Genomic DNA, 57,127 nt, shown 5'->3' with positions numbered 1-57,127 from the left:
GTGATCGTCCTGGCCGGTGCGTGCGGAGCGGCACTCATCCGCTGCTCATCCGCCGCTGATCGCGGCCGGTCAGGCTCGACGGGTCCGAGCACCGGCGGCCCGCCGGTGACACCAGAGCTGACATCCAGGAAGGCCCGTCGTGAACCAGATCCCCGGATTCGACTACCGCCGCGTCACCGTCGCCGACGGCGTGGCGCTCAACGTGGCCGTCGGCGGCTCCGGCAGCCCGATCGTGCTGCTGCACGGCTTCCCGCAGACCCACCTCATGTGGCGGCACGTGGCCGCCGACCTCGCCGCGGACCACACGGTGATCTGCCCCGACCTGCGCGGCTACGGCAACAGCGACAAGCCGGCCGACGCCGACGGAACCGCGTACTCGAAGCGGACGATGGCCGCCGACGTCGTCGCGCTGGCCCGGGCCCTGGGGCACGAGCGCTTCGCCCTGGCCGGGCACGACCGCGGCGCCCTGGTCGCCATCCGCGCCGGCCTCGACCACCCGGCCACGGTCACCCACCTCGCCTCGCTCGACGTGCTGCCCACCCTGGACATGTGGGAGGTGATGCGGGGCACCAGCGCCGCCGTCGGCTTCCACCTCTACCTGATGGCCCAGCCGCCCGGCCTGCCCGAGCAGCTCATCGGCGCCAGCCCGGACGCCTTCTTCGGCCACTTCCTCGACATCTGGACGCAGGACCCGGAGGCCGTCCCGCCGGACGTGCGGGCCGCGTACCTGGCCGCGTCCCGGGCGGCGGTGCCCTCGATCGTCGCCGACTACCGGGCGTCGGCCGGCATCGACGTGGCCCACGACGAGGCCGACCGGGCGGCCGGCAACCGGCTGCGGATGCCGGTGACAGTGCTCCAGCAGGACTGGGGCGCGGCGCTGGGCTTCGACGCCGCCGGGCTGTGGCGGGCGTGGGCGGCGGACCTGGAGCACCGCACCGTCTCCTGCGGGCACTTCATGGCCGAGGAGGCCCCCGCCGAGGTCGTCAAGGCGCTGCGCGCCCTGCTGGCCCGGTGACCGCGGCGCCGGTGCCGGGGCGGGCGGGTCGACCGTCGCGCGCGGCACCGGCGCGGGACGGCAGCGGCGGCTCCGGCCCGGCTAGGGTGGCGGCGTGACAGTGTCGCTCCCCCTCGCCTCCGGCCGGGACGCCGACGTGGTCGCCGTCCGGACGCGGCTCGGCCCGTACGGGGCCGACCGGGTGGCCGAGGTGGCCGCCCTGATCCGGGCCGGGGCGACCGGATGACCGGCCGGCTGGCCCAGCTCTGGCGGTACCCGGTCAAGTCGATGCTCGGCGAGCGGCTGGGCGCGGCCGAGGTGACCGCGACGGGGGTGGCCGGCGACCGGGGGCTGGCCCTGGTGCACCGGGAGACCGGCCGGGTGGCCAGCGCCAAGCACCCCCGGCACTGGCGCGGCCTGCTCACCCTCCGGGCGGCCGGCGCCGCGCCCGGACCGGTGCGGATCACCCTGCCCGACGGGCGGATAGTGTCGAGTGTGGACGGCGACGTGGACGAGATCCTGTCCCGGGTGCTCGGCGCGCCGGTGACGCTGACCGGCACCCCGCCCGACGGGGCGGTGCTGGACCGGGCCCGTCCGGAGGCGGTGCTGGACGCCGGCGTCACCGCGGACGTGCCGGTGGACCTGAGCCCGCTCGGCACCGCCGCGCCGGGGACGTTCTTCGACTTCGCCCCGATCCACCTGGTCACCACCGCCACCCTGCGCCGGCTGGCCGCCGGCGGCAGCGGGGCGGCGCACGCGCCCGGCAGCGCCGGCCCGCTCGGCGACACCATCGGGGCGCCGGAGCGCGGTGACGGGCCCGGCGGCGGCTTCGAGCCGGTGCGCTACCGGCCGAACCTGGTGATCGACGTCGCGGCCGACGGGTTCGTGGAGAACGACTGGGTCGGGCGCGAGCTGCGGATCGGCGATGCCCTGGTGCTGCGGGTGCTCGCGGCCACGCCGCGCTGCGCGGTGCCGACCCTGGCGCACGGCGAGCTGCCCCGTGCGGTGGCGGCGCTGCGGGCGCCGGCCCGGCTCAACCGGATCGCGCCCCTGCCCCAGCTCGACCCGCAGCCCTGCGTCGGCGCGTACGCACAGGTGGTGCGGGCCGGGCGGGTCACGCAGGGGGCGCCGGTCGAGGTCGGCTGAGCCGGCTCAGTCGTCGTCCTCGTTGTCGCCGGGCACCCCGGTGACCCGGTCGAGCAGGTCGTTCAGGCGGTCGGCGGCGTCCGGCGAGATCCGTTCCCGCTCCTCCGCCTCGGCGATGCGCTCGCGCAGGTCCTCGATCCGCTTGGCGCGGTCCTTCGGCTTGCCCCGGGCCAGGTCGACGAGCTTGTCCCGCAGCTCCTCGACCGTCCGCCGGTCGATCTCGCCGCGGGCCTGGATCTGGGCGAGCAGCGCGGCGAACTCGGCGGCGAGTTGCCGGAACCCGACCGGCTGCGCTCCGCTGCCGGTCGACGGTGGGACGCTGCTCGGCTCCGGCGCCGGCTCGCTGCTGCTGGGCGGCGCGGCCGGGGCGGTGGCGGACGGGCCGGCCGCGCTCGGCGCGTTGCCGTCGCCGTCGGCGAGGACGAGCACCCCGACCAGGCCGACCAGCAGCGCCAGGCCGGCGGCGACCAGCCCGGTCAGCGCCCGGTTCGGCCGGTCGGGCGCCCGCTGGGGCGCCGTCGGGCCCGGCACCGCCCCGGCGGCCGGCCGGGGGTGCGCCAGGGACCGGTCGACCAGGGTGGGCGGGTGCCCGGCCGGCGGGCGGGCGGTGCCGACGGGCACGGCCGGCAGGATGGCGGTGGGCGGGTCGGCCGGCTGACCGGCGCCGAACCGGCCGGCCAGCTGCGCCGCGGTGGGGCGGCGGGCCGGGTCGGCGGCCAGGCAGGCCAGGGTCAGCTCGGCGATGTCGGCGGGCAGGCCGGGGATCCGCAGCGGAGGCACCGGGGTGTGCCGGGCGTGCACCTCCATCGCGTCCTCCCAGGTCTGCACGGGCAGCGGGGCCCGACCGGTGAGGGTGCGGTAGAGCAGCGCGCCGAGGGCGTAGACGTCGCTGGCCGGATCCGGCGCCCCGGGCCTCATCCGCTCCGGGGCGAAGTAGGCCGGCGTGCCCATCAGCAGCTCGCCGGTCTGCCCGGCGAGCGGATGGTGCGGGCCGGCGAGGGCGGCGATGCCGAAGTCGAGCACCTTGGCGCCGGTGTCGGTGAGCATGACGTTGCCCGGCTTGATGTCGCGGTGCACCACCCCGATGCGGTGGGCGGCGGCGAGCGCCGCGGCGACCTGGCCGGCCATCCGCACCGCGTCGGGCCAGGCGAGCGGGCCGGTGGTGAGCCGGTCGGCCAGGTTGCGCCCCTCGACCAGCTCCATCACCAGGTACGGCACCACCGTGCCGCCGGCCAGGGTCGCTTCGCCGTAGTCGTACACCTGGGTGACGTGCGGGTGGGTGAGCCGGGCAGCGGCGCGGGCCTCGCGCTGGATGGTGGCCCGCAGCTGCGGGTCGGCGGCCAACTCGCCGGCGAGCGCCTTCACCGCGACCGGGCGACCGAGCACCTCGTCGTCGGCGCGCCACACCTCGGACATCCCGCCGAGGCCGATGCGCTCGCGCAGGACGTACCGGTCGTGCAACCGAAGGCTGGGACTGAACGGCGACATAGGCATCCAGTCTGCCTGGCCCGCCGGACCGGCCACCAGCCGCGGTGCCCGGTCCGGCACCGGCCGTGCCCGATCGTGCCGGTACGTCCGGTCTCGCGGGTGGCGGCCGCCACCCGCGAGGGCGGCTACGAGCAGCGCGGCGGCGCCGGCAGCGGCGCCGGCTGGATCCGGTCGGCGAGCCGGCGCAGCGCGGCGGCGGTGGCTCGGCGGGTGGGCGCGAGCCGGGCCGACCGGGGCCGCTCGGGGCGGACCGGCGCGTCCGGCCGGGCGGAGTTGACGTGTCGGGTCACCGCGTCGATGGCGAAGATGTAGCCGGTGGGCTGTTCCATGGTCAACTCCTCGGGACGGGTCCGGTGGTCGACCGGACGACGAGTGCGGTGGGCAGCAGGACGTGCCCGGCGGTGGGTTCGGTGGGCGGGTCGAGCAGCAGTTCGGCGGCGATGCGCCCCTTCTCCTCGGCCGGCTGGCGGACGGTGGTGAGGCCGACCTCGGCGGCCTCGGCGATGTCGTCGAAGCCGGTCACCGAGACCGGCGGCCGGCCGGGGTCGCCGTGGGCGGCGAGCGCGTCGAGCACGCCCAGCGCCAGCACGTCGGAGCAGGCGAGCACGGCGGTCGGCGGGTCGGCCGCGGCGAGCGTGTCGGTCACCGCCGCGGCGCCGGCCGCCCGGCTGTTGTCGGCCGCGTTGAGCACGGTCAGCTCGGACCAGTCGACGCCGACCTCGGCGAAGGCGTCGGCGAACCCGGCGAGCCGGCCCCGGGTGGTGGGGTGCGGGGCGTCGTCCGGCCCGGCGAGCCGCAGCGGGCCCGGCGTCGCGCCCGGCAGCACGCCGTCGCCGAGCAGCGCCACCCGCCGGTGACCGAGCCCGGCCACGTGGGCGGCGATCGACCGGGCCGCGGCGCGCTCGTCGATGCCGACGTACCGGTCGGCGGGGCCGGCGTCCGGGCGGGGCACGGTGGTGACGATCGGCAGGCCCCGCTCGCGGAGCACGTCGACCACCCAGCCCTCGTCGCCGACGCAGTAGACGCAGAACCCGTCGACCGCGGCGTTCTCCACCGCCCGCCGGGCGGCGGACTCGTCGGGCGGCACCGGCACGAGCAGCAGGCTGGTGCCGTGCCGCTCGGCCGCGGCGGCGACGCCGGCCAGGAAGCGGACCGCGAACGGGTCGGTGAAGGCGTACGACAGCACCGGCTCGAAGAGCACGCCGATCGCGCCGACGTAGCCGCGTCGCAGCGACCGCGCGGTGGGGTTGGGACCGGGGTAGCCGATCCGCTGGGCGGTCTCCAGGATCCGCCGGCGCAGCTCGGCGGAGAGCTGGTCGGGACGGCTGTAGGCGTTGGAAACGGTGCTGCGGGAGACGCCGACGGCGTCCGCCACGGCTTGCAAGGTCGGCTTCACCGGCACGCCTCCTTCTGGATCGATTCAGTCTGGATCGATTCAGAGACTAGCCGGAGGGCGCACATCGGTCAACGGGAATGCCGAAAACGACCGTCGGACGTGCGGTTCCCCGGCGCGACCGACGGTGCGGTGACCGGCGGGCGGGGCGGCGGTCAGGGCTTGCGGGCGACCGCTCCGTACATGCTGACCTCGGCGGCCGACGGGCGGGGCCGTGGTTCGCCGTCGGCCCGCCACTCGGCGACCGAGGTGAGGCCGGGCTCGACCAGGTCGAGGCCGGTGAAGAACCGGGCAACCTCGGCGCGGCTGCGCAGGGCGATCAGGCCGTGCGGGCCGCCGGCCCGGCCCGCCGCCCTCGCCTCCGCGGCGACCTCCGGCGGCAGGTGGTCGGCGGTGGCGTGCGACGCGGCCAGGTAACTGCCGGCGGGCAGCGCGTCGAGCAGCCGGCCGACCACGCCCCACGGGTCGTCGGAGTCCGGGACGAAGTGCAGGATCGCCACCAGCATCAGCCCGACCGGCCGGGTCAGGTCGATGGTGCGCCGCAGGTCGGGGTGGGCCAGGATCCGCTCCGGGCCGCGCAGGTCCGCGTCGAGGTACGCGGTCGCGCCCTCGGCCGAACTGGTGAGCAGCGCCCGGGCGTGGGCGAGCACGATCGGGTCGTTGTCGACGTAGACCACCCGCGACTCGGGCGCGACGGCCTGGGCGACCTCGTGGGTGTTGTCGGCGGTCGGGATGCCGGTGCCGATGTCGAGGAACTGGCGGATGCCCGCCTCGCGGGCCAGGTGGCCGACGGCGCGCTGGAGGAACCGGCGGTTCTCCAGGGCGGTGGTGCGGATGGTCGGGAAGGCGGCGGCGATGGCGTCCCCGGAGTCCCGGTCGGCCTGGAAGTTGTCCTTGCCGCCGAGCCAGTAGTTGTAGCGGCGGGCCGGGTGGGCAACCGAGGTGTCGATGCGGTCGCTTCGGTGGGCGGGTCCGGTCGGGTGCCCCGGGGCATCGGTGGTCACGGCCGCCTCCCCGACTCTCGCGCCACCCGCCGGTGGGGCCGTGCACTGTCGCTGGTCGCCCATGCCAGCGCCGGAGAGCCGATCACTGCGGGTAGAGCTCGTCGCGGATCCGAGCGAGCAGTTCCGGCGTCCGTTCCGGCGGCTCGGCCTCGACGCAGAGCCGCTCCATCGCCACCGCGTAGTAGTCGAGGTCGTCGCGCTTGTCGAGGTAGAGCGCGCTGGTGAGCTGCTCGATGTAGACGATGTCGGGCAGGTCCTGGTCGCCGAAGCGCAGGATGCTGAAGGCGCCGCCGGCCGCGGCGTGGCCGCCCGCGGTGAACGGGACGACCTGCAACCGGATGTTCGGCGCCGCGGTCGCCTCGATCAACGCGGTCAGCTGTTCCCGCATCACCGCCGGCCCGCCGATCGGCCGGCGTAGCGCGGCCTCGTCGACCACCGCCCAGAGCTGGGGCGGCTGCGGGCGGCGCAGCAGCTGCTGGCGTCGCATCCGCAGGTCGACCCGGCGGTCGACCTCCGCGGCGTCGGCCCGGGAGTGGCCGAGCAGCACCACGGCCCGGGCGTACGCAGCGGTCTGCAACAGGCCGGGAACGAACTGCACCTCGTAGGTGCGGATCAGCGCGGCGGCGGCCTCCAGCCCGAGGTAGGACTGGAACCAGCTGGGCAGCACGTCGCCGTAGCGGTGCCACCAGCCCGGGCTGTTCGCGTCGCGGGCGAGCTTGAGCAGCGGTTCCCGCTCCTCGGGCGCGGTGACGCCGTAGAGGGTGAGCAGGTCGGCGACGTCGCGCTCCTTGAAACCGACCCGGCCCAGTTCCATCCGGCTGATCTTGGATTCGGAGGCGCGGATCTCCCAGCCGGCGCCCTCCCGGGTCACCCCGCTGGCCTCCCGCAGCCGCCGTAACTGGGCGCCCAGCAGCATCCGCAGCACGGTCGGGCCGGTCGCCGGACCGCCCTCTGCGGAAACCATGGTCATGTGCCGCCCTCCGCACCCCGACCGGGCGCTCCCGCCCAGCCGACGTGTAAGCATGCCATGAACCGTGAGTGAGGTGTACTCCTCCGAACCGGCGGATCGGGTCCGGTCGACGGGACGGCCGGTCAGCCGATCAGGTGGTCGAAGTCCCCGTCCCGCGCGCCGAGCACGAACGCGGCGATCTCGTCCACTGTGTAGATCAGCGCCGGACCCTCCGGGTAGCGGGAGTTGCGCACCGCGATGCCGGCCCCGCCGGGCAGCTCGGCCAGCTCGACGCAGTTGCCGCTGGGGTTGCTCCGGCGGCTCTTCTGCCAGGTGAGCGGGGGCAGCTGGTTGATCGGAACGCCGTTGGGTGGCTGCTGCATCAAGCGGTGTCTTTCTCTCCGGGAGCCCGCCGGCGCCGGCCGGGATTGCCGCGGCGGTCGACGAAAGGCTTCCTGCACGTGCATCTGCTCTTGCATCTGCATCGGACGGCGAGCATGATAACGCACGTGAATGGTGCTCAGCCGTTCACGCTGAGTTACTCCGCGCCGGCTTGTTCTGGCCGGACAGCAGCCGCCCGGCGACGGCCGGAGGCGTTGCGCGATGGGAGGGTTCGTGCCGGATCCGATGTCCGTGGCGTCCGGCATCTGCGCCGCTGGCGCGCTCCTCACCTCCTGGCAGCTGCGGCAGCGGGCGCTGCGCGCCGAGGCCGAGATCGAGCATCTCCAGGCCGAGCTGGCGGCCGAACGGCACGCCGCCAGCCACGACCCGCTCACCGGCCTGCCCAACCGGCGCGCCTTCTACCGCCTGGCCGCCACCCTGCTCACCCGCGCGGACGGCCGGACGCTGATCGCCGTGGTCGTCGACCTCGACGACTTCAAGCAGGTCAACGACCGCTTCGGGCACGCCGCCGGCGACCAGGTGCTGATCATCGTCGCCGAGCGGTTGACCGCGTTCGCCGGCGACAACCTGGTGGCCCGGCTCGGCGGCGACGAGTTCGCCGGCCTGCTGGCCAGCCCGACCGTCGACCGGCGGTGGATCGACCACGCCACCCGGCGGCTCGGCGAGACGCTCGGCGCGCCCATCCCGCTCGGCGGGCGCAGCGTACGGGTCACCGCGTCGGTCGGGCTCGCGCCGGTCACCGGCCCGGCGCAGCTCACCGAGGCGCTCGGGCGCGCCGACGCCGCGATGTACCGGGCCAAGAGCCTCGGCACCGGCCGGGCGCCCCGGCAGCTGGTGGACAGCCCCCGCCTCGCCGAGTGCTGACCACGCCCCTGGGCGCGCCGGTCAGGCCCGGGCCGGGCGCAAGTCACTCAGCTTGACCGCGTACCGGTTACCGTCGGCGGCCTCGGCCCGCCACAGCAGGGCGCGCCGGTCGGCGCCGAGGTCGACCGGCTCGGTGGCGGTGAGGCGCACCCCGAAGTCGCGGTGCACCCACTCGGTCAGCGGCAACGGGTCGTCGGCCATCGGTACACCGTGCCAGCGGCGGTCGGTACGTGCGTACCGAATATCGCCGCCGGCGGATCACGCCAGGGTCTTCAGGTACTCCTCGAGCGCGTTGTAGGACTCGGCGGCGCCCTGTTCCATCCCGGAGCCGACCATGCCGTCCCGCTCCTCCTTGGTGTCGAAGCGGGTGGTCCCGGTGACCACGGTGCGGCCGTCCTGCTCGGTGAAGACCAGCGTCTCCACCGCGACGTGTCCCGGCATGCCCTCGTACTCGAAGGTCTGCACGATCCGCTCCGGCGCCTGGATCTCGCGGAACTCGCCCCGGAAGCCGTAGGAGTTGCCGTCCTGGGCGTGCTCGACGTAGCGGTAGCGGCCGCCCACCCGGAAATCGATCTCGACGTCGAGCGGGTTGCCCCGCCCCCACCAGCGCTTCAGGTGTTCCGCCTGGGTGTGCGCGGCGAAGACCAGGTCGCGCGGGGCGTCGAAGACGCGGGTGAGGGTGATCTCGTGGTCGGAGGGAAGCTCCACGACCAGGTTACTGAGCTGACTCATCGCTGTTCTCCTTCAGTTCTCGCAGGTAGCTGTCCAACGTGTCGTAACGGTCGTCCCAGAGCCGGCGATACTGGTCGACCCACTCGGCGAGCGTGCGCAGCGGCGCCGGGTCGAGGCGGCACCGGCGCCACTGCGCCTCGCGGGTGCGCACGATCAACCCGGCCCGCTCCAACACGTTGAGGTGCTTGGAGATGGCCTGGACGCTCACCGGGAACGGCTCCGCCAACTCGTTGACGGTCGCCTCGCCGGCCGCCAGCCGGGCCAGGATGGCCCGCCGGGTCGGATCCGCGAGGGCGGCGAAGACGGTGCTGACCGGATCTGCTGACATCATCTCTCTCAACCATCTGGTTTATAAACCGATAGGTTGAACATACTCGTCCGAGCGCTGCTGTCAAGACGGTTCGGGAAACCGGTTCCGGTGGTTCGAGGTGTTCCGCGCCGGCCGTCGGGTATGTCGGCCACAGTTGCCCGACGGAAGGACCCGACGTGTCGATCCGCGCCCTGGTGCTCAACTGCACGTTGAAGCGGTCACCCGCCCCGTCGAGCTCCGACCTGCTCGGGCGGGAGGTGCTCGCCGCCCTCGCCGAACAGGGCGTCGACGGCGAGCTGATCCGGGTGGTCGACCACGACGTACGGTTCGGGGTCTCCACCGACGAGGGCGACGGCGACGAGTGGCCCGCGCTACGGGCCAAACTGCTGGCGGCGCAGATCCTCGTCATCGCCACGCCGATCTGGCTCGGCCAGCCGTCCAGCGTGTGCAAGCTCGTCCTCGAACGGCTCGACGCGGAACTGTCCGAAACCGACACCGAGGGCCGGCTGCGCACGTACGGGAAGGTGGCCGGCGTGGCGGTGGTCGGCAACGAGGACGGTGCGCACCACACCATCGGCCAGGTGCAGCAGGCGCTCAACGAGGTCGGGTTCACCTGCCCGGCCGCCGGCGCCACCTACTGGGTCGGCGAGGCGCTGCACAAGCTCGACTACCGCGACGCCGGGCCGAAGCCGGACACCACCGGCCGCACCACGAAGGCGCTGGCGCTCAACGCCGCGCACCTGGCCCGGCTGCTGGCCGAGCGGCCGTACCCGCCGCCGGGCGCCACGAACGCCGGGGTCGGTCCCAGCCGGGAGCCGGCCTGACCGGGCTGACGCCGGGTCAGCGCCACCCGTAGCCGGCGCGCAGCGCCCGACCCACCCGGTCGAAGCGGGCCCGGTCCAGCACCGCACCCTCCCGCCGGATGCTGTCCTCGCGCATGGTCAGCACCCGGTCCAGCCGCACCCAGCTCGGCCGGTTGTCCCGGTCCCAGGCCCCCGGGCCGAGGGCCAGCCAGTGCCGCTGCCCGTCCCGCTCGCTCTGGCTGGACAGCATCAGCCCGAACAGCGTCCGGCTGTGCCGGCCGACGACCAGCACCGGGCGGTCCTTGCCCTGGCGCGGGTCGTCCTCGTACGGCACCCAGGTCCAGACGATCTCCCCGGGGTCGGCGTGCCCGTCCAGCTCCGGGGCGTACGTCAGCTCACGGCGCTGCAACGCGGCGACCTGGCGCCGGCGGGCGACCTGGGCCGGCGCGGGCCCGGACCGCCGGGGACGCGGGACGACCGCGCTGCCCACCCGACCGATGCGCGCCGCCACGTTCCTCAACAGACCAGCCACGGCCGGCAGCCTATCCCCCGCGCCCCGCCGGCCCGGCGCAGGCCGGCGGCAATCCGGTGGAACTCCCCCGGTGGTCTCGTCGATGATCGTCGGCATGTCCATGCCCGCCCACCAGGTCCGCGCCCGCTACGGCGCGGAGACCATCACCGTCTACCAGGCGTACCCGCCGGAGATCGCCCGCGCCGCGCTGGCCGCCGGACGCTTCGTGCCACCGTTCAAGCGGGAGCGGATGACCTGGATCAAGCCGTCGTTCCGGTGGATGATGTACCGCTGCGGCTGGGCCACCAAGCCGGGGCAGGAACGCGTGCTGGCCGTCGAGATCACCCGGGCCGGGTTCGAGTGGGCGCTGGCGCACGCCTGCCTGAGCAGCTACGACCCGCAGCGGTACGCCGACCGGGCGACCTGGTCGCGCCAGTTGCGAGCCAGCCCGGTCCGGGTGCAGTGGGACCCGGAGCGGTCGCTGCGGCTGGCTCCGCTGCCGCACCGGTCGGTGCAGGTCGGCCTCTCCGGCGAGGCGGTGCGGCGGTACGTCGACGAGTGGCTGGTCGGCCTGACCGACGTGACCCCGACCGCCCGCGCCATCCGCGAGTTGCTCGACGCCGACGACGACCCGGCCGCCGAGGCGCTGCTGCCGCCCGAGCGCCCGTACCCGCTGCCGCCCGAGGTCGCCGCCGTGGTCGGCGCGACGACAGTCTGACGGATCCCGCCCGCCGCGTACCCGACCGGTGGCGACGGTGAGCGGGTGTCGAGCCGTCGATGCCGCCTGCGTCCGGCCGGCGCGTGCTTGACTGGGGCGGTCGGTGCGGGCACGGGCGAGGGCGGTGGCGGATGACCTTCGAGGTACGAACGCGGAGCCTGCCCGGTAGGCCGGCGGCGATCGGCTCCGCCGGGGCGTACACCCTGGTGGTGGACCGACCGGCGGACGGCGGCGGCGACGGCCTGGGGTTCAACGGGGGCCAGTTGCTCTACCTGGCGGTGGCCGGCTGCGTCTCCAACGACCTGTTCCGGGAGGCACGGGCGGCCGGCATCGAGCTGTGGCGGGTGGAGGTGACCGTGCGCGGCGACTTCACCGGCGAGCCGGCGGTCTCGACGGAGATCACCTACGACGTCCTGGTGGAGGGGAACGCCCCGGCCGAGCGGCTCGGCGAGCTGGTCGGCCGGGTGGACGCGATCGCGGAGATCCCCAACTCGCTACGCGCGGGCACGCCGGTGCGGCTGGGCCGGGCCGACGTGGTGGGCGGCGTCGGTGCCTGATCCGGCACGCCGGCGCGGCGCCGGTGGGGCCGGACCATCCCGCCGGAGCGCCGTCGCCGCCGTTCTCGCGCTGATGCTGCTGACCGGCTGCACCGACGGCGGGTCGTCGGGCGGGTCGCCGGTCGCGGGGCCGTCGGCGGTCGCCACCACCGCGACGCCGGGCCCGTCGGCCGCCGCGCCGGTGGTCGAGACCCGCGACGACCTCGCCGCCCTGTTCCGGCAGGCCGGGTTGCGCGGCACCTTCATGCTGTACGACGTGTCGGCCGGCCGCGTCGTGATGGTGGATCGGGCACGGGCCGAGCGCCGGTTCATCCCTGCGTCCACCTTCAAGATCCCGCACAGCCTGATCGCGCTGGAGACCGGCGTGGTGCGCGACGAGCACGAGAAGATCCCGTACGGCGGCCGCCCGCAGCGCGTCGCCGCCTGGGAGCGGGACATGGGGCTGCAGGACGCGATCCGGGTCTCCAACGTCCCGGTGTTCCAGGAGCTGGCCCGGCGGATCGGCGCGGAGCGCGAGCGGGAGTGGCTGAGCCGGCTCGGCTACGGCAACGGCGAGGTCGGCCCGGCGGTGGACCGGTTCTGGCTGAGCGGGCCGCTGGAGATCTCGGCCGACGAGCAGGCCCGGTGGCTGGCCCGGCTGGCCCGTGGCGACCTGCCGGCCGACCCGGCGCACCAGGCGACCGTACGGGACATCCTGCGTCTGGAGCGCACCGCCGAGCACAGCCTGTACGGCAAGACCGGCCTGACCGACGCCACCGATCCCGGCACCGGCTGGTGGGTCGGCTGGGTCGAGCGCGGCGACCGGCTCTACACGTTCGCCCTGAACGTGGACGCCACCACCGACGCGGACGCCGACCAGCGGCTGCCGCTGGGCCGACGGTTGCTGCACCGCCTCGGCGCGCTACCCACCGAGTGAGGAATTCGGAGGAAGCCCCACGTGGAGAAAGCCGCGTTCCGCAAGATCATTCCGGTGTCTCCGGTCCGCGAGCTTCGCCCCGGGACAGCGAATGGGGCTACCGGCAGGTCACCGGGCTGCGTGTTCGTCGAGTTCTCCGGCCCGCCCACCGTGGACCTGCTCGACGTCCTGGATGCGGGCCGCTGCGTACGAGCCGGCGATGCCGTGTACCTCGATGCGGTGGCGATGGCCGCGTGGATCGCCCACCCCGATTTCCATGTCGTCAAGTGACCCGGCCGCGCAGTTAGCGTCCTGGCGCTCCTAGTCCAGATCCGACCGCTTCTCGGCGATCCACTTCTCGACGTCCTCGGCGAGCCAGACGTTACCCATGGACAGCTGCGCCACCGGTTCCGGGAAGTCGCGGCGGTTGGTGATCTGGTAGACCCGCTGACGCGAGATCCCACCCAGCATGACGCGGATCTCTGCCGAGCCGACCAGCCTGAGCCGCTTCATGGCGGGGACACTAGCTGACCCGACTACCGGGCGAAGCGGATCGCGAGCGGTTTCAACACCAGGGACCGACCCCGCCCGCGGTAGGGCGCGAGCACCCCGGTCATCTCGCAGAAGGCGTGGGCCGGCACGTCGAGCCGGCGGGGCGGGCATCACTCGGTTCGAACGACCGACGAGGCGTAGCGCGCCTCGATGGTCACCTGAACCGGTCATGCCCGCCCTTGGGAGTACCAGCAGGAGCGTGTCCACCCCGGACGGATCGAGCCGGACGCCCTCACCACTGTGCCGTTTGCGGGTCGGTCAGTTGCTGACTGGCCAGCGAGCGCTCTTCAGGTGTTGCCCGTCGACCCAGTACGTGCGTTGCCCGTCGAGAACCAACCAGTTGCCCTTGGCGTTGGGGACCACGAAAAGCTCGCGCTGGCCGACCGGCTTGATCCGAACGACGTTGTCGCCAACGGATCCGTACAGGTAGCCGTCCGCGGCGTTGTAGCTAAGCGTGTCGGCCTGCCAGGTGCCGCCCGCGAAGTTGCCCCAGTCGAAGGCCCTGACCGTCTTGCTGTAGAGCTGGCGCCCCGCATTTCTCTCGAGCGCGAAGAGGCTGCCGTTGGTAGCCGCCCAAACCTGGTTGCCCGACGTCACCGCGACGGCGGTCACCTGGGCGTGCCCGACGATCTCCTGGCTCCACAGCAGTTTGCGGGTGGCCATGGAGAAGGCGAAGACCCGCGCGTTCTGCTGGGTCGGGGCGATACCGTTGCCGCCGTAGACGGACGTGCCGCCGTAGAGGATCCCGTCGGCATAGGCCAGCGTCAGGATGCTCTGGTCCTCGACGAGGTCGAAGTACGTGTCCACCGTGCCGGTCGCCGGATCGTAGATCGCCAGGCTGGACTGCAGTTGGCCGTAGCCCGGTACCGTCCCCACAGCGAGGACGCCGCCGGCATCCGCCATGGCGAACGGTCGATCCTGGCCGGACGCCGTGAGATCGAAGACCTGGACCGGATTCCCGTTGGTGAGTGGCCGCGTCGGGTCGACCTCGAAGATCTTGGCGCCCGGGTAGACGCCGGCGTAGAGGCGCTCGCCGACCGTCACCAGGTTCTCCGCCTGGCCCAGCCGCGGGTCGAACGTCCACGCGTCCTGGCCGGGTGAGTAGCTCGCGAAACCGCCGGAGAAGTAGCCGCCGACGTGGACCTGGCCGGCGGGTCCCAGGGTTGCCGATCGCGGGGCCACCGGCGTCCCTTGCAGCGCCGGTGCCAGTTCAGCGTGGGCGCCCGTCGTCAGGTTGTAGTACTGCAGGACCTTGCCGTACGCGCCGACGACGTACTCGGCACCGCCGGAGGTCACGACACCCACCTTGGTGCCCATCTTCACGCCGAGGTTGGTCAGCGTGCCGTCGGGGGCGTACCGGTGCAGGACCGGAACACCGCCTTCGAGGAGCGCGATGTAGGTGTTGCCGGCACTGTCCCGTCCCACGCGCTGCATCAGGTAGTCGTTCCACGGCCCGGCCTTCCAGGTGCCGGCGACGGTGTCGTAGACGTAACCGATGTTCTTCTTCGTGCACTCGAACCGGACGAACAAGTCGGTTCCGGAGGTCGCCAACTCGTAGGTGAACTGGCAATCGGCACGGCCCTCCGGCAGCGGGATCTGTCGCTTGTCCCCGGTAGCGATGTCGATCTCGAAGAAGGCAGCCTGCGTCCCGGTGCCGGCGTAGACCTTGTCGCCGACGACCGCGGTCGACCGCACGTAGGTGTACTGCTCCCCCAAGGTGCCGTAGTCGCGCCACCGGCCGGTCGACTTGTCGTAGGCCACGACGTGGGCGCCCGGCAGCGTCGATCCTCCGGCGAAGCCCTCGAAGGTGCCCGTGTACGCCACGCCGTTGGCGTCGGTGTCCACCTGCCAGAGGAAACTCGCGTCGGGAGTGGCCTGGCCGGCCTTCACCGCCGCGGCTGCCTTGTAGGGCAGGTAGTAGAGGTTGCCGTTTCCGTAGCTCGCGACCCAGACCGTGCCGTCCGCGGCGATCTCGACACCCCAGGCACCGCCCGCGCCGTCGAGCGGGTAGGTGGCGATCACGTCGCCCGTGAGTGGGTCGATCTCGGCCAGGTAGGCCGGCTCACCGGAGACCACCGTCCACGTGCGAGCACTGCCATCCGGCATGTTCCCGGAGGCGGCCCCGGCGGCGGTCACGGCGGTCAGCGGAATGACACCGTGGTCCTCCACCGTGACGGATGGTGTCGGGGCGCCCAGGGCCGTGGCGGGCGCCAGGAGTGTCGAGGCCATCGCGGCCGCCGTGGCCACAGCGATCAGACTGCTTCGAGAGCGCATCCTACCTCCGGCACATGTCGACGTCTCGGCAATTACGCCAAGGACCGTAACCCGCCGGACACCATCCCGTCTATCACCTCTTTCGATGGAGTCACTGAGGACGAGCATCGGCTACCACGTGCTGCTTACTTTTCGGCCCTGGGCGGAACGGCGCTGGATCCGTGTCGTCAGGTGACCCGACCGAGCGGCCAGCGCCCTGACGCGCCCGATCAGATCGGACCGCTTCTCGCCGGCCAACTCCTCGACGCCCGGCCCGTACCAGGCGAAACAGCGCGCTCCGGCCGGTCAGGTCGACGCGCCGTCCCGGTCGGCGCCCGGTGACCAGTTGGCGAGCTGGTTGAGTATGGCCAGGTGGGCGTGGAACGCCGCCCAACCCGGAGGTCAACGGGCGCGGCGCCACCGGCTACGGTCGAGCGCACGGCCGGACCGGCCGCGCGTACACCAGGGGTGAACATGGTCGAACTGCCCGACGACCTGCCGGTCTTCGAGCGCAGCGCGGTACGGCTGGTGGTGCTCGACGGCGACGGCCGGGTGCTGCTGTTCCACACCCGTGACCCGGACCACCCCCGGCTGGGCACCTGGTGGGAGCTGCCCGGCGGCGGGATGGACCCCGGCGAGACGTACCTGGACACGGCCGTGCGCGAGCTGCGCGAGGAGACCGGCATCGTGGCCGACCCGGCGCAGATCGGCCCGCCCACCTGGCGGCGACGGGCCAGCTTCGTGCACCGGCAGCGACGGCACCTCCAGGACGAGGTGATCGTCCCGGTGCGGCTGGCCGGCCCCGGGCCGGACGTGGACGAGGCGGACCGGCTCGACTACGAGCTGGAGGACTACTTCGGGTTCCGGTGGTGGCCGATCCCCGAGCTGGTGGCCAGCGGCGAGCGGTTCTACCCCGGCCGGCTGCCCGCGCTGCTGACCGGCTTCCTGGCCGGCGAGGAGATCGACGAGCCGTTCGAGCTGTGGTCCTGACCGCACCGCAAACCGGTCGGGCGATGGTGGTGACGAGCGCCGCGGTGGCGGGCACAGTGGAGCGGTGACGACGGACATCCGCACCCCCCTGGCCCGCTACGCCGACCGCCTGCACGCCCGCGCCGGCGACGGGCACCACGTCGCCTCCCCGCTGGGCGCGTGGCTGCTCCTGGCGCTCGCCGCGCCGGCCGCCACCGGCCCCGCCCGCGCGGCCCTGGCGGAGGCGCTCGGCACCGACCCGGCCACCGCCGCCGAGGCCGCGCACGCCCTGCTGGCGGCGCCGCACCCGCTGGTGCCCTCGGCCACCGCGTTCTGGCACCGGCCCGACCACGGGACCGCCGCGCTCGACCGGTGGCGGGCCACCCTGCCCGGGCCGACCGCCACCGGCCCGGTGCCCGACCAGGCCGGCCTCGACGCGTGGGCCCGCGAGCACACCCTCGGCCTGATCGAGGGGTTCCCGCTGAAGGTCGACCCGGAGGTGCTGCTGATCCTGGCCAGCGCGCTGGCCACCCGGGTCTCCTGGGCCGACCCGTTCGAGGTGGCGCCGGCCGCCGCGCTCGGGCCGGACAGCCGCTGGGCCGGCCGGCTGGACCGGGTGCTGCGCACCCCGCGGCGCGGCCACCGCTGCTGGATCGCCACGAGCGCGCGGATCGGCGACGTCGCCGTGCACGCCGCGCCCGCCCAGCCAGCCGCGGCCGGCGACGGCGAGGCCGGGTTGCTGGTCGTCTCCGTCGCGGCCGCCCCCGGCGTGCCGGCCGCTGACGTCCTGGCCGCCGCCCACGACATCGCGGCCGGTGCCCTCGACACACCGGGCGACCAGCCCCCGCCCGGCCGGCGCTCCCTGTTCGACCTCCCGCTCGGCGACACTCAGCTGTGGACCGTGCGGGAGGAGCCGACCCGCACCTACGCCCCGGACGGCCGCGAGGAGCGCACCGCCGCCGTCCTGCCCTGCTGGTCGGCGGAGAGCCGGCACGAGCTGGTCGCGCCCGAACTGGGGTTCGCCGCCGCCAACGCCGCCTTCGCCGAGCTGCTGGACGTCCCGGAGCCGGACTTCGCGGCGGCCCAGGTCGCGATGGCCCGCTACGGCCGGTACGGCTTCGAGGCGGCCGCCGTCACCGCGCTGATGGACTGGATGAGCCTGCCCCCGGAGGGCGTGGCCCGGGTCGCCGAGCTGCGCTTCGGCCATCCGTACGCGGTGCTCGCGGTGGCCACCGACACCCGGACCGGCGGGGCGACCGGGCCGTGGCACGGCCTGCCGGTCTTCTCCGCCTGGGTCGCCGAGCCGGACGAACTGCCGGCGGCCGACCTGGCCGACCGGTAGGAGCGACCCCGGGGGCCCGCCGAGCGGGCCCCCGGGGACAGCTCACGCCGCGACCGGCGCCTTCTCGTCCGCGCGTTCGGCGGCCCGGGCGGCCAGGCGCCGTTCCCGCTCCTGCGCGCCGATCAGGTCGTCCGGCAGCGAGTCGGGCACCTCGACGTCGAACCGGCGCAGCAGCCGGATCGCGAACCCGCCGAGGGTGACCAGCACCAGCGCCGCGCCGAAGCAGACGTACGCGAAGCCGATGCCGCGGCCCTCGCCGGTGCCGATCACCGCGCCCACCGAACCGGCCAGCGCGCCGCCCGGGGCGAGCATCGGCTCGAACAGCGCGGTGGCCCCCGGCGCGAGCAGCGCGAAGCCGATCGGCAGGGTCGACCAGGAGATGGTCTGGTTCAGGCTGAACACCCGGCCGTGGAACCGCTGCGGCACCTTGACCTGCACGATGGTGGCGTAGATGGACTGCGCCGTGGTCATCGCCATGGCCAGCCAGAACGCGCCCACGCAGATCATCGCCACCGAGGCGTCCAGGCCGATCAGCACGCAACCGACAGCGGTGCCCAGGTTGCCGATCAGCACGCCGATCATCCGCCGGTGCCGGGGGCCGCCCCAGATCGACATGAGCACACCGCCGGCCACCGCGCCGCACGCCTCGGCGAGCGCCACCTGGGCCACCTGCGTCGCGGTGCCGAAGGAGAGCACCAGCGGCGTGGTGAGCACCAGCGCGGGGGCCAGGAAGATGTTGCCCACCGCGAAGTAGCCGAGCATCAACCGGAAGCCCCGGTGCTGCCAGGAGTAGCGCATGCCGTTGGCGATGGCCACCAGCAGCCGCTCCTTGGGCCGCCAGCCGAGCAGGTCCGGGAAGCGGACCACCGCGAGCGTCAGCACCGCCACCAGGTAGCTCGCCACGTCGATCAGCAGGATGCCCTTGAGCTCGATGGCGGCGAGCAGCCCGGCCGCGAAGACCGGCATCAGCAGCATCGCGAAACCGTTGGAGAGCTGGGTGATGCCCATCGCGTGGCCGAGGTAGCGCTTCGGCACCAGCTGCGGCACCGCCGACTGGAACGCGATGCGTTGGAACGACCCGGCGACCTGGCTCAACGCGACCAGGCCGTAGATGTGCCAGAGCGCCAGGTTGTCGGTCCACAGCAACGCGGCCAGCACCACCTGCACCGAGCCGGCGCTGCTGCTGGCGATCATCATGATCTTCCGGCGGCTGACCCGGTCGGTGATCGCGCCGGCGACCGGCAGCATCAGCACGCCGCAGATCAGCGCGAGCGCCCAGAGCAGGCCCAGGTTGGTCACCGACCCGGTCTGGGTGAACAGCCAGATCGGCAGGGCGAACGCGGTCAGCGCCGACCCGGTGGTGGAGACCAGCTGCCCGATGGTGACCGCGACGAAGCGGGCCATGGACGGCTTGACCACCGCCGCCGCCGGCCGCTCGGCCACCCCGACCCGCTGGTGGGCCGCGAGCACCCAGCCGGCGTCCTCGCCCCGCGCCTGCGGGCCGAGGTCCGCGACGTCGCCGGCGGCGACGGCCCGGTGGGTGCGGGTGACGATCTCGGCCAGCTCGTCGGCCCGGTACTTCAGGAAGAAGTGCCCGGCCTGGTCGAGCACCACCAGCGCCAGGGTGTCGCTGAGGAACTGCCACTCGGCGTACCGCTCGGTGTGGTAGTCGGTGACCGGGTCCTCCGAGCCAACCACGGAGATGATCGGGGTACGCAGCTTCACCGCCCGCCGGTCGAGCAGCCCGGTGAAGTACTCCTCCGACGCCCGGGAGTCGGCCCGCATGTTGCTGATGATCCGGTCGGCCTGCTCCGGGTCCAGCTCGTCGGTGTCCACGCCCATGGACTTCAGCCAGCTGGCGTAGTGCCGGTTGCTGCGCAGCCGCTCCAGCCGGTTGCGCAGCGCGGCGAACGCCCCCTTGGGCCGGGCGAACGGGAACATCGCGCCGATGTAGAGCGCCTCCAGGTCCCGCCCGGCCGCCTCCACCTTGCGGGCCACCTCGGCGACGATCGCGCTGCCCACGCCGCAGTGCCCGTAGAGGGCGATCGGCCCCTCGATCCGCTCCAGGATCTCCTCGGCCACCCGGGTGGTCAGCTCGTCGAACGGCAGCGCGTCCTCGCTGAGCCCGACGTCGTGGCCGGGGATGGCCAGCGACCAGAGCGCGTGCCCGGCGGGCAGCGCGTCGGCCAGCGGCTGGTAGACGATCGCGCTGCCGCCGCCGTAGGGGACGCAGACGTAGGTGAGCACCCGCTGGGCCGCCGGGATGGGCTTGGTCAGCTCGTAGAGCAGCCGGCGGGGCCCCTCCGCCTCGCCGGTGCCGGACATGAACGCGGCCAGCTCGCGGATGGTCCGCTGCTGGAACAGGTCCATCACGCCGACCGGCCGGCCGCCGTGCTCCGCCTTGCGGATCTTGGCGACCACCTGGGTGGCGAGCATGGAGTGCCCACCGAGGTCGAAGAAGTCGTCGTCGATGCCGAGCGTGTCGACGCCGAGCACCTCCGACCAGATGCCGGCCAGCAGCCGCTCGGTGTCGTCGCGCGGCTCGACCAGCGCGACGGACGCCTCCCGGGTCACCACCGGCGCGGGCAGCGCCCGGCGGTCCAGCTTGCCGTTCGGGCTCAGCGGCAGCGCGTCCAGGGTGACGAACGCGTTCGGCACCATGTACTCGGGCAGCGTCTCCTTCAACGCCGCCTTCAGCGCGGCGTGCTCGGCCGCACCGACCAGGTACGCGGTCAGCCGCTTGTCGCCCGGGCTGTCCTCCCGGACGATCACCGCCGCCTCGGTCACCCCCGGCTGCTCGCGCAGCGCGCTCTCGATCTCGCCCAGCTCGATCCGCAGGCCGCGCAGCTTGACCTGGTGGTCGATCCGGCCGAGGAACTCGATGACCCCGCCGGCCGGCGCGTCGCCGGTGGACGGCGCCACCCGCCAGCGGGCCAGGTCGCCGGTGCGGTACAGCCGGGCGCCCGGCTCGCCGGAGAACGGGTCCGGCACGAACCGCTCGGCGGTGAGCGCCGGCCGGCGGTGGTAGCCGCGGGCCAGCCCCACCCCGCCGATGTGCAGCTCGCCGGCCACCCCGACCGGGCACTCGTTGCCGGCCGGGTCGAGCACGTGCAGCCGCAGGTTGGCGATCGGCGCGCCGATCGGCACGCTGGTCAGCCCGGCCAGCAGCGCCGGGTCGCAGTGCCAGGAGCTGACGTCGATGGCCGCCTCGGTGGGGCCGTACAGGTTGTGCAGCCCGCACCACGGCAGCCGGGCGGTGAAGTCCACCGCCGAGGCCAGCGGCAGCTCCTCGCCGGAGCAGATCACCCGGCGCAGCGCGGTCGCCGCCTCGACGCCGTCCTCGGCGAGGAAGACGGTCAGCATCGACGGGACGAAGTGGGCGGTGGTGACCCGCTCGGCGACCAGCAGGTCGCGCAGGTAGCCGGCGTCCTTGTGCCCGCCGGGCTTGGCCACCACCAGCCGGGCGCCCTCGCGCAGCGGCCAGAAGAACTCCCACACCGACACGTCGAAGCTGGCCGGGGTCTTCTGCAGCACCGCGTCGTCGGCGCCGAGCCGGTAGGTCTTCTGCATCCAGTCGAGCCGGTTGACGATGCCCCGGTGGGTGTTCGGCACACCCTTCGGCCGGCCGGTGGAGCCGGAGGTGTAGATCACGTACGCCAGGTGTTCCGGGCCGGCCGTCGGCGCCGGGTCCACGGTCGGCTGGCCGGCCCAGACGCCCTCGTCGTCGAGGGCGAGGACGGTGGCGCCGGTGTCCGGCAGCACGTCGCGCAGGTGCCGCTGCACCAGCACCACCGGCGCGGCCGCGTCGGTGACCATGAACGCCAGCCGGTCGGCCGGATACTCCGGGTCCAGCGGGAGGTAGGCACCGCCGGCCTTCAGCACGCCGAGCAGCCCGGCGACCAGCTCGACCGACCGCTCGGCGCAGACGCCGACCAGGGTCTCCGGGCCCACCCCGGCCGCGCGCAGCCGGTGCGCGATCCGGTTCGCGGCGGCGTTCAGCTCGGCGTACGTCACCGAGCGGCCCTCGAAGGTGACCGCCACCGCGTCCGGGGTGGCGGCGGCCCGCTGCTCGATCGGCCCGTGCAGGGTCTGCTCGCGCGGGAAGTCGGCGGCGGTGTCGTTCCAGCTCGCCAGCAGCCGCCGCTCGGCCGGGGCGAGCAGGTCGAGCGCGGAGATCGGGGTGTCCGGGGCGGCCACCACCGCGTGCAGCAGCGCGGCGAGCCGCTCGGCCATCCGCTCGACGGTGGCCCGGGTGAACAGGTCGGTGTTGAAGACCAGCTTGGCGTAGAGCCCGTCGACCGTCTCCACCGCGTGCAGCTCGAAGTCGAACCGGGTCGCCCGCAGCTCCATCGGCGTCCAGTCGAAGGTGACGTCGGTGGCGTCGGAGACCTCGTTGAACCGGCCGATCTCGTAGTTCTGCAGCACGAACATGGCCTGGAACACCGGCGAGCGGCTCACGTCCCGGGGCAGCCCCAGCTCGTGCACCACCTTCGCGAACGGCACCTCGGCGTGCTCCAGGCCGTCCAGCACGCTGCGCCGGGTGCGCTCCAGCAGCTCGATGAAGGTCGGGTCGCCGGCCAGCTCGGCGCGCAGCGGCACCATGTTGATGAACATGCCGACGACGTCTTCCAGCTCCGGCACCGACCGGCCGGCGACCGACGCCCCGACGGCGAAGTCGTCCTGCCCGGCATGCCGGGACAGGAACACCTGGTACGCCGCGAGCAGCGTCATGAACAGGGTGCCGCCGTACGAGCGGGTCAGCGCGAGCAGCCCGTCCGCGGCGGCCCGGTCCAGCCGCAGCTCCACGAAGTCGCCGGTGTAGGTCTGGGTGGCCGGACGGGGCAGGTCCAGCGGCAGCTCCAGCGGGGTGATGCCGGCCAGCCGCTGCTTCCACCAGTCCAGGTGCCGGCGGGCCGCCGGCCCCTCCAGCTCCCGCGCCTCCCAGTGGGCGAAGTCGCCGTACTGGATCGGCAGCGCCGGCAGGTCGCCACCCCGGTAGAGGGTGATCAGGTCGCGCAGCAGCACGTCCACCGACCAGCCGTCGCCGACGATGTGGTGCTTGCTGAGGAACAGCACGTGGTCGTCGACGTTCATCCGGTCCGGAGTGCCGCCGTGCGGCGCGGAGGCCGGATTGTCGTCGTCGACGTTCAGCCGGATCAGCAGCGCCCGCAGCAGCGGCCCCTCGGCCAGGTCGAACGGCTCGGCCGCGGCCGCCTCCACCAGCGCCTGCGCCGCCGCCTCGTCCGGGGCGTCCACGATGGTCAGCGGCACCTCGACCGCGTCCTGCACCACCACGGTCGGCCGGCCGTCGGCGTCGGCCGGGAACCGGGTGCGCAGCGACTCGTGCCGGCGGGTCAGCCCGGCCAGCGCGGCGCGCAGCGCCGCGACGTCGAGCGGCCCGCGCACCCGCAGCGGCACCGCGATGTGGTACGCCGCCTCGCCCGGAGCGAGCTGGTCCATGAACCAGACCCGCTCCTGGGCGTACGACAGCGGCACCTCGGCGTCCGGCGGACGCGGGCCGATCCGGGCCGCGGGCGCGGCCGACTGCCGCTTGCGCAGCCGCTGGGCGATCAACGCCTGGCGGGCCGCGTCCCGGGCCGGATCCTTCAGGTCGGTCATCAGGGCTTGTCCTTCTCCGCCGCGAGCAGCGCGGCGACCTCGGTTTCGGAGAGCTCGTCGAGTTCGGCGGCGATCCGCTGCTCGATCTGGGCGGCCAGGTCGGCCACCACCGGGGTGCTGAACAGCGCCCGCATCGGCAGGTCGACGTCCACCTCGGCGCGGATCCGGGCCATCGCCCGCATGCCGCGCAGCGAGTTGCCGCCCAGGGCGAAGAAGTCGTCCAGGGCGCCGACCTTGTCCACCTGGAGGATCTCGGCGTACACCTCGGCGACCAGCACCTCGGCGTCGGTGCGCGGGGCGACGAACCCGTCGGCGGCCGGCTCGGCGGCGGCCGGGGCGGGTAGCGCCGCGGTGTCCAGCTTGCCGTTCGGGGTCAGCGGCAGCGCGTCGAGCCGGACGAACGCCGACGGCACCAGGTGCGCCGGCAGTTCCCGGGCCAGGTCGGCGGCGAGGGTCGCCTCGTCGGCCGTCCCCACCAGGTAGCCGACCAGGGTCGGCTCCCCGGAGTCGGTACGCACCACCACCGCCGCGGCGGTCACGTCCGGCCGGGCCAGCAGCGCCGACTCGATCTCGCCCAGCTCGATCCGCATGCCGCGGACCTTGACCTGGCTGTCGCGGCGGCCCAGGTACTCCAGCGTGCCGTCGGGCCGCCAGCGGGCCAGGTCGCCGGTGCGGTACATCCGCTGCCCGGCCGGCCCGTACGGGCAGGGCAGGAAGCGCTCGGCGGTCAGGCCGGGCCGGCGCAGGTAGCCCCGGGCCAGCTGGTCACCGGCCACGTACAGCTCACCGACCACGCCCGGGGGCACCGGGTTGAGCGCCCCGTCGAGCAGGTACGCCCGGGTGTTCCAGGTGGGCCGGCCGATCGGCACCGGCCCGGCGGGCAGCTGCTGTCCCGGCGCGATCCGGGCGGCCACGCAGCCGACGGTCGCCTCGGTCGGGCCGTACTCGTTGATCACCGCGACGTCGCCGTGGCCGGCCCGCCAGCCGGCGAGCTGCTCCCCGGTGAGCGCCTCGCCGCCGATCACCAGGTCGGTGGTGGGCGACAGCTCGGCGTCGAGCAGCGGCAGGTGGCTGGGGGTGACCTTGAGGAAGGTCGGCCGCCCGCCGGCCCGCGCGGCGGGCTCGTCGATCGCCGCGAGCCGGACCGTGCCACCCGCGGTGAGCGGGCCGAGCAGCCCGGTGACGGTCAGGTCGAACGAGACCGGCGAGTGCAGCAGCGCGGTGCCGGCCAGCCCCGGGTAGGTGTCCCGGGCCCAGGCGAGGTACGCGGTCACCGCCCGGTGCTCCACCACCACGCCCTTGGGTCGGCCGGTGGAGCCGGAGGTGTAGAGCACGTACGCCGGGTGGTCCGGGCGCAGCGGGGCGGCCCGGTCGGCGTCGGTCAGGTCGGCCCCGTCACCGTCCACCGGGCCGTCGAGCACCAGCGCGCCGGCCGGCACCAGCGCGGCGGTCTCCGGGGTGGCCAGCACCAGCGCCGGCTCGGCGTCGGCGAGCAGGTAGGCGATCCGGCCGGCCGGGTAGCCGGTGTCCACCGGCACGTACGCCGCGCCGGACTTGAGCACCGCGAGGATGGCGACCACCAGCTCCACCGAGCGGGGCAGCGCCAGCGCGACCCGGGACTCCGGGCCGGCCCCGCGGGCCACCAGCACCCGGGCCAGCCGGTTGGCGTCGGCGTTCAGCCGGGCGTACGTCAGCTCGACGCCGGCGCGGACCAGGGCGGGCGCGTCCGGGGTGGCCGCCGCCTGCCGCTCGAACTCCGCCACCAGCGTGCTCGGCGGCACGTCGCGGGCGGTGTCGTTCCAGGTGGACAGCACCAGCTCCCGCTCGGCGTCGGCGAGCAGCGGCAGCGCCGAGACGCGCTGCGCCGGGTCGGCGACCGCGGCGGTGAGCAGCCGCACGTAGCGGGCGACGACCGTCTCGGCGGTGGCCCGGTCGAACAGCGCCGTCCGGTACAGCAACCGGCTGGTGCCGGTGGTGATGTCGAAGGCCAGGTCGTCCTTGGTGGTGCCGAGCGGCGCCGGGTCGAGACCGGAGTCCGGGATGAAGTTCAGCGCGGTCTGGAAGACCGGCTGCACCGACGGGTCCCGCTGCGGGTCGATCGCCTCGACGATCCGCTGGAACGGCGTGCCGCCATGCTCCATCGCGTCGACCAGCCGGTCGCGGACCCGGACCAGCAGCTCGGCGAAGGTCGGGTCGCCGGCCAGGTCGCAGCGCAGCGCCACCGGGTTGACGAACATGCCGATCAGCCGGGCCAGTTCGGGATTGTCCCGGCCGGCGGTGGAGACGCCGACCACCACGTCCTCGTCGCCGGAGATCCGGGACAGCAGCGCGGTGAACGCGGCCAGCAGCACCATGTACGGGGTGGCCGCCGAACCGGCGGCGAGCTGGCCGATCCGGTCCAGCAGCCCGGCGGGCAGGTCGAAACGCACCTCGTCGCCGGCGAAGCCCAGCTGCGCCGGCCGGGGCCGGTCCAGCGGCAGGGCGGTCACCGCCGGCGCGCCGGCCAGCTGCGTGCGCCAGAAGTCCAGCTGCCGGTCCAGCTCCGGGCCGGCGAGCTGGTCGCGCTGCCAGACCGCGTAGTCGGCGTACTGGATGGGCAGCTCGGGCACGTCGGCAGGCGCGCCGGTCAGCGCGGCTCGGCTGAGCGCGGCCAGCTCCTCGGTGAACAGCACCGCCGAATGGCTGTCGAACACCGCGTGGTGCACCACGAACAGCAGCGTGAGCTGGTCGTCGGTGAGCCGCAGCAACCGCGCCCGCCACAGCGGCGGTGCGTCCAGCGGGATCGGCGTGCGGGCCAGCTCGGCCAGCAACTCGTGGGCGTGCCGGTCACGCTCCGCCACCGGCAGGTGGCGCAGGTCGGTCTCGGGCAGCTCCACCGGCTCCGCGGCGCGGACCACCTGGACCAGGTCACCGTCCTGCGTGCGCAGGTGGGTGCGGAGCGACTCGTGCCGGGCGACGATCTGCCCGAGCACCGCGTTGGCCTGCTCCCGGGTGATGCCGACCGGGAACCGGCACGGGCTGGAGACGTTGTAGACCGGCGAGCCGGCGTCGAGCTGGTTGGCCAGCCACACCCGCTCCTGGGCGAAGGAGGCCGGGAAGGTCCACTCGCTCATGACGCCGCCTCGCGGACCGAACGCGGACGCATGTCCGTCCAGACGGTGTCGATGTGCGCCAGGCACTCCTCGCGGGTGCCGGCGAAACCGGCCTCGTGCCACCCCGCGGGGAGGTCGCGCTCGGCCGACCAGATCGAGTACTGCTCCTCGTCGTTGCGGACGACCAGGAAACGGGATTCGGCCATCAGTTGTCTCCAGCGCTCTCGGGGGTGTGCGGTTCGGCCATCGCGACGGCGATCTTGCGGGGGCCGGTGAACGGCTCCCGCCCGTGCGCCGCTGTCATGTTGTCCACCACCAGCACGTCGTCGCGCTGGTAGTCGAAGCGGACGCTGGCCGCCCGGTACGCGGCCCGCAGGTGCTCCATCACGTCGGCGGGGATCTCCCCACCGTCGCCGTAGTAGGTGTTCGACGGCAGCTCGTCCGCGCCGAACATGGCCAGCAGCCCCTCCTGGTAGTCCTTGGGCAGGGTGCTGATGTGGAAGAAGGTGGCGTGGTTGAACCAGCGCGGGGTGTCCGAGCCGGGCCGGTGGTGCACCACGTCCCGCACCGCCCGGGTGCGCAGCCCGTCCTTACCGCGCCACTCCAGCCCGATCCGGTTCGCCGCCGCGTACGCCTCGACCTCGGCCCGGTCGTCGGTGTTGAACACGTCCTGCCAGCGGGTGCCGAAGTCGGCGTGGAAGTTGCGGACCAGCATCCAGCGCCGGCGCACGAACTCCTCCCGCACCGCCGGGTCGATCTCGGCGTACACCCGGCGCACGTCGGCCAGCGGGGTCGCGCCCTGCGTCTGCGGCGGGGTGATGCAGTAGAAGAACAGGGTCAGCGGCCAGCGCGCCTGGTACGAGTTCTCGTTGTGCAGGAAGATCTCCTCGTCCGGCGGGTAGTCGGTCGAGGTGTAGACCCGGCCCTTGATGGCGTGCCGGGGCGAGGACCGTTCGGTGTAGACCAGCGGTTCGCCGGACAGCGCCCGGACCACCCGGTCGAAGCCGTCCACCCCGCCGACGTCGAAGCCGCGGAACAGCAGTCCGCCGTGCTCGGCCAGCGTCGCGCGCAGTTCCGCGCGGCGGGCGTCGATCAACTCGGTCAGCTCCCGGCCGTCGTTCTCGACGACCACCGGCAGCGTGGCGATCGTGTCGCTCATTGCTCTGTCACTCCTGGTTTCTCGGTGCTCACGCGCGGGGCAGCCGCGGGATGGCGGGGATGGTGGCCGGGGCGGCCGGCTCGTCGGTGGGGGCGGTGGCCCGCAGCTCCTCGATCCGGGCGGCGAGACCGGCGACGGTGGGCGTCTCGAAGAGGCTGCGCATCGGCAGCCGGACCCCGGTCGCCTTGCGCATCGCCGCGATCAGCTGGACCGCGACCAGGGAGTTGCCGCCGAGGGCGAAGAAGTCGTCGTCGACCCCGATCTCCGGCACGCCCAGCGCGTCCCGCCAGACCCCGGCGATGGTGACCTCCAGCTCGGTGCTCGGCGCGGCCGAGCCGCCCCCGGTCGCGGCCGGCGTGGCGGCCGGCGCCTCCGGCTCGTTCTCCAGGCTCTCGGTGGTCACCCGGCCGGCCCGGTCGCGGATGTCGGCCACCGTCCGGGTGGCGATCACCACCTGGGTGCCCAGCCCGGCGGTGAGGCTGCGCCGGAACGCCTCCGCGCCGTCCACCGGCCGGATGTCCTCGGTCGGCCCGGCCGGCGCCGCCTCGACGGTGTCGGCCGGCGCGGCGGCGGTCAGCCCGCCGGTCACCGCGCCCTGGTCGACCCGGCGCAGCACGAAGTCGCTGATCGCGACGAGTTCGCGGCCGGCCGGGTCGAGCAGGGTCAGGTCGGCGGCGACCACCTCGTCGGTGGCGCTGTCCCGGTGCCGCAGGTGGCTGTGGAACTCGGCCGGCAGCGGCCCGCGCACCACGATCCGCCCGTACGACAGCGGCAGGTAGGTGCCCGAACCCTGGCCCCGGCCGAACGCGGTCGCCACGTCCAGCAGCGCCGGGTGCAGCCCCCAGGCCGGCAGGTCACCGACGGCCTCGGCGGGGGCCGCGATCCGGGCCAGTTCCTCGGCGTCGCCGAGGTGGTGCTCGCGCAGCGCGGCCCAGCGCGGCCCGAAGGTGAGCATGCTGGTGCGGCCACGGCCGAACGACGAGTCGTCGTCCACCCGCCGGCCGGCCACGGCCGGCTGCCGCGCCGGCGGGGCCGGCTCGACGGTCCAGCCCGCCGAGCCGCGCACGTGCGTGCGCGTCTGGCCGGCGGCGAGGCTGCGCACCGCGAAGTCGGCGCCGTCCTCGCTCGGGGTCAGCTCCACCCGGTACTGGGCCACGGTGCCCTCCGGCACCGAGAACGGCTCCAGGAACACCACGTCGCGCAGTTCCACGCAGGCGCCCTCGGCCGGAGCGGGCAGCGCGGCGGCCACCGCCGCGCGGACCGACTCCAGGTGGGCGGTGCCCGGGACCACCGGCACCCCGCCGATGCGGTGCTCGTCGAGCAGCCAGTGGGTGGCCGCGGAGACCAGGCCGTGCAGCACGATGCCGTCGGGGCCGGTCACCTTCGTGGTGAGCACCGGGTGCTCGACCGGACTGGTGACGGTGTCCCGGCCCGCGGCCCGGAACCCGGCCGGCGCGTTGGTCTCCACCGCCATGCCCACCTCGGCCCAGCCGCCCCAGTTCTGCGACAGCACCGGCGCCCGCCAGCCCAGCCCGGAGCGGGCGTAGGCGTCCAGCGCGTTGTTGGCAGCGCAGTAGTCCACCTGGCCGAAGCCGCCGATCACCGCGGTGATCGACGAGCAGAGCACCACGAAGTCCAGCGGCAGGTCGCCGAAGACCTGCGCCAGCGCGAGGGTGCCGGCGAGCTTGGGCGCCAGCACCCGCTCCGCCTCGGCCCGCTCCTTGATCTCGGCCATGCCGCCGCCGGGCAGGCCGGCCGCGTGCACGATGCCGTCGATCCCGCCGTACGCGGCCTCGGCCGCCGCCCGGACCCGGCGCAGGTCGGCCGGGTCGGTGACGTCGGCGGCGAGCACCAGCACCTCGGCGCCGGCCGCCTCCATCCGGCGGATCGCCGCGATCGCCCGGCCGGTGCGGTCCGCCCCGCCGTGCACGGTCAGGTGCGCGTCCCACTCCTCGCGGGCGGGCAGGCCGGAGCGGGCCAGCAGGACCAGCTTCGCCCGGGCCCGCTGGGCGAAGTCCTCGGCCAGGGTGATGCCGATGCCGCCGAGGCCGCCGGTGATGACGTACCGGCCGCCCTCGCGCAGCGCCCCCGGCTCGCCCTCGGCGTCCACGGTGACCTGCTCGTAGCCGGTCACCCAGCGGCGGCCGCCGCGCAGCGCCACCTCGGGTCGCTCCGGGTCGACCGGGCGGCGCAGCTCGGCCAGGAGCGCCCGCCCGCCGTCGTCGGCCGGGTCGGCGTCGAGCAGCCGGACGGTCAGCCCGGGCAGCTCGACCGGGAGCACCCGGGCCAGCCCGGCCAGGGTGGCGTGCTCCGGCCGGCACAGGTCGGTGCCGCTGACGTCACCGATGCCGCTGGTGACCAGGTCCAGGGTGAGGGCGCCATCGTCACTTGTCAGGCCGGCACCGGCCAGCGCCTGCACCAGGTGCAGGGCGCTGAAGAAGCCCCGGTCCTGGGCCGCCCAGGTGGCCGCGATGTCGGTACCGGCCGGCTCGCCGTCGAGGGCGAACGCGTGCACCAGCCGGGCCGGGACGCCGTCGGCGGCCAGCGCGGCCACCAGCGCGTCGTAGTCGTCCCGCACGCCGGGGCGCAGCCGGTAGCCGGTGTCGGTGGCCGCGAAGGCGTCGCCGGGGCGTACCGGCACCGGGTCGGCGCCGGCGGCGCGCAGCCCGGCGAGCAGCGCGTCGCCGCGCGGGCCGTCGACCAGGACCAGGCAGCGGCCCGGCGGCTCGGTCCGCGGCTCCGGCGCGGCCTGCCGCCAGACCGGCACCGCGAACCACTCCGGCAGCGGCCGGGGTCCGGTCTCCACCGGCGCCGCGGCGACCTGCTCCACCGGGTCCGGGTCGACCCAGTAGCGGCGCCGTTCGAACGGGTACGTCGGCAGCGGCACCCGCCGGGCGTCCGGGTCGGAGCCCAGCCGCACCGGGGTGCCCTGGCACCAGAGCGCGGCGGCGGCGCCGAGCAGGGTGGCCAGGTCGCCGGTCGCGTCGCCCGGGCCGGGCAGGCTGCCCAGCGGGGTGAGCTTGCGCTGCGCCTCGGCCGCCTTGGCCACCTGCATCCGGGCCAGGTTGGCCAGCTGCTTGCCGGGGCCGCACTCGACGAGCTGCCAGGTGCCCTCGCCGAGCAGGGTGGCCACGCAGGCCCCGAAGCGCACCGGCTGGCGCAGGTGCGCCGCCCAGTACGCGGGGTCGGTGGCCTGCTGCTCGGTGATCCAGGTGCCGGTGACGTTGGACAGGAACGGGATCGCCGGCGCGCGCAGCGGCACCCCGGCCATCAGCGCGGTGAACTCCGCGAGGATGGGCTCCATCATCGGCGAGTGGAAGGCGTGCGAGGTGCGCAGCGGCTTGGCCTTGCCCTTGAGCGTCTCGGCGAACGCGGCGACCGCCTCGGTGGGGCCGGCCACCACGCAGGTGCCGGGGCCGTTGACGGTGGCCACGGCCAGCCCCTCGGGGAGCCGCTCGGCGACCACCGACTCGTCCAGCGCGACCGCGAGCATCGCTCCCGGCGGCATGGACTGCATCAGCCGGCCGCGGGCGGCCACCACCCGCAGCGCGTCCGGCAGGCTCAGCACGCCGGCCACGGTGGCGGCGACGTACTCGCCGATCGAGTGGCCGATCATCGCGGCCGGCCGCACCCCGGCGGACTGCCAGAGCGCCGCCAGGGCGTACTCGACGACGAACAGGGCGGGCTGGGTGTAGCGGGTCTCGGTGAGCTTCTCCTGGGCCTGCGGGTCGCGGCCGAGGATCAGGTCACGGATGTCCAGCCCCAGCTCCGGGCGGAGCAGCTCGGCGCACTGGTCCACGGTGGCCGCGAAGCCGGGCTCCTCGGCGTAGAGCTGCGCGCCCATGCCCGCGTACTGGGCGCCCTGGCCGGAGAAGAGGAAGGCCAGCCGGGGCGCGGCGCCCTCGGCCACCCCCGCCTGCCGGCGGCGCGGGGTGGTCAGCGCGGTCACCGCGTCGGCCAGGTCGGTGGCCACCACGGCGACCCGGTGCGGGTACTCCTGCCGGCCGATCCGCAGCGTGTGCGCCACGTCGGCGAGGTGCTCCGGCCCCCGGTCGGCGGCGGACTCCAGGTGCTCGGCGAGCCGCCGTACGGCGGTGTCCAGCGCGGTGGGGGTCTTCGCCGACAGGTGCAGCAACTGCGCCGGGCGGACCCGCCGGGACGGCCGGTGCGCCGCCGGGGCCTCCTCCAGCACCACGTGGGCGTTGGTGCCGCCGATGCCGAAGGAGCTGACCCCGGCCCGCCGGGGTGCGCCGTCGGTGTCCCACTTGGTCAGGGTGTTGGTGACGTAGAACGGGGTGTCGGCGAACTCGATGGCCGGGTTGGGCGTCTCGTAGTTGATGGTCGGCGGGATCAGCCCGTGTTCCATCGCCAGCACGGTCTTGATCACGCTGACGATGCCGGAGGGCTGGCTCAGGTGGCCGATGTTGGACTTCACCGAGCCGATGCCGCACCAGCCCCGGTCGTCGGTGTCCTTGGTGTAGACGGCGGAGAGCGCGGCCACCTCGATCGGGTCGCCCATCGCGGTGCCGGTGCCGTGCGCCTCGACGTAGCTGATGGTGCGCGGGTCGACGTCGGCCATCGCGACCGCCTGGGCGATCGCCTCCATCTGCCCGTCCATGCTGGGGGCGGTGAAGCCGACCTTGCCGGCGCCGTCGTTGTTGATCGCGTTGCCGAGCACCACGGCGCGGATCGTGTCGCCGTCGGCGATCGCGTCGGAGAGGCGCTTGAGCAGGGTCACCCCGACGCCGCTGCCCCAGACGGTGCCGTTGGCGCCGGCGTCGAACGGGCGACACCGCCCGTCCGGCGAGGTGAAGCCGTCCATGCCCAGGTAGCCGACGTGCGGCAGTTCGATGTTCGCCCCGCCGGCCAGCGCCATGTCGCACTCGCCGTTGCGCAGCGCCTCGCAGGCCAGGTGGAACGCGACCAGCGAGGTGGAGCAGGCGGTGTGCACGGTCAGGCTCGGCCCGCGCAGGTCCAGCCGGTACGACACGTTGGTGGCGATGTAGTTGGGCGAGTTGCCGGTGGCGATGGAGACGGCGCCGTGCGGGCTGCCCCCGACCCGCTTGTTGCGGTACACGTAGCGGTGCAGGTAGAAGTTGCCGCCGGTGCCGGCGTACACGCCGACCGAACCGTCGTAGCGACCCGGGTCGTAGCCGGCGTCCTGCAACGCGGTGTAGCAGGACTCCAGGAACAGCCGGTGCTGCGGGTCGGTGATCTCCGCTTCCCGGGCGGTCATCCCGAACAGTCCGGCGTCGAACTCGTCGTACCCGTCGACCAGCGGCGCGCGGTTCACCCAGCCCGGGTCGTCGACCTCCGCCTCGGTGGCGCCCCGGGCGATCTGCTCCTCCCGGCTGAGTTCGGTGCTCGACTCGACCCCGTCGACCAGGTTGCGCCAGAACTCGTTCACGTCGGCCGCGCCGGGCAGGCGGGCGGCCATGCCGACGATGGCGATCGGTTCGATGCCGTCGTCGGGCAGGTCGGTTGCGGTCGGGTTGCTCATCAGGCTGTCCTTCGTCACGCGGTGCCGCCGGGGCGGCGGGGTGGGTTACGGCGGGTACGGCTGCGTCGGGCGGCGGCGCGCAGCGCGGCGCGGGCCAGCTCCGGCCGGTCGGCGGCGCCGTCGAGGCTGGCGGCGAGCGCCCGGATGGTGGGGTGGCGGAACAGGTCGAGCATCTTGATCGAGCGGCCGGTGGCGGCGGTCAGCCGGGCGTGCACGGCGGCCAGGGCGAGCGAGTGGCCACCGATGTCGAAGAAGTTGTCGGTGACCCCGACCTGGTCGCGTTCCAGCACCTCCCGCCAGATGCCGGCGATCAGCTCCTCGGTGTCGGTCAGGCCGTCGGGGCCGGCCGGCAGCACGCCGCGCGGCGGCTCGGCGGCCGCCACGCCCATCGCGCCGAGCTGGGGGGTGGCCACGGTCGGCCGGGGCAGTTCGGCGGCCACCCGGTCGGCGGGGGTCTCCGGCGCCGCGGCCAGCGCGCCGACCAGCGCCACCAGGTCGGCGAGCAGCCCTTCGACCCGCTCGGCGTCGAACAGGTCCGGGTTGTAGACCACCTCGACGCCCCAGCGGTCGTCCCGCTCGACGACGTAGACGGTGATGTCGAACGGCGAGCCGGGCTTGGGCACGGCGACCGGCTCGGCGGTCAGCCCGGCCAGCGCCAGCCGCGGCGGGGCGAAGTTGAGCACGTTGAACAGCACCTGCACCAGCGGGGCTCGGGAGGTGTCCCGACCCACCCCGAGCGCCTCGACGATCTTCTCCAGCGGCGCGCCCGGATGGGCGGTCACCTCGTGCAGTTCGGTCGCGCACCGCTCCACCAGCTCGGCGAAGCTGGCCGCGCCGCCGCGTACCCGCACCGGCACGGTGTCGATGAAGAAGCCGACCACGTCGTCGAAGGCGGCCAGCCGCCGGTCGGCGACGATCGCACCGAGCACGTGGTCGTCACCGCCGGTGAGCCGGCGCAGCAGCTCACCGAAGCCGGCCAGCAGCACCGCGGCGACGGTGGTGCCGCGCCGCTCGGCCAGCGCGCGTACCGCGCGGTCGGTCGCCTCGGGCAACCGCACGGCCGCCTCGGCCCCGGCGTAGGTCGCCACCGCCGGCCGGGGCCGGTCGCGGGGCAGTTCGAGGACGGTCGGCGCGTCCCGCAGGTGCTCGCGCCACCAGGCCAGGTCCGGCGCACCGCGGTGCCGGTCCCGCTCGGCCCGCCACACCGCGTAGTCGGCGTACGTGGCGGCCAGCGCCGGCAGCCGCGGCGGGTCCCCGGCGACCGCCTGGGCGTACGCCGCCGCGAGGTCGTCGTAGAACAGCTTCTCGGACCAGCCGTCGAAGACCGCGTGGTGCAGGGTGATCGCCAGCACGTGCTCGTCCACGCCGAGCCGGTAGACGGTCACCTGCCAGGGCGGCCCGGTCGCCAGGTCGAAGGCGTGCGCCGCGCCGGCGGCCAGCATCGCGGCCAGCTCCGCCCCGGCGTCGGCGCCGCCGGTCAGGTCGACCACCGGGACGGCCACGTCGGTCGGCTCCTCGCGGACCGCGTACGGCACGCCGGCGGTCTGCGGGATCCGCCAGCGCAGCACGTCGTGCCGCTCGGCGACCGCGCGCAGCGCCGCGCCGAGGGCGGCGGTGTCCAGCGGGCCGCGCAGCCGGTGCGCCACCGCGATGTTGTACGGCGCGCTGGACGGGGCGAGCTGGTCGACGAACCAGAGCCGCCGCTGCGGCGGGGAGAGGGTGGGCGGGTTGCCGGTGGTCAGCCCGTCGGCGTCGGCGGGGGCCGCGGCGCGGACCCGCTCGACGAGCCCGGCCAGGGTGCGGGCGGTGAAGACGTCCCGGGCGTCGACCTGCCGGCCCAGTTCGGCGCGGAGCGCCGCGACCAGCCGCATCGCCGCTATCGAGTTGCCGCCGGCGGCCAGGAAGTCGCTGGTCGGGTCGGGCGCGGCGCCGAGCAGCCGGCCCCAGATCCGGGCCACCGCCGCCGCCACCGGCTCGTCGCCCGCGGCCGGTCCGGTCGACTCGGCCGGCTCGGCCGGGCGGCCGGCAGCGGCCAGCGCGCGCAGCGCCGCCCGGTCCAGCTTGCCGCTGGTCGGGCTGACCGGCAGCTCGGCCAGGCGCAGCACCCGGGCCGGCAGCATCGCGGCGGTCAGCCGGGGTCCGGCGTACGCCCGCAGCCGCTCGTCGTCCGGGGCGTCGGCGGGGGTGAGGAACGCGACCAGCTCGGTGCCGGCCGGACCGGGCACCGCCTCCACCGCCACCCGGTCCACCCCGGGCAGGTCGGCCAGCACCGCCTCCACCTCGCCCAGTTCGATCCGCTGGCCGCGGACCTTCACCTGCCGGTCGGCGCGGCCGAGGTAGACGATCCGCCCGTCCGGGTCCTGCCGCACCAGATCACCGGTGCGGTAGAGGCGCTCCCCGGGCAGGTCCGAGAACGGGTCGGGGACGAACCGCTCGGCGGTCAGCGCGGGCCGGTTGAGGTAGCCGTCGGCCAGACCGGGGCCGCCGATCAGCAGCTCGCCGGTCTCCCCCGGCGGCACCGGGCGCAGCCGCTCGTCCACCACGTACGCCCGGTGGTTGGGCAGCGGGCGGCCGATCGGCACCGGGTCGCGTTCGGTGGCGGTCAGTTCCCCGCTGACCGCGAGCACAGTGGTCTCGGTGGGCCCGTAGCCGTTGAGGAAGAGCCTTCCGGGCGCCCAGCGGGCGGCCAGCTCGGCGGGCACCGCCTCCCCGCCGCAGAGCACCACCCGCCAGGCCGGCAGCTCCGCCGGGTCCAGCATGGACAGCACGGTCGGGGTGATGAACCCCCAGTTCACCTCGTGCGCGGCGATGAACCGGGCGAGCCGCACCGGGTCGGCCCGGTCGTCGGCGCCGAGCAGCTGGACGGCGCCGCCCAGCAGCAGCGGCAGGAACAGGTCCATGGTGGCCGCGTCGAAGCCGAGCGAGGCGATGCCGAGGCTGCGTACTCCGGCGTCGGCGCCGGTCAGCGCGGCGCAGCCGGTGACGAACTCGACAACGTTGCGGTGGGTGGTGAGCACCCCCTTGGGCCGGCCGGTGGACCCGGAGGTGAACAGCACGTACGCCGGGTCGCCGGGGCGCGCCGGGCAGGGGGCCAGCGGGGCCGGGCCGGGCAGGCCGACCGCCTCGACGCCGGGCACGTCGCCGAACTCCGCTTCGGCCGCGTCGCCGACCACCACCGTCACCCCGGCGTCGGCGGCGATCTCCCGCAGCCGCCGGCGCGGCCCGCCCGGCTCCAGCGGCACGTAGCAGCCGCCGGCCAGCAGCACGCCGACCACGGTCACCACCAGGTCGGGGGTGCGGGCGCCGCAGACGCCGACCCGGGTCTGCCGGCCGACGCCGCGCTCGCGCAACGCGGCGGCCACCCCGGCGGCCCGGGCCAGCAGCTCGGCGTAGCTGAGCCGGGTGTCCCACTGGCGCACCGCTACCGCGTCCGGGGTGCGGGCGGCCTGGGCGGCGATCAGCTCGGCCAGCGTCGCGTCCGGCCAGGAGAGGCTCTCGCCGTGCGCGGCGCTGATGGACAGGATGTCGGTCACCCGTTCACTCCCCGGTGGCTCACTGGATCGGTGATCTGCATCCGCAGCTCGCTGACGTAGCCGCGGCCCTGCACGTCGGTCACCCAGGCGTCCGCCGGGTCCGGCAGCAGCTCGCTGACGGTGACCGTGACCTCCGGGCCGGTCTTCGCGGCGGCGTCGACCATGGCGCAGAGCGACTGGGCGTGCAGCGGGCCGGTGAGGTCGACGTAGCAGGGCTTGACCTCGGTGCCGACCTTGACGAAGACCCGCTCGGGCAGCCCGAGCCGGGCCCGCCAGCGGCGGACCGCGAGGAACCGCTCGGCCTCGCCGGTGACGCCGGCCAGCCCGGTCTCCGCCACCGTGGTCCGCCAGGTACGCCGGGCAACGACCAGCCGGTCGATGGTGATCCGGGGCGTGTGCGGGGCCGGGGCGAGCAGCTTGAACGCGTCCAGCAGCAGCGCTCCGAGCAGGGTGGCGAAGATCTCCATAACCGGCCAGCGGGTGCCGTCGGGCAGCACCGCCACCCACCCGTCGGCGCTCGGCTCGACCAGTGCCTCGGTGGCCCGGACCAGCCGCTCCACGTCGGCGCCGTGCGCCGTGTCGATGCCGAACTGCCGGTCGGCGGGGCCGTCGAGCGCGTACGTCATCCGGGTGGTGGTGCGGGGGAAGCTCTCCGGATAGAGCACCCGGGCCCGGGCCGGGCCGAGGTCCGCGTCGAGCGCGGCCCGCAACGCCGCCGGGTCGGGGTGGAACGGGGTCAGCACCGCGCTGTCGAACGGGACGTACGCCGGGTGCAGCTCGCCGAGGACGAGCAGGACGTCGCCCCGGTCGACCGCGTCCAGCCCGGTGGCGCTGACCTGCACGTCCGGGCTGTGGATCCGGGCGGACGGCCAGCCGGGGCGCTCGGCACCGAACAGCGCCCGGGCCCGCTCGGCCAGGTCGGCGCTGCGCAGCCGCAGTTCCGTCTGGTCGGGCGCGACCGTGTCCAGGCCGACCAGCTCGGCCCAGCGGGCGGTCAGTTCGGCGCCCGCGCTGGCGATCGGGCCGTCCGGGGCCAGCAGCAGCCCCTGGGCGAGGGCCCAGACGTCGGCCAGCCGCACCGGCCCGTCGCCGCGCAGTTCGGCGTGCAGCTCGGCCACCAGCCGCTCCCCGGCGGCGCCGACCTCGGCGGTCAGCCAGCGGGCGGCGGTCAGCACGATCGCCAGCGGCTCGGCCAGCGCGTCCAGCACCCGGGAGCCGACCGTGACCGCCAGGTCGCGGGCGGTCTCCTCGTAGAGCACCGTGCGGCCGGCGTACATCTGCCCGGCCTGGCGGGTGGCGGGCCGGCCGGTGACGGCGGTGAACTCGGTGTTCAGCGCCGCGAGGGCGGCGCCGAGCCGGTCCGGGTCCCCGGCGGCCGCGGCCACCGCGTCGCGCGCCGCGCGCAGCCGGTCGAACGCGGCGGCCACCTCGGCGCGCACCGGCGGGTCGCCGATCGCGGCGATCCGCTCCGCCAGCACGCGCTCGGCCGCGGGGCTCACCGGCAGGCCGGCGTCCCAGGTCAGCAGGCTCCGCTCGACCAGCCGGTCGAGCAGCAGGTAGCCGTCGTCCGCACTGCGCAGCTCCCCGTCGGCGCAGAGCCGCCGCACCAGCTCGATCGCCGGGGTGAGCCCGTCGCAGGCGGCCAGCAGCCGCGCCTCCACGGCGGACAGCTCGGTCGGCGGCAGCAGCGGCCGGGTGACCTGCCGGCCGGACAGGCTCAGGTGCGGCGGCAGGGCCGGTGCCCACCAGCGCCGCACCGCCAGGTCGTCGGCGAGCCGGTCGGCGTACGCGATCAGCGCCCACGCCTCGAAGTGGACCTCGCGCCGGGACACCAGCGCCGGCCCGGGCCGCAGCCGGGTGCCCGGCTGGTCGGGGTCGAGCCGGCCCCAGCAGACCGGCCCGAAGAACCCGATCGTCTCGGCCTTGCCGCAGTAGCGCTGCCAGTAGCGCAGCAGGCTCAGCTCGCGCTTGCGGCGGCGGACGTTGCGGACCGCCGGGTCGGTGCGCAGCAGGCCGTCGAGCGCGATCAGCATCTCCGGGTTCTGCCAGGTGACCGCCTCGCGCAGCAGCGGGTCGGCGGCGATCTCGCCGCACACCGCCGAGCTGTCGGCGAGCGCCGCCGCGAACGCCTTGTCGAACAGGTCGGCGGTGTCCTCCCCGGCCAGCAGGGCGTCGGCGGCGGCGGCGACCTCCGGGGCGGCGAAGGCGTCCAGCCCGGCGGCCGGGAAACCGGCGGTGCGCAGCACGACGTCGCGCCACACCGACCAGCCGGTGTCGCCGAGCGGGATCCGGTGGCTCATGCCGGCACTCCGCTTCGCTCCGTGCCGCCATGAGGCACCAACGCGCTGCACCGATGATTCACTCGCTGACGCTCGCTCATCGAGCGGCCTCCCGCTCGTCGGCGTCCACGATGTGCAGCCGCAGCTCGCTGAAGTAGCGCCGGCCGGCCGCGTCCGGCACCCAGGCGTCGGCCACCGTGGGCAGCATCTCGCTGACCACCAGCGAGGTGTCGTCGCCGCCGTCGCCACGGGCGGCCCGCACCATGGCGCAGAACATGTTGCTGAACGCCGGGCTGCTCAGGTCGACGAAGCAGGGCTTGGTCTCGGTGCCGAGCTTGACGTAGACCTGCTCGGGCAGGCCGAGGCGGCGGCGCCAGTCCCGGACGGCGAGGAACCGTTCCCGCTCGCCGGTGACGGTGGCCAGACCGCTGTCGCCGACCGTGGTCCGCCAGGTCTGCCGCGCCACCACCAGCTCGCCGAGGGTGATCCGGGGGGTGTACGGCGCGGCGGCGACCAGCTTGAACCCGTCCACGGCGTGCGCGCTGAGCAGCGGGGAGAAGACCTCGGTCAGGGTCCAGCGCTGCCCGTCGGGTGCGGTGGCGAAGAGCTGGCCGTCCTCGTCGACGACTGTCAGGTCCACCGTGGGCAGCACCCGGTCCGGGTCGGCGCCGGGCGCGGGCGCGAAGGCCAGCTGCCGGTCGGTCGGCCCGGCCAGCGCCTCGGCGACCCGGCTGGTGCGCCGGGGCCAGTCGGTCGGGAAGAGCAGCCGGATCCGCCGCTCGCCCAGGTCGGCGGTGAGCGCGTCGCGCAGCCGCCCCACGTCCGGGTGCGCCGGGGTGAAGACCTGGCAGTCGAAGGACGCCCAGGCGGCGTGCAGCTCGCCGAGCACCACCGTGTAGTCGCCGCGGGCCAGCGCGTCCGCGTCGGCGGCGCAGATTTGCAGGTCGGGGCTGTGCAGCCGGGCGTTGGGCCAGGCCGGCCGCTCAGCCGGGAAGACCTCGGCGACCCGGGCGGCGAGGTCGGCTACCGGCAGCCGGACCTCGGTGGTCCCGGGCGGCAGCGCGGCCAGCCCGAACAGTCCGGCCCAGCGGCCGGCGAACTCGGCGGCGACCGCGTCGACCGGCCGGGTCCCGTCGCCCCAGAACAGGCCCTGCGCGAGGAACCACAGGTCGGACAGGGCCACCGGGGCGCCGCCGGACTCGGCGCGCAGCTCGTCGTGCAGCTCCCGGAACGCCGCACCGTACGCCCGCTCCAGCGCGCCGACCAGCCAGCGGGCCGCCTGGAGCAGCACCGCGAGCGGGGCGGCGATCCGGTCCAGCAGCGGCTGGCCGAAGACCACGTCGAGGTCGCGGCTGGTGTCCTCGTAGCAGAGGGTGCGGCCGGCGTACATCTGGCCGGCCCGCCGGCGCGGCGGCTGTCCGGTCAGCTCGGTGAAGGTGGCGTCCAGCGCGTCCAGGGCGGTACGCAGCCGGTCCGGGTCGCCGGCCGCGGCGGCCACCGCGTCCCGGGCGGCGCGGAGCCGGTCGAAGCCGGCGCGGGCGTCCCGCCGCGCGGGCTCGTCACCGATCGCGTCGATCCGCCGCCGCAGCACGTCCTCGGCGTCCGGGCTCACCGGCAGCGCCGCGTCCCAGGTGATCAGCTCCCGCTCGACCAGCCGGTCCAGCAGCGCGTAGCCGTCCTCCGGGCGGCGCAACCCGATCGCCGGGTCGGCGACCAGCTCGCGGGCCGGGCGCCGGCCGTCGGCGGCGGCCAGCAGCGCCGCCTCCACGCCGGTGATCGGCACCGGCGGCCGGCCGGGCCGGCGGACCGCCCGGTCGGCGAGGCTCAACTGCGGGGCGAGCATCGGCGCCCACCAGCTGCGCACCGCCAGGTCCTGGCCGATCCGGTCGGCGTAGGCGCTCAGCGCCCAGGACTCGAACCAGACCCAGCGGCGCCGGGTCAGGCTGGGGCCGGGGCGCACGTCGGCGGTCTCCGGGCGGGCCGGGTCGAGGGTGACCCAGCAGCTCGGACCGAAGAAGCCGACCGTCTCGTTCTTGCCGCAGTACCGCTGCCAGTACTTGAGCAGGGCCCGTTCCCGGTCGCGGCGGCGCACGTTGCGGGCCGGGTCGGGGCCGCCGCGGGCGAGGCCGTCCAGGGCGAGCAGGGCGCCCCGGTTCTGCCAGGTGACCGCCTCGCGCAGCAGCGGGTCGCCGGCCAGCTCGGTGAGCCGGCGACCGGTCGCCGCCACCGCCTCGGCGAACTCCTTGTCGAACTGCTCCGCGCCGGCGCCGGTGGCCAGCAGCTCGTCGGCGGCCGCGGCGGCCGGCGGGGCGGCGAGCAGGGCCAGCCCGTCGGCGGGGAACCCGGTGGTGCGCAGGATGGCGTCCCGCCACACCGACCAGCCGGTGTCGCCGAGCGGCACCCGGTGCCCGCCGGGCAGCACCGCGCCGGCCCCGGCTCCGGACAGACCAGCGGTGGCGGATGCCTCGGTGCCGGACGGACCGGTGGGCACTGCTGTGTCCGCGCCGGACCGATCGGCCGCGGCGGTCGCGGGCATGTCCGTGTCATCGAGATCCGGGGAGGCGAGCGCCGTGTCGAGGTCGGCGCGGATCAGGGCGAGCAGGTCGGGCAGCCGGTCGTGCAGGAAGAAGTGCCCGCCGTCGACGTCGTGCAGGGTGAAGCCGGCGGCGGTGTGCTCCCGCCAGGCCGCGCTGTGCGCCCGGGTGACCGCCCGGTCGTGCCGGCCGTTGAACGCCACGATCGGCACCGGCAGCGGCTCCTCCGGGACGTAGCGGTAGCTGTCGACCCGGCCGAAGTCGGCGCGCAGCAGGGGCAGCAGCAGCTCGACCAGCTCCGGGTGGTCGAGCAGCTCGGCCGGCAGTCCGCCGCCCGCGCCGAGCCGGCGCAGCAGCTCGTCGTCGTCCACCCGGGAGAGTCCGTCGAAGAGGCTGGGCGCGGTGACGTGCGGGGCACGGGCGCCGCCGACGTAGAGCCGCAGCGGCAGCGGCAGTCCGGCCCGGCGCAGCTCGCGGACCACCTCGAAGCCGACCCGGCCGCCCATGGAGTGGCCGTAGACGGCGTACGCGCCGGTGGTGCGTTCGGCGATGGCGTGCGCGACGTCGGCCACCCGGAACCGCGGGTCCTCGCTGATCCGGTTCTCCCGGCCGGGCAGCTGCACCGGCAGCACCTCGACGCCCGGGCCGAGGCCGTCCTGCCAGCGCCGGAACGCGCTGGCGCCCGCGCCGGCGTAGGGCAGGCAGAACAGCTGGACCGGTGCCGGTTCCCGGCGGCCGGCGGAGACGAACCAGTTCACCGCGCGCCTTTCTGAGGGGGGTCGATCCAGTACCGCTGGCGCTGGAACGGGTAGGTGGGCAGCCCGGTACGCCGGACCGTGCCCTCGGGGTGCAGCGCCGCCCAGTCCACGTCCCGGCCGGTGACCCAGGTGGCGGCCAGTTCACGCAGCTCACCTGCCGGGCCGGCCACCCGGGCGTCGGTGCCGAGCAGCTCGTCGAGCGCGGCGACGGCGCCGGCCGGGTCGGTCGCCACCACGGCCGCCCGGCAGCCGAAGGCCCGCCGGCCCAGGGCCAGCGTGGCGGCCACCTCGGCCAGTACCGGGCTGGTGCCGGCGAGGTGCTGGCGCAGCCGGGTCAGCGCCGCCCGCAGCGCGACCGGGTCCCGGGCCGAGACCGGCAGCAGGTACGCCGCGGCGTCCGGGGCGTCACCCGGCTCGGCCGGTGGCGGCTGCTCCACCACGACGTGCGCGTTGGTGCCGCCGACGCCGAACGAGCTGACCCCGGCGACCCGGCGCGCCGCGTCGGGCCAGTCCCGCGCCTTGGTCGGCACGTAGAACGGGCCGGCGGCCAGGTCGACCTCGGGGTGCGGGCGGTTGAAGTGCAGGTTCGGCGGGATCACCCCGTGCTGCACGGCGAGCACCGCCTTGATCAGCCCGGCGATGCCGGCGGCGGCGTCCAGGTGGCCGATGTTGGTCTTCACCGAGCCGAGCGCGCAGGTCTCGGCGGGGCCGGTGCCCGCGTACACCTCGTGCAGCGCGGCGACCTCGATGGCGTCGCCGAGCGGCGTGCCGCTGCCGTGCGCCTCGATGAAGCGGACCTCGCCGGGCGCGACCTCGGCGGCGGCGAGCGCGTTGGCCACCGCGGCGGCCTGCCCGGCCGGCCCGGGCACGGCGAAGCCGGCCCGGTCGGCGCCGTCGTTGGTGACTCCCCAGCCGGGGAGCACCGCGTAGATCCGGTCGCCGTCGGCCTGCGCGTCGGCGAGCCGGCGCAGCGCCACCACGCCGACGCCGGAGCCGAAGCCGGCGCCGTTGGCCGCCTCGTCGAACGCGCGGCACCGGCCGTCCGGCGAGGCCAGCCCGCCGGGGGTGTGCCGGTAGCGGGGCCAGGTGACGTTCACCCCGCCGGCCAGCGCGATGTCGCACTGGTAGTCGGCCAGGCTCTGGGCGGCCAGGCAGACCGCGACCAGCGAACTGGAGCAGGCGCTCTGCACGGCGACCGCCGGCCCGGTCAGCCCCAGCCGGTACGCCACCTGGCCGGGCAGGTGGTCGGTGAACTGCCGGCCGACCAGCCGGGCCTCCCAGTCGTCCGGGTCGACGTCGCCGACCACCGCCGGGTTGTCCATGAGGTGGAACAGGAAGTAGCGATTGGCCGAGGTGGCCGCGTAGACCCCGACCAGCCCGGGGAAGCGGGCCGGGTCGTGGCCGGCGTCCTCCAGCGCCTCCCAGGCGGTCTCCAGGAAGAGCCGGTGCTGCGGGTCGGTGCGCGCGGCCTCCTGCTCGCCGAAGGAGAAGAAGCCGGCGTCGAAGTCGGCCACCCCGTCCAGCCGGCCCGCCGCCTTGACGTGCCGGGGGTCGGCGCGCAGCCGGGAGCCGATGCCGAGGGCGGCCAGTTCCTCGTCGGTGTGGTCGTGGATCGAGTCGACGCCGGCGCAGAGGTTCCACCAGAAGGTGGCCACGTCGGGCGCGCCCGGGAACCGGCCGGCCAGGCCGACCACGGCGATCTCGTCGCCGGTGTACTCGCGGGCGGCGGTGGTCGGGGCGGCCGGCGGCGGCATCGGCGCGCGCACCGGCTCCAGCGGCGCGTCGAGCAGCCGGGCCTGGTCGGCCACCGTGGGGTGGTCGAAGAGGCGCAGCAGGGGCAGCCGTACGCCGAACCGCTCGGCCAGCCGCTGCTGCACCTGACCGAGCAGCAGGGACTGCCCGCCGACGTCGAAGAAGCTGGCGGTGCGGGCCACCGCGGCGCGGCCGAGCACCGCGCACCAGATGTCGTGCACGATCCGCTCGGTGGGCGTGGTCGGGGCCTCGCCGGGCGGCACGTCCGCCGCCGGGTCGGGCAGCGCCCGCTCGTCGATCTTGCCGGTGACGGTGAGCGGGAACTCCTCGACCACCACCACCGCGCGCGGCAGCGCGTAGTCGGGCAGCCGTCGGGCCAGCGCCGCGCGCAGGGCCGCCGGGTCGAGCGGCCCGCCGGCCGGCCGGGCGTACGCGAGCAGCTCGCCGTCGCGGGCGATGGCGCGGACCGCGGCGACGCCCGGCTGCTCGGCGAGCACCGCCTCGATCTCGGTCAGCTCGACCCGGAACCCGCGTACCTTGACCTGCCGGTCGAGCCGGCCGAGGCAGACCAGCTCGCCGCCGGGCAGCCGGTCGGCCAGGTCGCCGGTGCGGTACGTCGGCACCCCGTCCGGGTCCACGCCGAACCGGTCGCTGTGCTGGTCGAGGTAGCCGGGGGCGAGGTGCCGGCTGCGCACCACGAGTTCGCCGTCGGGGGCCAGCCGCAGCTCGTAGCCGGGCAGCGCGGTGCCGATCGGCAGCGGCCCGGTGGCGGCCGGGTCGGCCGCGGCCAGCGGCAGCGCGTACCGGGCCGCGAAGGTCAACTCGGTCGCGCCGTAGCCGTTGACCAGCAGGCCGTCCGGGGCGAACCGGTCGCGGCCCCGCGCGGCGTCGGCGTGCGTGGCCTGCTCGCCGCCGAGCAGCACGACCCGGACGTGGTCGAGCCGGCGCTCGCCGAGGGTGTCGAGCAGGAACCGGTAGACGGTGGGGGTGGAGTGGTAGACGGTGACCCGGTTCCGGGCGAGCTGCTCGACGGCGTGCGCCAGGCCGTGCCGGCGCAGCTCCACCGGGACGACCGCGGCGCCGGCGAGCAGCGCCGGGTAGAGGTCGGGGATGGCCGCGTCGAAGCTGAACGAGGCGAGCAGGCTGAGCCGGTCGGCCGGGCCGAGGTCGAGCGTGGCGATCTGGTTGTCGACGACGTGCAGCAGGTTGCGGTGGGTCTGCCCGACCGCCTTGGGCACGCCGGTGGAGCCCGAGGTGAACAGCACGTACGCCAGCGCGTCCGGGTCGATCGGCGCCGGGCGCAGCGGGGCGGGCGGCGGGGCGTCCACGGTGAGCACCCGCACGTGCGGCCGGTCGGCGGTGAGCCGGCGGGCCGCCTCGGCGTACTCCGCTCCACTCAGGACGGTGCCGACGCCGGCGGCGGCGAGCATGTGCCGCAGCCGCTGCTCGGGGAACCCGGGATCCAGCGGCACGTACGCGCACCCGGCCGCGAGGGTGCCGAGGATGGCCGCGATGGTGGGCGCGCCGTGCGCGGTGAGCAGGGCGACCCGGTCGCCCGGCCGGGCTCCGGCGGCGGCGAGCGCCGCGGCGTACCCGCCGGCCGCACCGGCCAGGTCGGCGTAGCTGAGCTGTTCGGACTCGCCGAGCACAGCCGGCAGTTCGGGACGACGGGCGGCGACAGCGGCGAAACGATGGATGACCGTCGATTGTTCCATGTCAGACTACGGAGGTCGCCCCGCAACAGGACAGCACACAGTGTTCGACAAGGCTGATCATGATCCCCCCCAGGACTTCACATTGGATTGAGCATATGGCTCAGTACCTGGGAAGAAAGATCATCGATTAGAGTCGGGCCGAAGAGCCGAACGGACCCTCGGACGAGGGACGGAGAAAATCGTCCGATCATCCCCCTAGCGCGTAGAGGAATTACCGCCTAAGGGTCTACCGTCAAGTAATCTTACGGTAAAACAGGGCCCAGGCCGCGAAACTTCCCGAAATATGGGCCATGTCCACAGTCCGACATGACCTGCGCCGAAGCCCGACTGCTCACCCGTCGTACGGCGGCACCGGCGCGATCGTGCCGGCGGAACCGCGGGGAAGCCGGGCCACCATTTCCCGGAACTCGCCGACCGTCACCGCCTGCCGCAGCGTGGCGAAGACCGCGCCGGCGCCGGCTCGCGCGGTCGCCTCGTCGACGCCGGCCCGCTCCGCCACCCGGCGCAGGAACTCCGCCGGCCCGAACGCCGTCGACCGGCCCTCGACCGCCTCGGTGCCCGGCGCCAGGTAGTCGCTCAGGTCGTCCGGGAGTTGCCCGGCCAGGTCGTCGGCCTCGCCACCGGTCACCCGCTCGGCCATCGTCTGCAGCACGGCCCGGGCGATGGCGGCGGCCTGCCCGGGCGGCAGCCCGGAGCGGCGGGACACCGCGTCCACGAAGCGGGGAAAGCGCACGGCGCCTCCTGTCGTCACCGGCCCCGCGCATACCCCCGCGCCGACCCGGCAAACGGCGGGCGCCGGCGCGACGGGTCAGCGCAGCCCGGCGGACGCCCGCAGGTGGTCGAAGATGAGCTGGTCGACCGGGGAGACCCGGTCCCGGTCGGCGTAACCGAGCCAGCCCACCTCGGCGATCTCGTTGGCCGCGCGCAGGGTGCCCCGGTACTCCGCCGAGTAGCAGGTCATCCGGACCAGCGTGCCCGCCGGATGGCCGTGCGCCTGCGCGGTGAAGGTGCCGACGTGCACGGCGCTCTCCGGCAGCACCGCGACGCTCAACTCCTCGGCGATCTCCCGGCAGAGCGTCGCCAGGTCGGTCACGCCCGGCTCCCGCTTGCCGCCGGGCAGGTACCAGACGTCCCGCCCCCGCGACCGGGTGCTGAGCAGCCGCCCGCCCTCCAGCCGAATCCAAGCGATCTTGTCCACGTACCCCACAGCCCGCCACCTCCCACTCGACCCGCCGACTCATGATCGTCTAATCCGGAGCAGGGCGGAAGGCCGGGTCGGCGCCGGCGAAACCTCAGCCGATCATCGAGCCACCGCCCCGGCGGCGCGGGTGAGCACGCCGGCGGCGGCGAGGGTGCAGCAGCCGGCGACGGCGGCGAGCAGCGGGCCGTAGCCGGTGCGGTGCAGCAGGAGCGCGCCGGCCAGCGGTGCCGTGGCCTTGGCCAGCGTGACCGGCGCGGCGAGCAGGCCGGCGACCGCGGCGTAGCCGACGGTGCCGTAGCGGTCGGCCAGCAGCGCCGGGACGGCCAGGCTGGCGACGCCGAAGCCGAGTCCGAAGGCGGTGACGCCGAGGACCGCGCCGGCCCGGGTACCGCCGGCCACCGCCAGGCCGAGTGCGGCGGCCGCCTGGACCGCGAAGATCACGGCGAGCACGGTGGGCACGGACAGCCGCCGCCGGGCGCCGGTGAGGACGAGCCGGCCGGTGACCGACAGGATGCCGAGCAGACCGGCCACCGCGGCGGCGAAGGTCGCGGCGTGGCCGCGGTGGGTGAGGAAACCGACGAGGTGCACGGTCATGGTGCTGGTGGCCGCCCCGTGGGCGACGAAGGTGGACACCAGGATCCAGAACCGCGCGTCCCGCACCGCCCGCCGCGCCGCGCCCGGTGGCCGGGCCGGTCGCCCCCGGCCGCCGGTTTTGCGGGACGCGGCGCGGCCGGGGCGCGGGGGCCGGCGCACGGTGGCGGCGTGCAACGGCACGGCGGTCGCCGCGTGCACGGCGGCCAGGACGAGCAGCGCGCCGCGCCAGTCCAGGCGCGCGACGAGCAGCCCGGTCAGCGGCAGGAAGATCGTGCTGGCGAACCCCGCGACGATGGTGACGGCGAGCAGGGCCCGGTCGCGGCGGGGTGGCGCGTACCAGGAGACGATGACCGCGAAGGCCGGTTCGTAGAGGACCATCGCGCCGGTCACGCCGATGCCGATCATCACCGCGTAGAGCTGCCCGATGGTGTCCACCCGGGACCAGGCGAGCAGCAGCGCCGTGGCGGCCAGCGACCCGCCGGTCATCAGGCCGCGCCCGCCGTGACGGTCGAGCCACCGTCCGACCGGGACGGCGGCGAGCGCACCGGCGATCACGGACGCGGTCAGCGCGCCGGTCACGGCGGCCGTGGACGCGCCGAGGGCCGCCGCCATCGGCTCCAGCAGCACCGCGTACGCGTAGTAGAGGGTGCCGTAGCCGATGGTCTGGGTGACGGCCAGCGCGGCGACCATCCGGCGCGGCTGCCGCGCGGGGCGCCCGCCGAGCCCGGCGTCGGCGGGCGCTCCGGTGGCCGCGGCCATCAGCCGCCGCAGCAGCCGGCGTCGCCGCCGACGGTGGCCAGCGGGATCAGGCCGACCGGCGCGGCGAGCAGCCCACCGCTGACACCGGTGGCCAGCCCGCGGCCGGCTGGCGCGGCAGCCGGTGCGGTGCCGCAGCAGCTGTCCCCGCTCACCGGGTCCGCCGGGTTGCTGTTGCAGACCCCGGTCTCGGGGAGTTCGAGCCGGACGTCGCGGGCTGCCGTCCAGTCGCCGGCCAGCGCGGCGACCACCGAGCGGACCTGCTCGTAGCCGGTGGCCATGAGGAACGTCGGCGCCCGCCCGTAGCTCTTCATGCCGACCGCGTAGTAGCCGGCCTCCGGGTGGGCGAGTTCGTCGACACCGTGTGGCGGGACGGTGCCGCAGGAGTGCTCGTTCGGGTCGATCAGCGGCGCGAGCGCCCGGGTGGCGCCGAGCACGGGGTCGAGGTCCAGCCGCAGCTCGGCGGCGATGGAGTGGTCCGGGCGGAAGCCGGTGGCGGCGACGATCCGGTCCACCACGATGGACTCCACGCCGCCGTCGGCGGCCCGCACCGCCACGGTGACGCGCCCGCCGGTCGGGCCGAGCGCGTGCACGGAGCGGCCGGTGAGCAGCCGGATCCGGCCGGCGTCGACGTGCTCGCGCAACCGGGAGCCGAGGGCGCCCCGGGCGGGCAGCGCGTCGGCGTCGCCACCACCGTAGGTGCGGGCCGGGCTGGCGCTCCGGATCGCCCAGGTCACCTCGGTGCCCGGTGCGCCGGCCGCCAGTTCGGCCAGGGACAGCAGCGTGTTCGCCGCGGAGTGCCCCGCCCCGACCACCAGCGTGTGCCGGCCGGCGAACCGGTCCCGGTCGGCGCCGAGCACGTCCGGCAGGGCGGGCTCCAGGTACGCCGCGGCCTCGGCCTCGCCGTGGGCGGGCAGGCCGGAGGCGCCGAGCACGTTGGGCGTACCCCAGGTGCCGGAGGCGTCGACCACCGCGCGGGCGAGCAGTTCCTCGCCGTCGGCCAGCCGGACCAGGAAGGGGGCCTGCTCGCGGCCGGCGGTGCGCAGCCGGTCCAGGCCGAGCCGGCTGATCGCCACCACCCGGGCGCCGAACCGCAGGTGCGGCTTGAGCTGCGGCAGCTCGGCCAGCGGCTGGAGGTAGTCGGTGGCGAGTTCGGCGCCGGTCGGCAGGGCGTCGAGGTCGGGCGCGACCCAGCCGGCCGCGTCGAGCAGCCGCCGGGCGGCGGTGTCGAGGTTGTACCGCCACGGGGAGAACAGCCGCACGTGGCCCCACTGGCGCACCGCCGCGGCGGCGGTGTCACCGGCCTCCAGCACGGTGCAGGGCAGGCCGCGCTCGTGCAGGTGCGCGGCCGCGGCGAGCCCGACCGGCCCGGCGCCGACGACCACCACGGGCAACTCGTCCAGGACGCTCATCAGGAACTCCTCTGTCTTGACGACAATCGAAACAAAAGGGCGGACGACGGCCCGGGCGGGCCGGTCGTACGACGGTCAGGTGACGACGGGACTGCGGCGTTCCAGCAGCACCACGTCGCGCCACCGGCCGTGGTGCCGGCCGACCCGCTCCCGCACGCCGATCACCCGGAAGCCCGCTCGCTCGTGCAGGGCCAGGCTGGCGGCGTTCTCCGGGAAGATGCCGGACTGGATGGTCCAGATGCCGGCCGCCTCGGTCGAGGCGACGAGCGCGTCGAGCAGCGACCGGGCCACCCCGCGCCCCTGCGCGGCGGGGTCGACGTAGATCGAGTGCTCCACCACTCCGGCGTAGACCGCCCGGGTGGAGGTCGGCGTGACCGCTACCCAGCCGAGGACGGTGTCGTCACCGTCGACCGCCACGAAGCGGTGCGCGGGCAGCCGGCCGGCGTCGAACGCGGCCCAGGTCGGCGCCACCGTCTCGAAGCTGGCGTTGCCGCCGTCGAGGCCCGCCTGGTAGATCGCCAGGACCCGGTCGGCGTCCTCGGGTCGCATGGGTCGGACGGTGAGGTCGGCCATCAGCAGGCTCCGTTCGGGCTGGGGGCCGGTCGGCCCATCACCACGTCGGCGGCGGACGGGAAGCAGTCGACACAGGCGTCGTTGACCCGGTAGAGCCGGGCGGTGCCGGCCGGCTCGGCGAGCACGAACCGGACCTCGGTGAGGACCTTGAGGTGCTGGGACACGGTGGACTGGGCCAGCCCGACCGCCGCGACGATCTCTCCCACGCTCATCGGCCGGGCCTGGCGGGCCAGGTACTCCACGATCTGCACCCGGGTCGGGTCCGCCAGGGCCCGGAACCACGACGCGTACGTCCGCGCGGTCGCCCGGTCGAGCAGGTCAGCCACTCCGCCCCCTCTATCGTTAATCGCCGATCGGCGATGAAAGTGTAGCGGGTGACGGCGCGGCCAGCCGCACGGTGGCGACCACCAGCCGCGCCAGGGCGGTCAGGGTGGCCGGTTCGACCCGCTCTGCGGTGTCCGCCGGGCTGTGGTAGCCGGCCATGCCCGCGCCGATGCCGACGGCGGCGAACCCGGCGCCGCCGTAGCGCCGGTTGTCCGAGGCCACCGGCCCGGCCACCAGCGGTACGCCGACGTGCCGGCCGGCCTGGTCCAGCAGCGCGAGCAGCCGGTGGGCGGGCCCGCCCGCCTCCACGGCCGCCGCCCGGTCCAGCCGGCCGGCGCCGTCGACGTTGACGACGAGCGGGTCGGCGCCGGCGTCGCGCAGTCGACGGGCGTGGCGTGCCGAGCCGAGGGCGCCGATCTCCTCGGCGTCGAGCAGGGCGACGGAGAGCCCGACGCCGCCGGCCCCGGCGGCCAGGACCCGGGCCGCCTCGAGCACCACCGCGACGCCACTGGCGTTGTCCGACGCGCCCGGCTGCCGCAGCCCGGGGTGGTCGCCCACGCCGTCGTAGTGCGCGGTGAGCAGTACGTCGGGCCGGCCCGGTGCCGCCCGGCGGACGGTGGCGTGCAGGTTGGCGCCGGTGACGTCGAGCCGGCGCAGCGGGGCGTCGGCGGCCAGCCACCCCCGCGCGCCGGCCGCGGCGAGGAGCGCGCGGTGCGTGGCGGGGTCGAGGGTGAGGGCCGGCAACGGCCCCGGGTCCGGGCCGGCGAGGGTGGTGTACTGCCAGCCGTCGGCGTCGACGGGGCGGCTCACGAGCAGCCCCGTCGCGCCGTGCGCGTGCCCGTAGGCGTCGAAGAGGCTCATTCCCGCCGGCACCACCAGCCACCGGCCGGTTGGGTCGTCGGCGCCGGCCACCCCCAGCCCACCCCGCCGGACCTCCGGGGCGTACGCGGACGCGAGGTGGACGGCGACCTGCCGACCGGCGGTGAGGCGGTGCGCGGCGGTGCCGGCACCCCAGGTCACCGTGGGCGCGGCGGACAGTTCGGGCACCGCTCGCACGGGGAACTCGTCGGTCTCCACCGTCGCGCCGAGCGCGGCCAGCCGATCGGCGAGCCAGGCCCGGGCGGCCGCCCCGCCGGCGGAGCCGACCCGCCGGCCGGCGAAACGGTCCGCGGCGAGGGCGGCGACGGTGGCCACCATCCGTTCGCCGGAGATCTCCGCCGGCGGCGCGGGCGGGTCGGCCGGGATCATCCGCAGCACCCCTGCCCGGCGTCGACGGCGGCGGTCTTCGCCTCGGCGCCGCAGCAGGCGCCGACGGCCTCGGCCTCCCGCCGGGTGCCGCAACACGGGCCGGACGCCGCGGGCAGGCCGGCGGGCGGCAGGATCGAGCCGACCGCCTGGGCCGGACTGCCGCAGCAGCCGCCGGAACCGGTGACCGCCAGCGCGGCGGCCGGGTCGCCGGCGAACCCGCCGGCCGGCTGGATGTGCTCGCTCATCGTGGTCGCCGTCCTGTCGCTCATCGAGGGCTGATCATGGTGTGGACGCTGGTGCGCACGCGGTCGTAGCGACGCTCCGCGCGCTGCGAGGCGGTCGAGACCTGCGCGCAGGAGTCGCAGAAGCGCACTCCCGCCCGCGCCGCCACCAACCGTCGGGCCTTGCCGAACATGACGATCCCCTTCCCACGGAGCCTGTCTTGACGTCCGTCTAAGCAGAGACTTGCACGCTGATTAGAGAGATGTCAACCTAGAGGAATGTCAAAGCAGCCGACGCCGCTGACCGTCCTGGACGCCGAGACGCCGTGCTGCCCGCCGCTGGCGCAGCGCCGGGTGCCGGCGGAGACGGCCGCCGTCCTCGCCCCCGCCTTCAAGGCCCTCGGCGACCCGGTCCGGCTCCAGCTGATGTCCATGATCGCCTCGGCCGAGGGGGGCGAGGCCTGCGTCTGCGACCTCACTCCCGCCTTCGACCTCAGCGGGCCGACCATCTCCCACCACCTGCGGACACTGCGCGAGGCGGGCCTGGTGGACGCGGAGCGGCGGGGCACCTGGGTCTACTACCGGGCCCGCCCCGGGGTGCTGCGCCAACTGGCGGCCCTGCTCACGGTCGAGCCGGCCGGCGTCGCCTAGGCGTACCGCCGCCCCGGTTCACGGCCGGCCGCCGACGGCGGTGCGCGGCGGCGCGGGGCGGCGCCGCGACCGGCCGGACACGTGCGCGGCGACGGCGGCCAGCACGTACGCCGCGTCGCGTCCCACCCCGCGCAGGGTGTTCGAGGAGAACGACCGCTGGAACTCCAGGCCGAGGTAGCCCAGCCCGGGATGGGTGGTGGAGATCCCGCCGCGCTGGCGGGGCAGGCCGTCATCGAGGGTGCCCAGCGGCGCCAGGTAGGCCAGGTGCGGGCGGTAGCCGGTGGCGAAGAGGACAGCGTCGACCCGCTCGGCGGTGCCGTCACGCCAGATCACCCCGTCGTCGGTGAACGCGGTGAACATCTCCCGGCGGGCCGGCGCGCCGGCGGCGATGGCGTCGCGGTACACCCCGGTGTCGAGCACGGCGGCGTGCCGGACCAGCCGGGCGAGCACCGGGCCCGGCAGCAGGTCCGCGCCGGTGACCCGGAGCCAGTGGTGCAGGTCCCGGCCCCGGATGCGCTGCGGCAGGAACCGTACGGGTGCGCGGGTGGCCAGGGTGACGTCGGCGTACGCGGCCAGCTCGTGGCCGACCTGCACCGCCGAGTTGCCGGCCCCGACGACCACGACCCGCCGCCCCGCGTACGGTTCCGGCCGGCGGTAGTCGGCGACGTGGCGCAACTCCCCCGCGTACCGGTCCTGCCTGGGCAGGACCGGCCGGTGCGGGTTGCCGAACGACCCGCTGGCGGCGACGATCCCGGCCGCCGCGAGTTCGTCACCGGCGTCGGTACGCAGCAGGTAGCCGCCGTCGGGACGCGGCAGCACCGCGGCGACCCGGACGCCGGTGCGGATGTCGGCGTCCAGACCGGCGGCATAGCGGCGCAGGTACGCCACCACCTCGGCGCGGCTCGGGTAGCGCTCCGGGTCACCGCCGAAGTCGAGGCCCGGCAGGGCGCTGTAGCGCGCCGGCGAGAAGAGGGTGAGGCTGTCGTAGTAGTCGGGCCACGAGCCGACCGGTTCGGTGCCGGCGTGCAGGACGACGGGGCGCAGGCCGGCGGTCAGCGCGGCCCGGGCGGCGGCCAGGCCGGACTGGCCACCACCGACGATGACGAGGGGTTCGGTTCGCGGAGTCATGCGGGCGATCATATCGTCATTTTGTTGAATGACAATATGATGATGGTGCGGGAAGGTGGGAGGCATGCAGCAGGCGACGTCCGGACGACCGACATCCTCGACCGCGGGGCCGGTCGACGCCCCGTCCGGGCTGGCGCCGGAGACGCAGGAGTTCCTCAAGGCGCTGGGCAGCCCGACCCGGCAGCGGATCATGATGCTGTTCGCGCGGGGCGCGGAACTGTCGGTGGGCGAGGTGGCCGAGCGCACGGGCATCAGCCAGGCCACCGCCTCGCAGCAGTTGACGCTGCTGCGCCGGGGTCGGGTGGTGACGTCGCGGCGCGACGGGAAGACCGTCTACTACCGGGCGGACCGCGACGGCGCGCTCGCCGCGTTGGCCGAACTGCAGTCCTACCTGGCGACCTGCTGCTGATCGCCGCTCTCCGGGCCCGGCGTCGCCCTTCGCGGATCCGACGCCGCCGCCGCTGACGCCCGCCCCGGGCACCACGCTCAACTTGTCCACCAGCCGCGCCACCGCGGCGGAGAGGGCCCCGCGACTCGTCCCGGCTTGACAGTCGCCTACAGCTCAGCGAGAGTTGACTCAATGAACGCTGAGCATTCCACCCTGGGCGACCGGGCCCGGGTCCACGCCGCCCTCGGCGACCCGGCGCGGCTGGCGATCGTGGACGCGCTCACCCTCGGCGACGCCTCGCCCGGCGAGATCGCCCACGCCCTCGACATGCCGACCAACCTGGTCGCCCATCACGTCAAGGTGCTCAGCGCGGCCGGGCTCGTCGTGCGCACCCGGTCCGAGGGCGACCGGCGCCGCACCTACCTGCGGCTGCGTCCGGAGACCCTGGCCACCCTCGGCACGCCGCCGCTGACCGGGGTGGGGCGGGTCGTCTTCGTCTGCACGCACAACTCCGCCCGCTCCCAGCTCGCCGCCGCGCTCTGGCGGCACCGCGCGCACGGCCCGGCCGCCTCGGCCGGCACGAAACCGGCCGCCCGGGTCCACCCCCGGGCGATCACCGTGGCGCACCGCCACCGGCTCCACCTCGACCCGGCCGGCACCGCACACGTCGCGGACGTGGTCCGCGACGGCGACCTGGTGGTCGCGGTCTGCGACAACGCCCACGAGGAACTCACCGGCCCGGTCCGGCCCCGGCTGCACTGGTCGGTGCCCGACCCGGTGCGGCTCGACACCGACGAGGCGTTCGAGGCCGCCTACGCCGAGCTCGCCGACCGCGTCGACCGGCTCGCCCCCGCCGTCCACCGTCCCTGACGCCCGCCGCCCGCGCTTCGCGCCCCGAGGAGGAGCCCCGTCATGTCCATCGCACTCCGGCGGCGCCTGCTGGCCGAGTTCCTCGGCACCGCCCTGCTGGTCGCCGCCGTGGTCGGCTCCGGCATCATGGCCGCCACTCTCTCCCCCGGTGACGTCGGCCTCCAGTTGCTGGAGAACTCGATCGCCACCGCGCTCGCCCTGGGCGCGCTCATCCTGGTCTTCGGCCCGGTCTCCGGGGCGCACTTCAACCCGGTCGTCTCGGCCGCCGACTGGTTCCTCGGTCGCCGCGCCGGCACCGGGCTGACCGGCCGCGACCTCGCCGGCTACACCCTCGCCCAGGTCGCCGGGGCGGTCGCCGGATCGGTCCTGGCGAACCTGATGTTCGACCTCACCGCCGTCGACCTGTCGGGCAGGGAGCGCACCGGGGCGCACCTCTGGCTGGGCGAGGTCGTCGCCACCAGCGGGCTGGTCCTGCTGGTCTTCGCGCTCGCCCGCTCCGGGCGGGCGTCGGCCGCACCGGCCGCCGTCGGCGCCTACATCGGCGCCGCCTACTGGTTCACCTCGTCGACCTCGTTCGCCAACCCGGCGGTGACGATCGGGCGGGCGTTCACCGACACCTTCGCCGGGATCGCGCCCGCCTCGGTGCCGGCGTTCGCCCTCGCCCAACTGGCCGGGCTGGCCGTCGGCGTGGGCCTGCTCGCCGTGCTCCACCCCGACGCCGGCGCCGCCGCGGACCAGGTCGTCGTCCCCGCCGACGACCCGGCCGCCCTCGACCGCTGACCCGACCGCCCGGAAAGGCACCCGATGACCGACAAACCCAGTGTCCTGTTCGTCTGCGTCCACAACGCCGGCCGGTCGCAGATGGCCGCCGGCTGGCTGCGCCACCTCGCCGGGGACGCCGTCGAGGTGCGCTCCGCCGGCTCGGCGCCGGCCGAGACGGTCAACCCGGCCGCCGTCGAGGCGATGCGGGAGGTGGGCGTCGACATCACCGACCAGACCCCGAAGCTGCTGGAGTACGCCACCGCCGAGTCCTCCGACGTCATCGTCACGATGGGCTGCGGCGACGCCTGCCCGGTCTTCCCCGGCAAGCGGTACGAGGACTGGAAGCTCGACGACCCGGCCGGAAAGGGCGTCGAGGCGGTGCGCCCGATCCGCGACGAGATCCGGATCCGGGTGGAGCGGCTGCTCGCCGAGCTGACCGACGAGCGCTGACGGCCCCACCCTCAGCAGTCGTCGGCGAGCACGTCGAGCAGCAGCGCCGCGGTCCAGCCGAACGCCGGCGAGCCCAGCCCGGCCCCGGTGTCGGGATGGAAGTACTCGTGGCAACCGGCCCCGGTCACCAGGTCCAGCATCGACCCGCGCAACCCGGCGGCCAGTTCCGGCCGGCCGTGGGTGAGCAGCCCGCGCCGCACCAGCCAGGTCGTGTTCAGCCAGCTCGGCCCGCGCCAGTACCGCAGCGGCTCGAAGTCCGGGGCGGTCCGGTCGTAGCTGGGCAACGGGCGCTCCATCCGGCCGGCCACCCCGAACCGCGCCGAGCAGGCCTCCACCACCAGCGCGTCGACCTGCCGGGCCGGCAGGTCGGGCAGGACCAGCGGGGCGAGGCCGAGCACCGTCCGGGCCGGGACCAGCCGGCCGGTGCGCAGGTCGAGCGGGTGGAAGGTGCCGGTCGCCGGGTCGTACAGCCGCCGCACCAGGGCCTCGGTGATCCCCGCCGCCCGCTCCCGGTGCGGGCCCGGGTCGGCGCCGACCACCGCGGCGATCTCGGCGAGCGCGTGCTCGGCGAGGCCCATCGCCGCGTTGAACAGCGGGCACTCCACCAGGAACGGCTGCCGGTCGGCCAACCCGTCGTCGCGGTAGCCGTGGTCGCGGTAGGCGGCCACGATCGCCAGGTAACGCGCGTAGTCCAGGTCGGTGGGGCGGTGCGCGGCGTCGGCGTGC

Annotated in this window: 48 protein-coding genes (1 of these 48 only partly in view); 16 read left to right on the top strand and 32 right to left on the bottom strand. The window is 75.2% G+C overall.

Annotated elements, in window-relative coordinates; translation table 11 throughout:
- The first annotated feature begins 139 nt into the window (after positions 1–139).
- The 3 genes from Q3W71_RS22490 to Q3W71_RS22480 all read left to right on the top strand — a co-directional run bounded on the left by Q3W71_RS22490 (position 140) and on the right by Q3W71_RS22480 (position 2,140).
- Entirely contained in the window at positions 140–1,015 is an 876-nt protein-coding gene (locus tag Q3W71_RS22490) for an alpha/beta fold hydrolase (protein ID WP_302921370.1), read from the top strand.
- Between the two features lie 94 nt (positions 1,016–1,109).
- On the top strand, positions 1,110–1,241 hold the full coding sequence (locus Q3W71_RS22485; protein ID WP_302921369.1) for a hypothetical protein: 132 nt from the start codon (positions 1,110–1,112) through the stop codon (positions 1,239–1,241).
- On the top strand, positions 1,238–2,140 hold the full coding sequence (locus Q3W71_RS22480; RefSeq protein ID WP_302921368.1) for an MOSC domain-containing protein: 903 nt from the start codon (positions 1,238–1,240) through the stop codon (positions 2,138–2,140). Before Q3W71_RS22485 ends, Q3W71_RS22480 begins: the two co-directional genes overlap by 4 nt.
- Positions 2,141–2,146: 6 nt before the next feature.
- Here the strand turns inward: Q3W71_RS22480 and Q3W71_RS22475 are convergent, their stop codons facing one another.
- From Q3W71_RS22475 to Q3W71_RS22450, 6 genes are all read right to left on the bottom strand, one after another.
- Positions 2,147–3,628: a serine/threonine-protein kinase gene (locus tag Q3W71_RS22475; protein WP_302921367.1), complete on the bottom strand. Its 1,482-nt coding sequence runs from the start codon at positions 3,626–3,628 to the stop codon at positions 2,147–2,149.
- Positions 3,629–3,753: 125 nt separating this feature from the next.
- A complete protein-coding gene (locus tag Q3W71_RS22470; protein WP_302921366.1) occupies positions 3,754–3,957 on the bottom strand; it encodes a hypothetical protein in 204 nt (67 codons plus the stop codon).
- 2 nt (positions 3,958–3,959) lie between these two features.
- Positions 3,960–5,024 (bottom strand): LacI family DNA-binding transcriptional regulator, encoded by a 1,065-nt coding sequence (locus Q3W71_RS22465; RefSeq protein ID WP_302921365.1) that lies wholly within the window; start codon positions 5,022–5,024, stop codon positions 3,960–3,962.
- A 152-nt stretch (positions 5,025–5,176) separates the two neighbouring features.
- On the bottom strand, positions 5,177–6,025 hold the full coding sequence (locus Q3W71_RS22460; protein WP_302921364.1) for an SAM-dependent methyltransferase: 849 nt from the start codon (positions 6,023–6,025) through the stop codon (positions 5,177–5,179).
- 82 nt (positions 6,026–6,107) lie between these two features.
- Positions 6,108–6,995: a helix-turn-helix transcriptional regulator gene (locus tag Q3W71_RS22455; RefSeq protein ID WP_302921363.1), complete on the bottom strand. Its 888-nt coding sequence runs from the start codon at positions 6,993–6,995 to the stop codon at positions 6,108–6,110.
- Positions 6,996–7,117: 122 nt separating this feature from the next.
- Complete coding sequence (locus Q3W71_RS22450) at positions 7,118–7,357, bottom strand: DUF397 domain-containing protein (protein WP_302921362.1); 240 nt, start codon at positions 7,355–7,357, stop codon at positions 7,118–7,120.
- Between the two features lie 232 nt (positions 7,358–7,589).
- Between Q3W71_RS22450 and Q3W71_RS22445 the strand changes: the two genes are divergently transcribed.
- Entirely contained in the window at positions 7,590–8,240 is a 651-nt protein-coding gene (locus Q3W71_RS22445; RefSeq protein WP_302921361.1) for a GGDEF domain-containing protein, read from the top strand.
- A gap of 21 nt (positions 8,241–8,261) precedes the next feature.
- On the opposite strand, the gene Q3W71_RS22440 is transcribed toward Q3W71_RS22445, so the two are convergent.
- From Q3W71_RS22440 to Q3W71_RS22430, 3 genes are read right to left on the bottom strand one after another with little or no spacing between them, the layout of a single operon-like run.
- A complete protein-coding gene (locus Q3W71_RS22440) occupies positions 8,262–8,441 on the bottom strand; it encodes a hypothetical protein (RefSeq protein WP_302921360.1) in 180 nt (59 codons plus the stop codon).
- A 57-nt stretch (positions 8,442–8,498) separates the two neighbouring features.
- Entirely contained in the window at positions 8,499–8,972 is a 474-nt protein-coding gene (locus Q3W71_RS22435; protein WP_302921359.1) for an SRPBCC family protein, read from the bottom strand.
- Positions 8,956–9,300: a helix-turn-helix transcriptional regulator gene (locus Q3W71_RS22430; RefSeq protein WP_088994463.1), complete on the bottom strand. Its 345-nt coding sequence runs from the start codon at positions 9,298–9,300 to the stop codon at positions 8,956–8,958. The genes Q3W71_RS22435 and Q3W71_RS22430 overlap by 17 nt, the downstream gene beginning before the upstream one ends.
- Positions 9,301–9,458: 158 nt before the next feature.
- Here Q3W71_RS22430 and Q3W71_RS22425 point away from each other — a divergent pair, with 158 nt between their 5' ends.
- Positions 9,459–10,106: a flavodoxin family protein gene (locus Q3W71_RS22425; RefSeq protein ID WP_302921357.1), complete on the top strand. Its 648-nt coding sequence runs from the start codon at positions 9,459–9,461 to the stop codon at positions 10,104–10,106.
- A 16-nt stretch (positions 10,107–10,122) separates the two neighbouring features.
- On the opposite strand, the gene Q3W71_RS22420 is transcribed toward Q3W71_RS22425, so the two are convergent.
- Positions 10,123–10,617, bottom strand: a complete 495-nt coding sequence (locus Q3W71_RS22420; RefSeq protein ID WP_302921356.1) for a type II toxin-antitoxin system PemK/MazF family toxin — start codon at positions 10,615–10,617, stop codon at positions 10,123–10,125.
- A 94-nt stretch (positions 10,618–10,711) separates the two neighbouring features.
- Between Q3W71_RS22420 and Q3W71_RS22415 the strand changes: the two genes are divergently transcribed.
- The 4 genes from Q3W71_RS22415 to Q3W71_RS22400 all read left to right on the top strand — a co-directional run bounded on the left by Q3W71_RS22415 (position 10,712) and on the right by Q3W71_RS22400 (position 13,057).
- Complete coding sequence (locus tag Q3W71_RS22415) at positions 10,712–11,314, top strand: DUF4291 domain-containing protein (protein WP_302921354.1); 603 nt, start codon at positions 10,712–10,714, stop codon at positions 11,312–11,314.
- Positions 11,315–11,445: 131 nt separating this feature from the next.
- On the top strand, positions 11,446–11,871 hold the full coding sequence (locus tag Q3W71_RS22410) for an OsmC family protein (protein WP_302921353.1): 426 nt from the start codon (positions 11,446–11,448) through the stop codon (positions 11,869–11,871).
- 73 nt (positions 11,872–11,944) lie between these two features.
- Positions 11,945–12,787 (top strand): class D beta-lactamase, encoded by an 843-nt coding sequence (gene blaOXA, locus Q3W71_RS22405; protein ID WP_302921352.1) that lies wholly within the window; start codon positions 11,945–11,947, stop codon positions 12,785–12,787.
- 21 nt (positions 12,788–12,808) lie between these two features.
- A complete protein-coding gene (locus Q3W71_RS22400; RefSeq protein ID WP_302921351.1) occupies positions 12,809–13,057 on the top strand; it encodes a hypothetical protein in 249 nt (82 codons plus the stop codon).
- Positions 13,058–13,087: 30 nt separating this feature from the next.
- Here the strand turns inward: Q3W71_RS22400 and Q3W71_RS22395 are convergent, their stop codons facing one another.
- Positions 13,088–13,279 (bottom strand): AlpA family transcriptional regulator, encoded by a 192-nt coding sequence (locus tag Q3W71_RS22395; protein ID WP_302921350.1) that lies wholly within the window; start codon positions 13,277–13,279, stop codon positions 13,088–13,090.
- A gap of 297 nt (positions 13,280–13,576) precedes the next feature.
- Complete coding sequence (locus tag Q3W71_RS22390) at positions 13,577–15,487, bottom strand: hypothetical protein (RefSeq protein WP_302921349.1); 1,911 nt, start codon at positions 15,485–15,487, stop codon at positions 13,577–13,579.
- Positions 15,488–16,045: 558 nt separating this feature from the next.
- Between Q3W71_RS22390 and Q3W71_RS22385 the strand changes: the two genes are divergently transcribed.
- Together Q3W71_RS22385 and Q3W71_RS22380 are read left to right on the top strand one after the other, a co-directional pair.
- Positions 16,046–16,561 (top strand): NUDIX hydrolase, encoded by a 516-nt coding sequence (locus tag Q3W71_RS22385; protein ID WP_302921348.1) that lies wholly within the window; start codon positions 16,046–16,048, stop codon positions 16,559–16,561.
- A gap of 64 nt (positions 16,562–16,625) precedes the next feature.
- A complete protein-coding gene (locus Q3W71_RS22380; RefSeq protein WP_302921347.1) occupies positions 16,626–17,882 on the top strand; it encodes a hypothetical protein in 1,257 nt (418 codons plus the stop codon).
- 42 nt (positions 17,883–17,924) lie between these two features.
- Here the strand turns inward: Q3W71_RS22380 and Q3W71_RS22375 are convergent, their stop codons facing one another.
- The 18 genes from Q3W71_RS22375 to Q3W71_RS22290 all read right to left on the bottom strand — a co-directional run bounded on the left by Q3W71_RS22375 (position 17,925) and on the right by Q3W71_RS22290 (position 52,346).
- Positions 17,925–23,501 carry a non-ribosomal peptide synthetase/MFS transporter gene (locus tag Q3W71_RS22375; protein ID WP_302921346.1) on the bottom strand — a complete coding sequence of 1,859 codons (5,577 nt, stop codon included), beginning with the start codon at positions 23,499–23,501 and terminating at the stop codon, positions 17,925–17,927.
- Positions 23,501–26,614: an amino acid adenylation domain-containing protein gene (locus Q3W71_RS22370; protein ID WP_302921345.1), complete on the bottom strand. Its 3,114-nt coding sequence runs from the start codon at positions 26,612–26,614 to the stop codon at positions 23,501–23,503. The genes Q3W71_RS22375 and Q3W71_RS22370 overlap by 1 nt, the downstream gene beginning before the upstream one ends.
- On the bottom strand, positions 26,611–26,799 hold the full coding sequence (locus Q3W71_RS22365) for an MbtH family NRPS accessory protein (RefSeq protein WP_302921344.1): 189 nt from the start codon (positions 26,797–26,799) through the stop codon (positions 26,611–26,613). Before Q3W71_RS22365 ends, Q3W71_RS22370 begins: the two co-directional genes overlap by 4 nt.
- Positions 26,799–27,752 carry a TauD/TfdA family dioxygenase gene (locus Q3W71_RS22360; RefSeq protein WP_302921343.1) on the bottom strand — a complete coding sequence of 318 codons (954 nt, stop codon included), beginning with the start codon at positions 27,750–27,752 and terminating at the stop codon, positions 26,799–26,801. The genes Q3W71_RS22365 and Q3W71_RS22360 overlap by 1 nt, the downstream gene beginning before the upstream one ends.
- A gap of 28 nt (positions 27,753–27,780) precedes the next feature.
- Complete coding sequence (locus Q3W71_RS22355; protein WP_302921342.1) at positions 27,781–33,252, bottom strand: type I polyketide synthase; 5,472 nt, start codon at positions 33,250–33,252, stop codon at positions 27,781–27,783.
- Positions 33,253–33,266: 14 nt separating this feature from the next.
- Entirely contained in the window at positions 33,267–36,785 is a 3,519-nt protein-coding gene (locus Q3W71_RS22350; RefSeq protein ID WP_302921341.1) for an amino acid adenylation domain-containing protein, read from the bottom strand.
- A complete protein-coding gene (locus tag Q3W71_RS22345; protein ID WP_302921340.1) occupies positions 36,782–39,085 on the bottom strand; it encodes a lantibiotic dehydratase in 2,304 nt (767 codons plus the stop codon). The genes Q3W71_RS22350 and Q3W71_RS22345 overlap by 4 nt, the downstream gene beginning before the upstream one ends.
- Before the next feature lie 76 nt (positions 39,086–39,161).
- A complete protein-coding gene (locus Q3W71_RS22340) occupies positions 39,162–42,356 on the bottom strand; it encodes a thioesterase domain-containing protein (protein ID WP_302921339.1) in 3,195 nt (1,064 codons plus the stop codon).
- Positions 42,353–45,823: an AMP-binding protein gene (locus tag Q3W71_RS22335; RefSeq protein WP_302921338.1), complete on the bottom strand. Its 3,471-nt coding sequence runs from the start codon at positions 45,821–45,823 to the stop codon at positions 42,353–42,355. Before Q3W71_RS22335 ends, Q3W71_RS22340 begins: the two co-directional genes overlap by 4 nt.
- 331 nt (positions 45,824–46,154) lie before the next feature.
- Complete coding sequence (locus Q3W71_RS22330; RefSeq protein ID WP_302921337.1) at positions 46,155–46,556, bottom strand: DUF2267 domain-containing protein; 402 nt, start codon at positions 46,554–46,556, stop codon at positions 46,155–46,157.
- Between the two features lie 75 nt (positions 46,557–46,631).
- The gene (locus Q3W71_RS22325; RefSeq protein ID WP_302921336.1) at positions 46,632–47,030 is read right to left on the bottom strand and encodes an NUDIX domain-containing protein; all 399 of its coding nucleotides are present in this window, start codon (positions 47,028–47,030) and stop codon (positions 46,632–46,634) included.
- A gap of 93 nt (positions 47,031–47,123) precedes the next feature.
- Positions 47,124–48,377, bottom strand: coding sequence for an MFS transporter (locus tag Q3W71_RS22320; protein ID WP_302921335.1), 1,254 nt, complete (start codon positions 48,375–48,377; stop codon positions 47,124–47,126).
- Positions 48,377–49,786, bottom strand: coding sequence for an FAD-dependent oxidoreductase (locus Q3W71_RS22315; protein WP_302921334.1), 1,410 nt, complete (start codon positions 49,784–49,786; stop codon positions 48,377–48,379). The genes Q3W71_RS22320 and Q3W71_RS22315 overlap by 1 nt, the downstream gene beginning before the upstream one ends.
- Positions 49,787–49,861: 75 nt before the next feature.
- Complete coding sequence (locus Q3W71_RS22310) at positions 49,862–50,359, bottom strand: GNAT family N-acetyltransferase (protein WP_302921333.1); 498 nt, start codon at positions 50,357–50,359, stop codon at positions 49,862–49,864.
- Complete coding sequence (locus Q3W71_RS22305) at positions 50,359–50,685, bottom strand: metalloregulator ArsR/SmtB family transcription factor (protein ID WP_302921332.1); 327 nt, start codon at positions 50,683–50,685, stop codon at positions 50,359–50,361. Before Q3W71_RS22305 ends, Q3W71_RS22310 begins: the two co-directional genes overlap by 1 nt.
- A 16-nt stretch (positions 50,686–50,701) precedes the next feature.
- Positions 50,702–51,931, bottom strand: coding sequence for a M28 family metallopeptidase (locus Q3W71_RS22300; protein WP_302921331.1), 1,230 nt, complete (start codon positions 51,929–51,931; stop codon positions 50,702–50,704).
- Entirely contained in the window at positions 51,928–52,200 is a 273-nt protein-coding gene (locus Q3W71_RS22295; RefSeq protein ID WP_302921330.1) for a hypothetical protein, read from the bottom strand. The genes Q3W71_RS22300 and Q3W71_RS22295 overlap by 4 nt, the downstream gene beginning before the upstream one ends.
- Positions 52,197–52,346 (bottom strand): hypothetical protein, encoded by a 150-nt coding sequence (locus tag Q3W71_RS22290; RefSeq protein ID WP_302921329.1) that lies wholly within the window; start codon positions 52,344–52,346, stop codon positions 52,197–52,199. The genes Q3W71_RS22295 and Q3W71_RS22290 overlap by 4 nt, the downstream gene beginning before the upstream one ends.
- 85 nt (positions 52,347–52,431) lie before the next feature.
- Here Q3W71_RS22290 and Q3W71_RS22285 point away from each other — a divergent pair, with 85 nt between their 5' ends.
- A complete protein-coding gene (locus Q3W71_RS22285) occupies positions 52,432–52,803 on the top strand; it encodes a metalloregulator ArsR/SmtB family transcription factor (protein ID WP_302921328.1) in 372 nt (123 codons plus the stop codon).
- Between the two features lie 18 nt (positions 52,804–52,821).
- Here Q3W71_RS22285 and Q3W71_RS22280 read toward each other — a convergent pair whose 3' ends face one another.
- Positions 52,822–53,931 (bottom strand): NAD(P)/FAD-dependent oxidoreductase, encoded by a 1,110-nt coding sequence (locus tag Q3W71_RS22280; protein ID WP_302921327.1) that lies wholly within the window; start codon positions 53,929–53,931, stop codon positions 52,822–52,824.
- A 64-nt stretch (positions 53,932–53,995) separates the two neighbouring features.
- Between Q3W71_RS22280 and Q3W71_RS22275 the strand changes: the two genes are divergently transcribed.
- The 4 genes from Q3W71_RS22275 (at position 53,996) to Q3W71_RS22260 (ending at position 56,401) form a co-directional block, all read left to right on the top strand.
- Positions 53,996–54,340, top strand: a complete 345-nt coding sequence (locus tag Q3W71_RS22275; RefSeq protein WP_302921326.1) for a helix-turn-helix transcriptional regulator — start codon at positions 53,996–53,998, stop codon at positions 54,338–54,340.
- Between the two features lie 171 nt (positions 54,341–54,511).
- On the top strand, positions 54,512–55,189 hold the full coding sequence (locus Q3W71_RS22270; RefSeq protein ID WP_302921325.1) for a helix-turn-helix domain-containing protein: 678 nt from the start codon (positions 54,512–54,514) through the stop codon (positions 55,187–55,189).
- A 42-nt stretch (positions 55,190–55,231) separates the two neighbouring features.
- Entirely contained in the window at positions 55,232–55,969 is a 738-nt protein-coding gene (locus tag Q3W71_RS22265; protein ID WP_302921324.1) for an MIP/aquaporin family protein, read from the top strand.
- A 24-nt stretch (positions 55,970–55,993) separates the two neighbouring features.
- Positions 55,994–56,401, top strand: coding sequence for an arsenate reductase ArsC (locus Q3W71_RS22260; protein WP_302921323.1), 408 nt, complete (start codon positions 55,994–55,996; stop codon positions 56,399–56,401).
- 11 nt (positions 56,402–56,412) lie between these two features.
- Here the strand turns inward: Q3W71_RS22260 and Q3W71_RS22255 are convergent, their stop codons facing one another.
- Positions 56,413–57,127, bottom strand: the 3' portion of a protein-coding gene (locus Q3W71_RS22255) for a hypothetical protein (RefSeq protein ID WP_302921322.1). 617 nt of this gene lie beyond the right edge of the window; the window shows 715 of its 1,332 coding nt (coding positions 618–1,332); its start codon lies beyond the right edge, outside the window; the stop codon is at positions 56,413–56,415.

Source organism: Micromonospora sp. C28SCA-DRY-2, from assembly GCF_030519475.1.
Lineage (GTDB): Bacteria > Actinomycetota > Actinomycetes > Mycobacteriales > Micromonosporaceae > Micromonospora.
Note: the sequence above shows the minus strand (reverse complement) of the source record. Positions and strands in the feature narration are given on the sequence as shown.

Coding starts and splice junctions, on each gene's coding strand:
- Q3W71_RS22480 (WP_302921368.1), top strand. CDS start 1,238: ATGACCGGCCGGCTGGCCCAGCTCTGGCGGTACCCGGTCAAGTCGATG.
- Q3W71_RS22475 (WP_302921367.1), bottom strand. CDS start 3,628: ATGTCGCCGTTCAGTCCCAGCCTTCGGTTGCACGACCGGTACGTCCTG.
- Q3W71_RS22470 (WP_302921366.1), bottom strand. CDS start 3,957: ATGGAACAGCCCACCGGCTACATCTTCGCCATCGACGCGGTGACCCGA.
- Q3W71_RS22455 (WP_302921363.1), bottom strand. CDS start 6,995: ATGACCATGGTTTCCGCAGAGGGCGGTCCGGCGACCGGCCCGACCGTG.
- Q3W71_RS22450 (WP_302921362.1), bottom strand. CDS start 7,357: ATGCAGCAGCCACCCAACGGCGTTCCGATCAACCAGCTGCCCCCGCTC.
- Q3W71_RS22440 (WP_302921360.1), bottom strand. CDS start 8,441: ATGGCCGACGACCCGTTGCCGCTGACCGAGTGGGTGCACCGCGACTTC.
- Q3W71_RS22435 (WP_302921359.1), bottom strand. CDS start 8,972: ATGAGTCAGCTCAGTAACCTGGTCGTGGAGCTTCCCTCCGACCACGAG.
- Q3W71_RS22430 (WP_088994463.1), bottom strand. CDS start 9,300: ATGTCAGCAGATCCGGTCAGCACCGTCTTCGCCGCCCTCGCGGATCCG.
- Q3W71_RS22415 (WP_302921354.1), top strand. CDS start 10,712: ATGTCCATGCCCGCCCACCAGGTCCGCGCCCGCTACGGCGCGGAGACC.
- Q3W71_RS22410 (WP_302921353.1), top strand. CDS start 11,446: ATGACCTTCGAGGTACGAACGCGGAGCCTGCCCGGTAGGCCGGCGGCG.
- blaOXA (WP_302921352.1), top strand. CDS start 11,945: ATGCTGCTGACCGGCTGCACCGACGGCGGGTCGTCGGGCGGGTCGCCG.
- Q3W71_RS22395 (WP_302921350.1), bottom strand. CDS start 13,279: ATGAAGCGGCTCAGGCTGGTCGGCTCGGCAGAGATCCGCGTCATGCTG.
- Q3W71_RS22385 (WP_302921348.1), top strand. CDS start 16,046: ATGGTCGAACTGCCCGACGACCTGCCGGTCTTCGAGCGCAGCGCGGTA.
- Q3W71_RS22375 (WP_302921346.1), bottom strand. CDS start 23,501: ATGACCGACCTGAAGGATCCGGCCCGGGACGCGGCCCGCCAGGCGTTG.
- Q3W71_RS22370 (WP_302921345.1), bottom strand. CDS start 26,614: ATGAGCGAGTGGACCTTCCCGGCCTCCTTCGCCCAGGAGCGGGTGTGG.
- Q3W71_RS22365 (WP_302921344.1), bottom strand. CDS start 26,799: ATGGCCGAATCCCGTTTCCTGGTCGTCCGCAACGACGAGGAGCAGTAC.
- Q3W71_RS22360 (WP_302921343.1), bottom strand. CDS start 27,752: ATGAGCGACACGATCGCCACGCTGCCGGTGGTCGTCGAGAACGACGGC.
- Q3W71_RS22355 (WP_302921342.1), bottom strand. CDS start 33,252: ATGAGCAACCCGACCGCAACCGACCTGCCCGACGACGGCATCGAACCG.
- Q3W71_RS22345 (WP_302921340.1), bottom strand. CDS start 39,085: ATGAGCCACCGGATCCCGCTCGGCGACACCGGCTGGTCGGTGTGGCGC.
- Q3W71_RS22335 (WP_302921338.1), bottom strand. CDS start 45,823: ATGGAACAATCGACGGTCATCCATCGTTTCGCCGCTGTCGCCGCCCGT.
- Q3W71_RS22320 (WP_302921335.1), bottom strand. CDS start 48,377: ATGGCCGCGGCCACCGGAGCGCCCGCCGACGCCGGGCTCGGCGGGCGC.
- Q3W71_RS22315 (WP_302921334.1), bottom strand. CDS start 49,786: ATGAGCGTCCTGGACGAGTTGCCCGTGGTGGTCGTCGGCGCCGGGCCG.
- Q3W71_RS22310 (WP_302921333.1), bottom strand. CDS start 50,359: ATGGCCGACCTCACCGTCCGACCCATGCGACCCGAGGACGCCGACCGG.
- Q3W71_RS22300 (WP_302921331.1), bottom strand. CDS start 51,931: ATGATCCCGGCCGACCCGCCCGCGCCGCCGGCGGAGATCTCCGGCGAA.
- Q3W71_RS22295 (WP_302921330.1), bottom strand. CDS start 52,200: ATGAGCGACAGGACGGCGACCACGATGAGCGAGCACATCCAGCCGGCC.
- Q3W71_RS22290 (WP_302921329.1), bottom strand. CDS start 52,346: ATGTTCGGCAAGGCCCGACGGTTGGTGGCGGCGCGGGCGGGAGTGCGC.
- Q3W71_RS22285 (WP_302921328.1), top strand. CDS start 52,432: ATGTCAAAGCAGCCGACGCCGCTGACCGTCCTGGACGCCGAGACGCCG.
- Q3W71_RS22280 (WP_302921327.1), bottom strand. CDS start 53,931: ATGACTCCGCGAACCGAACCCCTCGTCATCGTCGGTGGTGGCCAGTCC.
- Q3W71_RS22275 (WP_302921326.1), top strand. CDS start 53,996: ATGCAGCAGGCGACGTCCGGACGACCGACATCCTCGACCGCGGGGCCG.
- Q3W71_RS22270 (WP_302921325.1), top strand. CDS start 54,512: ATGAACGCTGAGCATTCCACCCTGGGCGACCGGGCCCGGGTCCACGCC.
- Q3W71_RS22265 (WP_302921324.1), top strand. CDS start 55,232: ATGTCCATCGCACTCCGGCGGCGCCTGCTGGCCGAGTTCCTCGGCACC.
- Q3W71_RS22260 (WP_302921323.1), top strand. CDS start 55,994: ATGACCGACAAACCCAGTGTCCTGTTCGTCTGCGTCCACAACGCCGGC.